This window comes from Micromonospora sp. B9E7 (genome assembly GCF_039871815.1).
Taxonomy (GTDB): Bacteria; Actinomycetota; Actinomycetes; order Mycobacteriales; family Micromonosporaceae; genus Micromonospora.
The window spans coordinates 57,672-112,155 of sequence record NZ_JBDPLX010000025.1; the positions used below are offsets into that span (position 1 = coordinate 57,672).

Annotated in this window: 46 protein-coding genes, 1 pseudogene and 1 riboswitch (1 of these 48 running past the window's edge); of the genes and pseudogenes, 35 read left to right on the forward strand and 12 right to left on the reverse strand. The window is 72.4% G+C overall.

From position 1 onward, the window contains the following. From infB to ABGB10_RS28885, 7 genes are all read left to right on the forward strand, one after another. Positions 1 to 803 carry the 3' portion of a translation initiation factor IF-2 gene (gene infB / locus ABGB10_RS28855; protein ID WP_347664147.1) on the forward strand. It extends 2,215 nt beyond the left edge of the window, so 803 of the gene's 3,018 nt are visible here — the last part of the coding sequence; its start codon lies beyond the left edge, outside the window; it ends in the stop codon at positions 801 to 803. Between the two features lie 90 nt (positions 804 to 893). Next, positions 894 to 1,190 (forward strand): DUF503 domain-containing protein, encoded by a 297-nt coding sequence (locus ABGB10_RS28860; protein WP_145785009.1) that lies wholly within the window; start codon positions 894 to 896, stop codon positions 1,188 to 1,190. Between the two features lie 125 nt (positions 1,191 to 1,315). Continuing rightward, on the forward strand, positions 1,316 to 1,807 hold the full coding sequence (gene rbfA, locus ABGB10_RS28865) for a 30S ribosome-binding factor RbfA (RefSeq protein ID WP_347664148.1): 492 nt from the start codon (positions 1,316 to 1,318) through the stop codon (positions 1,805 to 1,807). Then, the gene (locus ABGB10_RS28870) at positions 1,804 to 2,862 is read left to right on the forward strand and encodes a bifunctional oligoribonuclease/PAP phosphatase NrnA (RefSeq protein WP_347664149.1); all 1,059 of its coding nucleotides are present in this window, start codon (positions 1,804 to 1,806) and stop codon (positions 2,860 to 2,862) included. Before rbfA ends, ABGB10_RS28870 begins: the two co-directional genes overlap by 4 nt. Positions 2,863 to 2,964: 102 nt before the next feature. Beyond that, on the forward strand, positions 2,965 to 3,372 hold the full coding sequence (locus ABGB10_RS28875; protein ID WP_347664150.1) for a hypothetical protein: 408 nt from the start codon (positions 2,965 to 2,967) through the stop codon (positions 3,370 to 3,372). Beyond that, positions 3,372 to 3,581 carry a DUF6186 family protein gene (locus tag ABGB10_RS28880; protein ID WP_208745211.1) on the forward strand — a complete coding sequence of 70 codons (210 nt, stop codon included), beginning with the start codon at positions 3,372 to 3,374 and terminating at the stop codon, positions 3,579 to 3,581. The genes ABGB10_RS28875 and ABGB10_RS28880 overlap by 1 nt, the downstream gene beginning before the upstream one ends. Before the next feature lie 647 nt (positions 3,582 to 4,228). Beyond that, positions 4,229 to 5,551, forward strand: a complete 1,323-nt coding sequence (locus tag ABGB10_RS28885; RefSeq protein ID WP_347664151.1) for an MATE family efflux transporter — start codon at positions 4,229 to 4,231, stop codon at positions 5,549 to 5,551. Between the two features lie 11 nt (positions 5,552 to 5,562). Here ABGB10_RS28885 and ABGB10_RS28890 read toward each other — a convergent pair whose 3' ends face one another. Continuing rightward, complete coding sequence (locus ABGB10_RS28890) at positions 5,563 to 6,372, reverse strand: hypothetical protein (protein ID WP_347664152.1); 810 nt, start codon at positions 6,370 to 6,372, stop codon at positions 5,563 to 5,565. A gap of 190 nt (positions 6,373 to 6,562) precedes the next feature. On the opposite strand from ABGB10_RS28890, the gene truB reads away from it, so the two are divergent. The 7 genes from truB to ABGB10_RS28925 all read left to right on the forward strand — a co-directional run bounded on the left by truB (position 6,563) and on the right by ABGB10_RS28925 (position 14,367). Then, positions 6,563 to 7,447, forward strand: coding sequence for a tRNA pseudouridine(55) synthase TruB (truB, locus tag ABGB10_RS28895; protein WP_347664153.1), 885 nt, complete (start codon positions 6,563 to 6,565; stop codon positions 7,445 to 7,447). A 26-nt stretch (positions 7,448 to 7,473) separates the two neighbouring features. Next, positions 7,474 to 8,403 carry a bifunctional riboflavin kinase/FAD synthetase gene (locus ABGB10_RS28900; RefSeq protein ID WP_347664154.1) on the forward strand — a complete coding sequence of 310 codons (930 nt, stop codon included), beginning with the start codon at positions 7,474 to 7,476 and terminating at the stop codon, positions 8,401 to 8,403. 189 nt (positions 8,404 to 8,592) lie between these two features. Continuing rightward, a complete protein-coding gene (rpsO, locus tag ABGB10_RS28905) occupies positions 8,593 to 8,862 on the forward strand; it encodes a 30S ribosomal protein S15 (RefSeq protein ID WP_030337594.1) in 270 nt (89 codons plus the stop codon). A gap of 228 nt (positions 8,863 to 9,090) precedes the next feature. Next, positions 9,091 to 11,475 carry a polyribonucleotide nucleotidyltransferase gene (locus tag ABGB10_RS28910; RefSeq protein ID WP_347664155.1) on the forward strand — a complete coding sequence of 795 codons (2,385 nt, stop codon included), beginning with the start codon at positions 9,091 to 9,093 and terminating at the stop codon, positions 11,473 to 11,475. Between the two features lie 47 nt (positions 11,476 to 11,522). Continuing rightward, positions 11,523 to 12,947 (forward strand): pitrilysin family protein, encoded by a 1,425-nt coding sequence (locus tag ABGB10_RS28915; protein ID WP_347664156.1) that lies wholly within the window; start codon positions 11,523 to 11,525, stop codon positions 12,945 to 12,947. Between the two features lie 111 nt (positions 12,948 to 13,058). Then, positions 13,059 to 13,826, forward strand: a complete 768-nt coding sequence (gene dapB / locus ABGB10_RS28920) for a 4-hydroxy-tetrahydrodipicolinate reductase (RefSeq protein WP_347664157.1) — start codon at positions 13,059 to 13,061, stop codon at positions 13,824 to 13,826. 70 nt (positions 13,827 to 13,896) lie between these two features. After that, a complete protein-coding gene (locus ABGB10_RS28925; protein WP_347664158.1) occupies positions 13,897 to 14,367 on the forward strand; it encodes a GNAT family N-acetyltransferase in 471 nt (156 codons plus the stop codon). Between the two features lie 95 nt (positions 14,368 to 14,462). Here ABGB10_RS28925 and ABGB10_RS28930 read toward each other — a convergent pair whose 3' ends face one another. Further along, positions 14,463 to 16,574, reverse strand: coding sequence for a glycogen debranching N-terminal domain-containing protein (locus ABGB10_RS28930; RefSeq protein ID WP_347664159.1), 2,112 nt, complete (start codon positions 16,572 to 16,574; stop codon positions 14,463 to 14,465). 172 nt (positions 16,575 to 16,746) lie between these two features. On the opposite strand from ABGB10_RS28930, the gene ABGB10_RS28935 reads away from it, so the two are divergent. The 4 genes from ABGB10_RS28935 to ABGB10_RS28950 all read left to right on the forward strand — a co-directional run bounded on the left by ABGB10_RS28935 (position 16,747) and on the right by ABGB10_RS28950 (position 21,077). Continuing rightward, positions 16,747 to 17,709, forward strand: a complete 963-nt coding sequence (locus ABGB10_RS28935) for a LacI family DNA-binding transcriptional regulator (protein ID WP_347664183.1) — start codon at positions 16,747 to 16,749, stop codon at positions 17,707 to 17,709. A gap of 26 nt (positions 17,710 to 17,735) precedes the next feature. Further along, positions 17,736 to 18,986 (forward strand): extracellular solute-binding protein, encoded by a 1,251-nt coding sequence (locus ABGB10_RS28940; RefSeq protein ID WP_347664160.1) that lies wholly within the window; start codon positions 17,736 to 17,738, stop codon positions 18,984 to 18,986. Between the two features lie 92 nt (positions 18,987 to 19,078). Then, the gene (locus tag ABGB10_RS28945; protein WP_347664161.1) at positions 19,079 to 20,188 is read left to right on the forward strand and encodes a sugar ABC transporter permease; all 1,110 of its coding nucleotides are present in this window, start codon (positions 19,079 to 19,081) and stop codon (positions 20,186 to 20,188) included. 1 nt (position 20,189) lies between these two features. Next, a complete protein-coding gene (locus tag ABGB10_RS28950; protein ID WP_347664162.1) occupies positions 20,190 to 21,077 on the forward strand; it encodes a carbohydrate ABC transporter permease in 888 nt (295 codons plus the stop codon). Between the two features lie 49 nt (positions 21,078 to 21,126). On the opposite strand, the gene ABGB10_RS28955 is transcribed toward ABGB10_RS28950, so the two are convergent. Beyond that, positions 21,127 to 21,711 carry a GNAT family N-acetyltransferase gene (locus ABGB10_RS28955; protein WP_347664163.1) on the reverse strand — a complete coding sequence of 195 codons (585 nt, stop codon included), beginning with the start codon at positions 21,709 to 21,711 and terminating at the stop codon, positions 21,127 to 21,129. Between the two features lie 35 nt (positions 21,712 to 21,746). Here ABGB10_RS28955 and ABGB10_RS28960 point away from each other — a divergent pair, with 35 nt between their 5' ends. After that, positions 21,747 to 23,021, forward strand: a complete 1,275-nt coding sequence (locus tag ABGB10_RS28960) for a glycosyltransferase family 87 protein (RefSeq protein ID WP_347664164.1) — start codon at positions 21,747 to 21,749, stop codon at positions 23,019 to 23,021. On the opposite strand, the gene ABGB10_RS28965 is transcribed toward ABGB10_RS28960, so the two are convergent. Then, the gene (locus ABGB10_RS28965) at positions 22,920 to 23,471 is read right to left on the reverse strand and encodes a GNAT family N-acetyltransferase (RefSeq protein WP_347664165.1); all 552 of its coding nucleotides are present in this window, start codon (positions 23,469 to 23,471) and stop codon (positions 22,920 to 22,922) included. The two genes, ABGB10_RS28960 and ABGB10_RS28965, sit on opposite strands and share 102 nt — an antisense overlap. Positions 23,472 to 23,550: 79 nt before the next feature. Between ABGB10_RS28965 and ABGB10_RS28970 the strand changes: the two genes are divergently transcribed. From ABGB10_RS28970 to ABGB10_RS28990, 5 genes are all read left to right on the forward strand, one after another. Beyond that, the gene (locus ABGB10_RS28970) at positions 23,551 to 24,780 is read left to right on the forward strand and encodes a crosslink repair DNA glycosylase YcaQ family protein (RefSeq protein ID WP_347664166.1); all 1,230 of its coding nucleotides are present in this window, start codon (positions 23,551 to 23,553) and stop codon (positions 24,778 to 24,780) included. A 139-nt stretch (positions 24,781 to 24,919) separates the two neighbouring features. Continuing rightward, positions 24,920 to 25,441 carry a DUF2752 domain-containing protein gene (locus ABGB10_RS28975; RefSeq protein ID WP_347664184.1) on the forward strand — a complete coding sequence of 174 codons (522 nt, stop codon included), beginning with the start codon at positions 24,920 to 24,922 and terminating at the stop codon, positions 25,439 to 25,441. A 977-nt stretch (positions 25,442 to 26,418) separates the two neighbouring features. Next, positions 26,419 to 27,159 (forward strand): FAD-dependent thymidylate synthase, encoded by a 741-nt coding sequence (gene thyX, locus ABGB10_RS28980; RefSeq protein ID WP_347664185.1) that lies wholly within the window; start codon positions 26,419 to 26,421, stop codon positions 27,157 to 27,159. A gap of 47 nt (positions 27,160 to 27,206) precedes the next feature. Beyond that, positions 27,207 to 28,133, forward strand: a complete 927-nt coding sequence (gene dapA, locus ABGB10_RS28985) for a 4-hydroxy-tetrahydrodipicolinate synthase (protein WP_347664167.1) — start codon at positions 27,207 to 27,209, stop codon at positions 28,131 to 28,133. A 52-nt stretch (positions 28,134 to 28,185) separates the two neighbouring features. Continuing rightward, complete coding sequence (locus ABGB10_RS28990) at positions 28,186 to 29,874, forward strand: ribonuclease J (protein WP_278138005.1); 1,689 nt, start codon at positions 28,186 to 28,188, stop codon at positions 29,872 to 29,874. Positions 29,875 to 29,952: 78 nt separating this feature from the next. On the opposite strand, the gene ABGB10_RS28995 is transcribed toward ABGB10_RS28990, so the two are convergent. Beyond that, complete coding sequence (locus tag ABGB10_RS28995; RefSeq protein WP_347664186.1) at positions 29,953 to 31,566, reverse strand: YbjN domain-containing protein; 1,614 nt, start codon at positions 31,564 to 31,566, stop codon at positions 29,953 to 29,955. Positions 31,567 to 31,601: 35 nt separating this feature from the next. Further along, positions 31,602 to 32,081, reverse strand: coding sequence for a YbjN domain-containing protein (locus ABGB10_RS29000; protein ID WP_347664168.1), 480 nt, complete (start codon positions 32,079 to 32,081; stop codon positions 31,602 to 31,604). A 113-nt stretch (positions 32,082 to 32,194) separates the two neighbouring features. Here ABGB10_RS29000 and ABGB10_RS29005 point away from each other — a divergent pair, with 113 nt between their 5' ends. Then, on the forward strand, positions 32,195 to 34,651 hold the full coding sequence (locus tag ABGB10_RS29005) for a DNA translocase FtsK (protein WP_347664169.1): 2,457 nt from the start codon (positions 32,195 to 32,197) through the stop codon (positions 34,649 to 34,651). 65 nt (positions 34,652 to 34,716) lie between these two features. Here the strand turns inward: ABGB10_RS29005 and ABGB10_RS29010 are convergent, their stop codons facing one another. Further along, positions 34,717 to 34,962, reverse strand: a complete 246-nt coding sequence (locus ABGB10_RS29010) for a hypothetical protein (RefSeq protein WP_238659633.1) — start codon at positions 34,960 to 34,962, stop codon at positions 34,717 to 34,719. A 74-nt stretch (positions 34,963 to 35,036) separates the two neighbouring features. Then, entirely contained in the window at positions 35,037 to 35,351 is a 315-nt protein-coding gene (locus tag ABGB10_RS29015; protein ID WP_347664170.1) for an SMR family transporter, read from the reverse strand. Positions 35,352 to 35,412: 61 nt separating this feature from the next. Beyond that, positions 35,413 to 35,485: riboswitch (guanidine-III (ykkC-III) riboswitch) on the reverse strand. Positions 35,486 to 35,577: 92 nt separating this feature from the next. Here ABGB10_RS29015 and ABGB10_RS29020 point away from each other — a divergent pair. From ABGB10_RS29020 to ABGB10_RS29050, 7 genes and pseudogenes are all read left to right on the forward strand, one after another. Next, positions 35,578 to 36,501 carry an ornithine cyclodeaminase family protein gene (locus ABGB10_RS29020; RefSeq protein ID WP_347664187.1) on the forward strand — a complete coding sequence of 308 codons (924 nt, stop codon included), beginning with the start codon at positions 35,578 to 35,580 and terminating at the stop codon, positions 36,499 to 36,501. A gap of 133 nt (positions 36,502 to 36,634) precedes the next feature. Continuing rightward, a complete protein-coding gene (gene rimO / locus ABGB10_RS29025) occupies positions 36,635 to 38,143 on the forward strand; it encodes a 30S ribosomal protein S12 methylthiotransferase RimO (protein WP_347664171.1) in 1,509 nt (502 codons plus the stop codon). A 77-nt stretch (positions 38,144 to 38,220) separates the two neighbouring features. Further along, positions 38,221 to 38,814, forward strand: coding sequence for a CDP-diacylglycerol--glycerol-3-phosphate 3-phosphatidyltransferase (gene pgsA / locus ABGB10_RS29030; protein ID WP_347664172.1), 594 nt, complete (start codon positions 38,221 to 38,223; stop codon positions 38,812 to 38,814). A gap of 207 nt (positions 38,815 to 39,021) precedes the next feature. Beyond that, positions 39,022 to 39,486, forward strand: a pseudogene (locus ABGB10_RS29035) (CinA family protein); the annotation flags it as partial. Between the two features lie 300 nt (positions 39,487 to 39,786). Then, entirely contained in the window at positions 39,787 to 40,227 is a 441-nt protein-coding gene (locus ABGB10_RS29040; RefSeq protein WP_347664173.1) for a helix-turn-helix transcriptional regulator, read from the forward strand. Positions 40,228 to 40,420: 193 nt separating this feature from the next. After that, positions 40,421 to 41,293: a PspA/IM30 family protein gene (locus ABGB10_RS29045; RefSeq protein WP_347664174.1), complete on the forward strand. Its 873-nt coding sequence runs from the start codon at positions 40,421 to 40,423 to the stop codon at positions 41,291 to 41,293. Positions 41,294 to 41,316: 23 nt separating this feature from the next. After that, positions 41,317 to 42,102, forward strand: coding sequence for a hypothetical protein (locus ABGB10_RS29050; RefSeq protein ID WP_278138014.1), 786 nt, complete (start codon positions 41,317 to 41,319; stop codon positions 42,100 to 42,102). 18 nt (positions 42,103 to 42,120) lie between these two features. Here the strand turns inward: ABGB10_RS29050 and ABGB10_RS29055 are convergent, their stop codons facing one another. Beyond that, positions 42,121 to 45,738, reverse strand: coding sequence for a hypothetical protein (locus ABGB10_RS29055; protein ID WP_347664175.1), 3,618 nt, complete (start codon positions 45,736 to 45,738; stop codon positions 42,121 to 42,123). A 167-nt stretch (positions 45,739 to 45,905) separates the two neighbouring features. Next, on the reverse strand, positions 45,906 to 46,715 hold the full coding sequence (locus ABGB10_RS29060) for a DNA-formamidopyrimidine glycosylase family protein (RefSeq protein ID WP_347664176.1): 810 nt from the start codon (positions 46,713 to 46,715) through the stop codon (positions 45,906 to 45,908). A gap of 109 nt (positions 46,716 to 46,824) precedes the next feature. Between ABGB10_RS29060 and ABGB10_RS29065 the strand changes: the two genes are divergently transcribed. Further along, entirely contained in the window at positions 46,825 to 48,087 is a 1,263-nt protein-coding gene (locus ABGB10_RS29065) for a hypothetical protein (RefSeq protein WP_347664177.1), read from the forward strand. 27 nt (positions 48,088 to 48,114) lie between these two features. Here ABGB10_RS29065 and ABGB10_RS29070 read toward each other — a convergent pair whose 3' ends face one another. After that, complete coding sequence (locus ABGB10_RS29070) at positions 48,115 to 48,357, reverse strand: CPCC family cysteine-rich protein (protein ID WP_110566168.1); 243 nt, start codon at positions 48,355 to 48,357, stop codon at positions 48,115 to 48,117. A 196-nt stretch (positions 48,358 to 48,553) separates the two neighbouring features. Between ABGB10_RS29070 and ABGB10_RS29075 the strand changes: the two genes are divergently transcribed. Then, positions 48,554 to 49,141, forward strand: coding sequence for a hypothetical protein (locus ABGB10_RS29075; RefSeq protein ID WP_347664178.1), 588 nt, complete (start codon positions 48,554 to 48,556; stop codon positions 49,139 to 49,141). A gap of 93 nt (positions 49,142 to 49,234) precedes the next feature. Here the strand turns inward: ABGB10_RS29075 and ABGB10_RS29080 are convergent, their stop codons facing one another. Then, complete coding sequence (locus tag ABGB10_RS29080) at positions 49,235 to 53,902, reverse strand: DEAD/DEAH box helicase (RefSeq protein WP_347664179.1); 4,668 nt, start codon at positions 53,900 to 53,902, stop codon at positions 49,235 to 49,237. Between the two features lie 177 nt (positions 53,903 to 54,079). On the opposite strand from ABGB10_RS29080, the gene ABGB10_RS29085 reads away from it, so the two are divergent. Continuing rightward, on the forward strand, positions 54,080 to 54,466 hold the full coding sequence (locus tag ABGB10_RS29085) for a hypothetical protein (RefSeq protein ID WP_347664180.1): 387 nt from the start codon (positions 54,080 to 54,082) through the stop codon (positions 54,464 to 54,466). Positions 54,467 to 54,484: the final 18 nt, after the last annotated feature.

Genomic DNA, 54,484 nt, shown 5'->3' on the forward strand with positions numbered 1-54,484 from the left:
TGGTTCTGGGTCTGACCGCGCCGCCCGGCGCGGGCGACACGTTCCTCGCGGCGGCGGACGACCGCACGGTGCGGCAGATCGCCGAGCAGCGGCAGGCGCGGCGGCGGGCGGCGGCATTCGCCAACTCCCGTGGTCGGGCCACCCTCGAGACGCTCATGGAGCAGCTCAAGGAGGGCGAGAAGACGTCGCTCAACCTCATCCTCAAGGGCGATGTCTCCGGTTCGGTGGAGGCCCTGGAGGACGCGCTGTTCAACCTCGACATCCCCGAGGAGGTCCAGCTCAAGGTCCTCGACCGGGGCGTCGGCGCGATCACCGAGAGCAACGTCATGCTCGCGAGCGCCTCGTCCGAGCCGGTCACGATCATCGGCTTCAACGTGCGGGCCTCGAACAAGGTCCGTGAGATGGCCGACCGCGAGGGCGTGGAGATCCGGTACTACACCGTCATCTACCAGGCCATCGAGGAGATCGAGGCAGCGCTCAAGGGCCTGCTCAAGCCGGAGTACGAGGAGGCCGAGCTGGGCACCGCGGAGATCCGCGACGTCTTCCGCTCGTCCAAGATCGGCAACATCTCCGGTTGCATCGTCCGGTCGGGCATCATCCGGCGCAACGCGAAGGCTCGACTGCTTCGGGACGGGACGGTCGTGGCGGACAACCTCACGATCACCTCGCTGAAGCGGTTCAAGGACGACGCCACCGAGGTCCGTGAGGGCTTCGAGTGCGGTCTGACCCTGGGTGGTTACAACAACGTCCAGGTCGGCGACGTCATCGAGACCTTCGAGATGCGGGAGAAGGTTCGCGCCTGATCCGGCAGTGACACGCTGATCAAGGGGTTTACGCCGGACGGCGTAAACCCCTTGATCATGCGGGGCGGGTTGGCGGTATCGTCCGGGGCGATGTTCACCGGAACCGCGGTCTTCGACCTGCTGCTGCCGGGCGACTCCCGGTCGCTCAAAGCCAAGAGATCATATGTACGGCCGATCGTGGCGGCGCTGCGCCGTTTCGAGGTTTCGGCCGCCGAGGTGGGAGCGCTCGACCTGCACGGTCGAGCGCAGATTGCGGTGGCCGTGGTGGCCGCCGAGACAGTGCACGTCCGCGAGGTGCTCGACTCCTGCGAGCGCCTGGTGGCCGGCCGTCCCGAGGTCGAGCTGCTGTCGGTTCGACGTCGGCTGTACGGCGTGGACGACGACTGACCACGGTGCCGGCTGTGCCGGGCGACCGGTGCGGCCGCGAAGGTAATGTTCGAGATGTTGGCCGGTCGGCCGGCGGCCCCGGGGTCGCCGGCCGACCGGGAGCAGGACGCCGTGGAGGTGGCGAGATGTCTGATCCGGCCAAGGTACGCCGGCACGCCGAACGGGTGCGTGAGTTGGTCGCGTCGGTGGTGCGGAGCCAGATCAAGGACCCGCGGCTCGGGATGATCACCATCACCGACGCCCGGATAACCGCGGACCTGCGCGACGCGACGGTCTTCTACACCGTGCTCGGCGACTCGGTGGCCCAGGCGGACACCGCCGCCGCGCTGGAGAGCGCCAAGGGGTTGTTGCGCAGCACGGTCGGCAAGGCGCTCGGGCTTCGGCACTCGCCGACCCTGACGTTCGTCCTCGACGACGTGCAGGACCAGGTCAAGCACATCGACGACCTGCTCGCCGCCGCCCGCAACGCCGACGCCGAGGTGCAACGGCTCGCCGCCCAGGCGAAGTACGCGGGCGAGGCCCAGCCGTACCGGGTGGACGACGAGGACGACGAGACGGACGAGGCCGACCAGGCCACCGACGTCAGGGAAACCCCGCGGGGTGGGGAAACGCGGTGACCAGCACCGCCAGTGCCCCGATCGCCGGGTCGGCCGGGCTCGGCCCCGCCGAGGCGGACTGGGCCGCGGCCGAGGCGCTGCTGCGGGCTCTCCCGCCGACCGGCCGGGTGCTGCTGATCTGTCACGTCAACCCGGACGGCGATGCGCTGGGCAGCATGCTCGGCTTCGGTCTGGGCCTGCGGCAGCTCGGCGTACGCGACGTGCAGGCGACCTTCCCCGGGCCGCCGGAGGTGCCGGAGCCGTTGCACGGGCTTCCCGGGCTCGAACTGCTGGTCCCGGCGGACGCTGCCGACCTCACGCCCGATCTGGTGATCTGTTTCGACGCGGCGAGCGAGTCGCGCCTCGGCGAGTTGGCCGGGCGGCTGTCGTCGGCGGGTGCGGCGCTGGTGCTCGACCACCATGCCTCGAACCCGGGCTTCGGCACGGTCAACCTGGTCGACCCCGGTGCCGCGGCGACGTCGGTGGTGGCCGAGCAGTTGCTGACCCGGCTCGGGGTCGTGGTGGATCGGGCGATCGCCGAGTGCTTCTACGTGGCCCTGACCACGGATACTGGTTCGTTCCGGTTCGCGGCGACCACCCCGGCGGTGCACGAGATGGCCGCCCGGTTGCTGGCCACCGGCATCTCGCCGGGTGACATCTCCCGGCGGGTCTTCGACACCAGGCCCTTCGGCGCGGTGCGTCTCTTCGGTGAGGTGCTCGGTCGGGCGCAGTTGGAGCCGGGCGCTGCCGGTGGCCGAGGGCTGGTCTGGACCTTCGCCACCCTGGACGACCTGGCCCGACACGACCAACGGCCGTACGTGCTGGAGGCGTTGATCGACTCGGTGCGCTGCACCGCCGAGGCGGACGTCGGCTGTGTGTTGAAGCAGACCACGTCGGGCGAGTGGGCGGTGTCGATGCGCAGCAAGGGCGCGGTGGACGTGAGCCGGGTCGCGGTCGCGTTGGGCGGTGGTGGTCACACGTTCGCGGCCGGTTTCACCGGTCGGGGCACCGTCGAGCAGGTGGTCGAGTCGATCCGTGGCCAACTGGACGCGGCGTTGGTCCGCCCCACGAGTTGACGCGGGCGTTCGCCGTCATCGATCGGTCGATCCCGAAGATCAGGGTCAGCTCCGGGGAGTGTTGGTCTTCCCGCGCTCCGTGAGACCGGGAAGAATTGCGGGATGGAGCAGCCGCACGACCTCACCGTGGAGGCCCCCCGCGCATGGGATCGGCCCGCCGTCTCCGTTCCCGTCCTGGTCTGCCTGTCGCTCGTCGGTGGTCGGTTCGCGTCCTTCTCCACCGAGGCGAATCTGTTCACCCTCGGCACCGGCGGGGTGCTGATCTGGCTCGGTCTGAGCAACCGGGTGCCCCGTCGACCGGCACCGCGCCGTCTGGGCGCGGGAGCGGCCTGGTGGGCGGTGCCGGTGGTGGTCTTCGTCGTCTTCGAGGGTGCGACCTTCGTGCTGGCGGCCGGCGATGACTTTCCCACCTTCTCCCGGCTCGCCGATCCTCTGCTGGAAGATCACCTGACCCGGTCGGCGGCCTGGTTCGCCTGGCTGGCGGCCTTCTGGGGGCTGGTGCGGCGATGATGCGGGCGCTCGCGATCGGCGGCTTTCTGGCCGCGCTGGTCCTCTTCGCGGTGGTCGAGTGGATGGCCCGCCGGGAGGGCTCGCGGATCCCGACCCTCGGCGAGGTCTGCGCGTACGTGATGCGCTACGAGGTGGGTCTGGTGCCGGTGGGCCGGATCGGTCTGTTCGGGTTCTGGTGGTGGCTGGGATGGCACTTCCTGGCCCGTTGAGCCGGGTTGCCGACCGTCCAGATGGCGGGAACCGTGAGCAGCATATGGACCTGAACGATAACTTGGGAGAGGGCCGGCGCCGCGCGGCGGTGCAGGTCATGGGTGGTGGTGCCACACCTCGTACCGCCTTCCTCCAGGGTCGCACCGACCCGGGCTCACGCTGCCCAGGCGGCTGCTCCGGTAACCCCGGACCGCCGTGGGGCGCTCAGCAGGACCGCCCGTGAGGGCCGCCGCCTGTCGGTGGCTCGCTCCCTGGAAGGACCGCCACCATGCCGAACAAGCCCAAGCCCGAGGCCACCACCGACGACGCCCGCGAGCAGGCCCGCCGGGCCCTGCAGACGTCGATGGACACCCGCCAGTGATCCGACCCGTCCGACGGTGATCGCTCTGGTCGGTGTGGTCGGCGGAGCCGGACGCCTTCTGGATCGCCTTTGGAGCTGAATCGTCTGCGACATCACGACGTGATTCGTCTACGACATCAGCTCCACAGCGTCTGACCAGACAGACCGACACCCCGACTGCCGCCGCCAGGTGCTACGCGGGGAACCGCGACCAGCCCGAGCGCCACCCGCCGACGGAGTGCATCGACGAGGTAAGCAGTCTGCGGGATTGCGATCCTTACCGCGCTCGTGCCAGGATCGGCGGCGATGAGCCAGACCGCCACCACCGACCGATCCGTCTCGCCGCGCCGGATCGCCAGCCTCGCCCTGCCCGCCCTCGTGGTGCTCGCCGCCGAGCCGCTCTACGTGCTTGTCGACACGGCCGTGGTCGGTCACCTCGGCCGGGTGCCGCTCGCCGCGCTCGCCGTCGGCGGCACGGTGATGACGCTCACCGCCTGGGTCGGCACCGTGGTCGCGTACGGCACGACCGGGCGCGCGGCCCGCCGCTTCGGAGCGGGAGACCGGGCCGCGGCGGTGGCCGAGGGCGTCCAGTCGTCCTGGTTGGCGTTCGGTGTCGGTCTGCTGATCGCGATCGGCATGCAGTTCGGCGGAGCCGCGCTCGCGCGTACCCTCGCCGGCGGTGGTGGCGAGGTGGCCGACGCCGCCGAACACTGGCTGCGGATCGCGGCCCTCGGCGCCCCCGGCCTGCTGCTCGCCGCGGCCGGCAACGGCTGGTTGCGCGGCGTGCAGGACACCCGCCGCCCGCTGTTCTTCGTGCTCGGCCCCAACCTGCTCTCCGCGCTGCTCTGCCCGCTGCTGGTCTACCCCGCTGGTCTGGGACTGATCGGCTCGGCGGTGGCCAACGTCGTGGCGCAGACCCTCTGCGGGGCGCTCTTCGCCGCGGCGCTGGTCGCCGAACGGGTGTCGCTGCGGCCCCGGCCCCGGGTGATCCGCCAGCAACTGGTGCTCAGCCGGGATTTGCTGATCAGGGGGTTGGCCTTCCAGGCCAGCTTCCTCTCCGCGACCGCCGTCGCCGCCCGCTTCGGTGCCGCCGCCGTCGGCGCCCACCAGATCGCCCTGCAACTCTGGTTCTTCACCGCGCTGGTGCTCGACGCGCTGGCCATCGCCGCGCAGTCGCTGGTGGGTGCCGCGCTCGGTACCGGCGACGACGCGGGCGCGCGGGCGCTCGCCCGCCGGATCGGGCTGCTCGGCGGAGTATGCGGCGTCGGTTTCGCGCTGCTCATCGCCGCCGGCGCCGGCGTGGTGCCGTCGTGGTTCAGCTCCGATCCGGGGGTACGCGAGCAGGCCATGACGGCCTGGCCGTGGTTCGTCGTCATGCTGCCGCTGGCCGGGGTGGTGTTCGCCCTCGACGGCGTGCTGATCGGCGCGGGCGACGTGCGTTACCTGCGCAACCTCACCATCGTGGCGGCGCTCGGTGGCTTCCTGCCCGCCATCTGGCTGGCGTACGCCCTCGACCTCGGGTTGGGCGGCATCTGGGCCGGGCTCACCCTGTTCGTGGTGATCCGCCTCGTCGCCCTGCTGCTACGCCTGCGCAACGGCAGCTGGGCGGTGGTCGGCGCGGTCCGCTGACCACCGCGCGATCAGCAGCGGGTGGTGGTCGGCGGGGGCGCGTCGAGGTCGAAGATCGTGCCCGGGTCGCCCGCGGGTATCCGTTCCCGGTGCACGTCGGCCACCCAGAACTGCTCCTGCACCCAACCGTCACGGAGCCGCGCGCAGTCCGCGTTCCAGGTCACCGCCTCTGCCGAGGTGATCCAGAGACCCCGGGCCGAGGCCGGCACGTCGTCCGGGTGCGGGACCTGCCACACCACGCGGTCGCGCAGCGCCACCACGCTGGCGCCGGCGGGTGCCCGCAGGTCCACGTCGAACGGGTACGCCCAGACGAACTCCGTGGAGACCTCCAGCACCCGGACGCCGTTCTCCTTGCTGGCCCGGTAACTGACCCGGCCATCGGCTCGGACGCCGGGCTCCCAGTCCGACGGCGACGCCATCCGGGTCGCGTACCGCAGGAAGCTGTTGCCGGTGAAGTCCGACCTGAGCTGCTCGCGGGCGTCCGGGGCGAGCACCTTGAGGAACGGCTCCGGGTCGCCCGTGAACATCGACGTGTCCAGCCGGCTCTCGATCAACCCCTTGCGTACCGACTCCAGTGCCGTCCGCACCTGGGCCGCGGTGAACGGGCCGGTGTCCTTGGCTGCTGGCATCTGTACGGCCTGCTCACCCGGTGCGAAGGAGGCCGCCGGTGAACCGGCGAACAGGTCCCGCGGTTCGCCGACCCTGCTGACCGGCGGGGTGGCGCTCGCGGTGGGGGTCGCCGGGGTCCCCGCGCGGACGCCATCGGCGACCCAGTCGACCATCACCAGGCCCCCGCCGACCATCAGGAGGGCCAGGACCAACCCGAAGCCCAGCAGCAGTGCGCCCCATGGTTCTTCCCCCGTCGGTACTCGCCGCTGGTGGCCAGCGCGAGCAGATAGTAGGTGCCGTCAGCAAACTCCCGAGGGTCGCGGGTCGTCGGCGGTTGGCTCGGGTCACGCCGGGCATGCCCACGCACTCCGGTGTGTGGGCCATCTGGCAGGCTTGGCCGACGTGAGCACCGATGGTCTGATCGTCGTCGACAAGCCCGGCGGCATGACGTCGCACGACGTGGTGGCGCGGATCCGCCGACTGGCGAAGACCCGGCGCGTCGGCCACGGTGGCACCCTCGACCCGATGGCCACCGGTGTGCTGGTGATCGGTGTGGGCCGGGCCACCCGACTGCTGACCTACGTGATCGGCGCGGGCAAGAGCTACACCGGCACCATCCGGCTCGGCCAGGCCACCGTCACCGACGACGCCGAGGGCGACGTGATCGCCAGCACGCCGGCCGGTCATCTCACCGACGACGCGATCAGGGCGGCGTTGGCCCCGCTCAGCGGCGAGGTCGACCAGGTGCCGAGCGCGGTCAGCGCCATCAAGATCGACGGTCAGCGGGCGTACAAGCGGGTTCGCGAGGGGGAGAGCGTCGAGCTGCCCGCGCGCCGGGTCACCATCTCCCGGTTGGAGGTGCTCGCGATCCACCGCACCGAGCCGGACGTGGTGGACGTGGACGTCGACGTGACCTGCTCCTCCGGCACGTACATCCGGGCCATCGCCCGGGACGCCGGCCTCGCGCTCGGCGTCGGAGGCCACCTCACCGCGCTACGCCGGACCGCGGTGGGCGGCTTCACCCTGGCCGAGGCCGCGACCCTCGACGAGCTGGAGCAGCGCGCCCCCGAGGTGGTGAACCTGCCGCTGGACGCGGCGGCCGACCGGTTCTTCCCGCGCCGGGAGGCCACACCCGAGGAGGCTCGGGTGCTCGCCCACGGTGGGCCGCTGGGCCCGGCCGGCCTCACCGGGCCGTACGCGGTCTTCGGACCCGCCGGCGGTCTGATCGCTATCGTCAGCGAGCGGGACGGGCGGGCCCGCGCGGAGATCGTGCTCGCCCCGGCCTGAGGCCGGAGCAGTAGGGGAGGAACGGCATGCAGCGGTGGCGGGGGTACGACGCGGCGCCCGGTGGGTGGGGACGCTCGGTCGTCACCATCGGCGTCTTCGACGGCGTGCACAAGGGGCACCAGGCGACCATCGGGCACGCCGTGGCCCGAGCCCGGGCGTTGGGCGTGCAGTCGGTGGTGGTCACCTTCGACCCGCATCCGGCCGAGGTGGTTCGCCCCGGCTCGCATCCGGCGGTACTCACCGAACCGGCCCGCAAGGCCGAGTTGATCGAGGCGCTCGGCGTGGACGTGCTCTGCGTGGTGCCGTTCACCCCGGAGTTCTCCCGGCTGCCGGCCGAGCAGTTCGTGCACGACGTCCTGGTCGAGCACCTGCACGCGGCGTTGGTGGTGGTCGGCGCCAACTTCCGCTTCGGGCACCGGGCGGCCGGCGACGTGGCGCTGTTGGAGCAGCTGGGGCGTACCTTCGGCTTCGGCGTGGAGGGCGGCCCGCTGGTCGCCGAGGACGGCACCGTCTTCTCCTCCACGTACATCCGCTCCTGCGTCGACGCGGGTGACGTGGGCGCGGCGGCCGCCGCGCTGGGCCGCCCCCATCGCCTGGAGGGCGTGGTGGTCCGCGGCGACCAGCGGGGTCGGGAGCTGGGCTTCCCCACCGCCAACCTGCTCTGCCACCGGTACGCGGCGGTGCCCGCCGACGGGGTGTACGCGGCCCGGCTGGTCCGCCGCGGGCAACGTGAGCCGCTGATGGCGGCGGTCTCCGTGGGCACCAACCCGACCTTCTCCGGCCGGGAGCGGCGGGTGGAGGCGTACGCGCTGGACTTCTCCGGCGACCTGTACGGCGAGCGGCTGGCCCTGGACTTCGTGGCGCACCTGCGCGGCCAGGTCCGGTACGACTCGATCGAGCCGTTGATCGCCCAGATGAATCAGGACGTCGAGCGCACCCGGCACGCCCTGTCCTGATCGGCGGGCCCGGCAGCGGCCCTTGGCCGGGTGTTACCGGCGAGTGCTGGTAGTCTTGCCGGGACGTCGGGTGACCGGCGTGGGGCCTCGCGTGCCTGCTCGACGCCGCGGGTGCGAGGTACCGGTCCGTTCCCGGTCCATCGGGACGACGGACAACCTACTTGATCAACCCATCGAAACAGGGAGAACATGGCGCTCGACCAGGAAGCCAAGGCCAGCATCCGCGCGGAGTACGCGACCGCCGAGGGCGACACCGGTTCGCCGGAGGTTCAGGTCGCGGTCCTCACCAAGCGGATCGCCGAGCTGACCGAGCACCTGAAGGTGCACAAGCACGACCACCACAGCCGCCGTGGGCTGCTGCTGCTGGTCGGCCGTCGCCGTCGGCTGCTCAACTACGTCCAGAAGAAGGACATCGCCCGCTACCGGTCGCTCATCGAGCGGCTCGGCCTGCGCCGGTGACGTGACGGGGGAGTGGCCGACCGGCCGCTCCCCCGTACGGCGTCCCCACCAGAAGAAACATGGGCCGCGCGACCACCCGAGAGGGAGCCGGTCAGCGTACCGGTCTCCGGTAGTGGCCCCCGGGAACCCCGGCATCATGCCGGCACCCCGGGCGCTTCGATCGAAGACCGGCCGGCTGAGCAGCTCCCCGATGTCGTGGGCCCACGACGCGAAGGAGCACGACAGCACATGACCGAGACCAAACTCGGCACCGAATCCCGCACCGCCGTGATCGACAACGGGTCCTTCGGCACCCGTGAGATCACCTTCTCCACCGGCCGGCTGGCCCGCCAGGCCGCCGGTTCCGTCATCGCCCAGCTGGGCGAGACGGTCGTTCTCTCCGCCACGACCGCCGGTAAGCACCCGAAGGAGCAGTTCGACTTCTTCCCGCTGACCGTCGACGTCGAGGAGCGGATGTACGCCGCGGGCCGCATCCCCGGCTCGTTCTTCCGCCGTGAGGGTCGGCCCAGCGAGGACGCGATCCTCACCTGCCGGCTGATCGACCGGCCGCTGCGCCCGTCCTTCGTCAAGGGCCTGCGCAACGAGGTCCAGGTCGTCGAGACCATCCTCGCGCTCGACCCGCAGCACCCGTACGACGTCGTGGCGATCAACGCCGCCTCGATGTCGACCAAGCTCTCCGGCCTTCCGTTCTCCGGCCCGATCGGTGCGACCCGCGTCGCCCACATCGACGGCCAGTGGGTCGCCTTCCCGACCCTGGAGGAGCTGGCCCGGGCCACCTTCGACATGGTCGTGGCCGGCCGCACGCTCGAGGACGGCGACGTCGCGATCATGATGGTCGAGGCCGAGGCCACCCCGAACGCCGTCGCCCTGATCTCGGCCGGTGCCACCGCCCCGACCGAGGAGATCGTCGCCAGCGGCCTGGAGGCCGCCAAGCCGGCGATCCGTGAGCTGTGCCGCGCGCAGAGCGAGCTGGCCGAGGTCGCCGCGAAGCCGGTCACCGAGTTCCCGGTCTTCCTGGACTACCAGGACGACGTGTACGACGCCGTCTCGGAGCTGGCTCGCGCCGAGGTGGCCGAGGCGATCACCATCGCCGGCAAGGCCGACCGCGAGGAGGCCCTGGACCGGGTCAAGGCCCGGGTCGCCGAGGAGCTGGGCGCTCGGTTCGAGGGTCGGGAGAAGGAGCTCAGCGCTGCCTTCCGGTCGCTGACCAAGTCCGAGGTGCGCAACCGCGTGCTGCGCGAGCAGGTCCGCATGGACGGGCGTGGCCCGCGCGACATCCGTTCGCTGACCGCCGAGGTCGGCGTGCTGCCCCGGGTGCACGGTTCGGCGCTGTTCGAGCGGGGCGAGACCCAGATCCTGGGCGTCACCACGCTGAACATGCTCCGCATGGAGCAGATGGTGGACACGCTGTCCCCCGAGAACCGCAAGCGCTACATGCACAACTACAACTTCCCGCCGTACTCGACCGGTGAGACCGGCCGGGTCGGCTCGCCGAAGCGTCGCGAGATCGGCCACGGTGCTCTCGCCGAGCGCGCGCTGATCCCGGTGCTGCCGTCGCGCGAGGAGTTCCCGTACGCCATCCGGCAGGTGTCGGAGGCGCTCGGCTCCAACGGCTCCACCTCGATGGGTTCGGTCTGCGCGTCGACGCTGGGCCTGCTCTCCGCGGGTGTCCCGCTGAAGGCGCCGGTCGCCGGCATCGCGATGGGTCTCATCTCCGACGAGGTCGACGGCAAGACCCAGTACGTGACGCTGACCGACATCCTCGGTGCCGAGGACGCGTTCGGTGACATGGACTTCAAGGTTGCCGGCACCCCGGAGTTCGTCACCGCGCTCCAGCTCGACACCAAGCTCAACGGCATCCCGTCGGACGTGCTGGCCGCCGCGCTGCAGCAGGCGAACGAGGCCCGGCAGATCATCCTCGGTGTCATGAAGGCGGCGATCGAGGCTCCGGCCGAGATGTCGGACTACGCACCGCGCGTCACCACCGTCAAGATCCCGGTGGACAAGATCGGCATGGTGATCGGCCCGAAGGGTCAGACCATCAACGCGATCCAGGACGAGACCGGCGCCGAGATCTCCATCGAGGACGACGGCACGATCTACGTCGGTGCCACCAACGGCCCGTCGGCCCAGGCGGCCGTCGACCGGATCAACGGCATCGCCAACCCGACGCTGCCGAAGCAGGGCGAGCGGTTCCTCGGCACGGTGGTCAAGACCGCCGCGTTCGGTGCGTTCATCTCGCTGCTGCCGGGCCGTGACGGCCTGCTGCACATCTCCAAGGTGGGCGACGGCAAGCGGGTCGAGCGCGTCGAGGACTTCCTCAACGTCGGCGACCGGGTCGAGGTCGAGATCGCGGACATCGACGCGCGCGGCAAGATCTACCTGGACAAGGTCCGGCCGGAGGGCGCCGAGGCGCCGGCCGCCGGTGAGGCCGCCGGTGGCGACCGACCCGCTGGTCGGGACCGCGGTGACCGGGCTCCGCGTGACCGCGGTGACCGCGAGCGTGGCGGCGACCGGGGCGGGCGTGGCCCGGAGCGCGGCGAGGGCGGCAACAGCGGCGGCGAGGGTGGCGAGGGCGGCGAGCGTCCGCGCCGCCGGACCCGGCACAGCTGATCGTCGTACCACGCATCACCCACCCCTCGTCGAACCGGGAGCAAGTCGTGAGTCGGGCCATCAGCGCGCCGTTTCCACCGGATCGACGGGGGGTGGCCCCCGGCTGGCGGGCCAGCCAGGCGAGTCGAGTTCGGGACACCGGGGCGGGCCGTTCCGGCGGCACCGCCCGCGCGGTGACCCGGACGCTCAGCGACGACCCGCTGGGCGGCACGGTACGTCGTACCGTGCTGCCCAGCGGCCTGCGCGTGCTCACCGAGGCGATTCCGGCGATGCGCAGCGTCTCGTTCGGCATCTGGGTGGCGGTCGGCTCACGCGACGAGTCCGGCCCGCAGGCCGGCGCCGCGCACTTCCTCGAACACCTGCTCTTCAAGGGCACCCACAAGCGCACCGCCCTGGAGATCTCCTCGCAGATCGAGGCGGTGGGTGGCGAGACCAACGCCTTCACCACGAAGGAATACACCTGCTACTACGCCCGGGTGTTGGACGAGGACCTGCCGCTGGCGATCGACGTGATGTGCGACCTGGTCGCCGACTCGCTGTTGGAGCCGGCGGACGTCGAGACCGAGCGTGGCGTGATTCTCGAAGAGATCGCCATGCACGACGACGAACCCGGTGACGAGGTGCACGATCTCTTCGTCCAGGCGGTCTACGGCGACCACCCGCTGGGCCGGCTGATCTCGGGCACCGCCGAGACCGTCACGCCGATGACCCGCCGGCAGATCCAGAACTTCTACCGTGGCCGCTACACCGCGCCGCAGATCGTCATCGCCGCCGCCGGCAACCTCGACCACGCCACCGTGGTCAAGCTGGTGCGCCAGGCCGTGCGCGGCACCCCGCTGGACGGCGACCCGGCCAGCCCGGCGCCGCACCGCGCGGCGACCCCGGCGGTACGCACCAAGCCGGTGACCACAGTGGTGGAGCCGAAGGAGACCGAGCAGGCGCACGTCATCCTCGGCTGCCCCGGCATCGACCGCCTCGACGAGCGGCGCTTCGCACTCGGGGTGCTCAACAACGTGCTCGGTGGCGGCATGTCCAGCCGCCTGTTCCAGGAGATTCGGGAGCAGCGCGGCCTGGCGTACTCGGTCTACTCCTACGCCAGCCAGTACGCCGACACCGGCCTGTTCGCCGTCTACGCCGGCTGCGCGCCGGGCAAGGTGGACGAGGTGCTGTCCCTGACCCGCGCCGAGCTGGCCCGGGTCGCCGCCGACGGGTTGACCGAGGCAGAGGTGGCCCGGGGCAAGGGGATGAGCAAGGGCTCGTTCGTGCTCGGCCTGGAGGACACCGGTTCCCGGATGAGTCGGCTGGCCAAGGGTGAACTGCTCTACGGCGACCTGATGCCGGTCGACGAGCTGCTCCGTCGGGTCGACGAGGTCACCGTGGCGGACGTGAACGTCCTCGCCGCCGAGTTGCTCAGCCGGCCGATGTCGCTGGCCGTCGTCGGCCCCTTCGGCGAGGGCGACTTCTCGGTCTGAGGGCCGCCGTCCCGGACGCGGGCGGAGCCCGTCCGGCCTGGGCGTCCCGGCGGGTGGATCCCCCCGGATCCGGCCCGGAGGGCACGTCCTGATTGGGATAGGTTGTGCCCCGTGACTGACGAGCAGGAGAAGACCCCCGCCGAGCCGGTGCGTGTCGGTGTGTTTGGTGCCCGCGGCCGGATGGGCATCGAGGTCTGCAAGGCGGTCGACGCCGCCGCCGACCTCACCCTGGCGGCGTCGGTCGACCAGGGCGACGACCGTTCCGCCGTCGCCACCGCCGAGGTGGTTGTCGACTTCACCACGCCGGACGTCGTCATGGACAACGTGAAGTGGTGCATCGACCAGGGCATCAGCGCGGTCGTCGGCACGACGGGCTTCACCGAGCAGCGGCTGGAGCAGGTGCGTGGCTGGCTCGCCGACAAGCCCGCGGTGGGCGTGGTGATCGCCCCGAACTTCGGCATCGGCGCGGTGCTGATGATGCAGTTCGCCGCGCGGGCCGCCCGGCACTTCGAGTCCGTCGAGATCATCGAGCAGCACCATCCGCGCAAGTTGGACGCCCCGAGCGGCACCGCCACGCACACCGCCCGGCAGATCGCTCGGGCCCGCGCCGAGGCCGGCCTCGGCCCGGTGCCGGACGCGACCAAGGACGAGGTTCCGGGTGCGCGCGGCGCCGACATCGACGGGGTACGCGTCCACGCCGTACGCGCCACCGGCCTGGTAGCCCACCAGGAGGTGCTCTTCGGCGGCACCGGCGAGACGCTGACCATCCGGCACGACTCGTACGACCGGGTGTCGTTCATGCCGGGTGTGCTGCTGGCCGTTCGCGCGGTGCGTAACCGTCCCGGTCTCACCGTCGGCCTGGACGCCCTGCTCGACTGACCGGTCCGGATCCTTCCCCCGGGGTGAAACCTGGTCGCGGCGCGGGCCTGGCCGCCCCTAGGCTGCCCCGATGATCGATGGTGGACACGGTGACCGGGTCGGGCGGCGAGTGACGCTGCGGCCGGTCGACGACGACAACTGGCGGGCGGTGGCCGACGTCGCCCCGCGCGACGACCAGCGCCGGTTCGTGGCCGCGCTGGGCGCGCGTTACCTGCTGCTCAGCATGCGCTCCGAGGTGTGGAACTCGCTCGCGGTGTACGCCGACGAAACCGTCGTCGGCCACGTCATGTGGGGCGTGGACGACGACGGCTCGCACTGGATCGGCGGGATGCTGATCGACGCCGCAGAGCAGGGCCAGGGCGTCGGCCGGGCCACGGTGCAGACGCTGGCCCCCTGGCTGGCGACCCGGGATGGCAACCCCCCGGTCCGCCTCTCGTACCACCGCGACAACACACCGGCCGCGACCCTCTACGAGTCCCTCGGCTTCCACCCCACGGGCGCCGTGGACGACGACGAGCTGATCGCCGAACGAACCCCCTGAACCCCCGCGATCTTGCACTTTCTGTCGCGACATAAGGTGCATATCCCGCATATCGACAATCGAAACTGCAAGATCGCCGGGGTGGTCCGCCCGGCCTAGCGGGGGAGGGACGGGGTTGCGGGACGGCGTTGGGTGGGGAGGGCCGGGGTCACTGTCAGTGGGGTGGGGAGACCGGTGACAGTGGCTTCGCCGGTGCGGTCGACAGTGACGTGCACCCGGGTGTTGGCCACGCGGAGGCCGTCGACCGCGACGGCGCCGAGTTCCGCTCCCGCCAGGGGAGCCAGGCGGACCGTGCCGCCCGGCACATCCGGGTAGAGGCCGGTGGCGGCCTGGAGCAGCAGCACCGCGCCCGTTGCGGCCCACGCCTGTGGTCGGCACGCCGCCGGGTACGGCACCGGACGGCTCACCAGTGACCGGTCGTCGCCGCCGTACAGCTCCGGCATCCGGTAGTCGAACGCCTCGGCGGCGCTGAGTAGACCCTCGGCCAGGCGGAGCGCGGCGTCGCGGTGCCCGGCGCGGGCCAGCCCGGCGAGGACGATCGCGGTGTCGTGGGTCCAGATCGAGCCACAGTGGTACGACAGGGGGCTGAAGCCGGCGTCGTCGGTGGACATGGTCCGCAACCCGAAGCCGCCAGCGAGCGTGTCGGTGGTGAGCAGGCGGGCGACCTGGGCCTCCTCGTCAGCGGTGAGCAGTCCGGTGCCGAGCAGGTGACCGATGTTGCTGGTCAGCGAATCGACGGGGCGCTTGTCCCGGTCGAGGGCCAGCGCAGGCTGCGGGCCGTACCGGCCGTCGACCCAGAAGCTGTCCCGGAACCGGCGGGCCAGAGCCGCGGCGTGTTCGCGCCAGCGGTCCCCGCCCGGTCGGCCGAAGGCGTCCAGCAGGGCCGCGCCGTTCACGGCCGCCTCGTGCGCGTACCCCTGCACCTCGGCCAGCACGATGGGCGCGGTGGCCAGGGATCCGTCGTGGAAGCGGACGGCGTCGCCGGAGTCCTTCCAGCCCTGGTTGGACAGCCCGTGTCCGGTGGTGTCGATGTACTCGACCAGCCCGTCGCCGTCCGGGTCGGCGTGGTCGCCGAGCCAGTGCAGCGCCGAATCCAGGTACGGCAGCAGCGGTTCGATCTGCTCGGCGGGGAGGCCCCAGCGCCAGGCGTCGTGCAGCAGGTTGACCCAGAGCATGGTGGCGTCGACGGTGCCGTAGTAGGCCGGCGGGAGGAGTAGCCCGTTCTCCGGCAGCGCGACCTCGTGCCGGCGCAGCTCGTGCAGGATCTTGCCGGGGGCTTCGCCGGTGGCCGGGTCGACGCGGGTGCCCTGGCGGCGGGCGAGCACGCGCAGGGTGCCGGCGGCCAGGTCGGTGCCGAGCGGCAGCATCATCCGGGCGGCCCAGAGGCTGTCCCGGCCGAACAGGGTGAGGAACCAGGGCACCCCGGCGCCGAGGAACACGTCTGTCGGCGCGCCGGTCTCGGCCAGTCGGAGGCCGTGCAGGTCGTCCAGACTGCGATCGAGCAGTCGAACCAGGCGTCGGTCGTCGGCGGTCACCTCGGGTCGGGACCATTCCGGCCCGCCGGTCGGGCCGACGACGATGGCACGCGGGTCGTCAACGGTCGCCTGCCAGCGCAGCACGGTCTCGCCGCCGGGGGGCAGGTCGACCGGCCAGACCAGCCGGGGTGCGGTGGCCCGGTCGCCGCTGGCGAGCACGTCGGCGCCGGGCGCGGTGACGGTGACGGTGATCCCCGTGCCCGACCAGGTGAGCGTGCCCGGCTGGCCGGTCTTGGCCTCCAGCGCGTCGGCGGCGCCACCGGACTTGACGACCTCGATGGGTGCCAGGTCGCAGCCGAGGTCGATGGAGACGGTGGCCCGTACGCCGACGGTGGCGGTGGAGAAGATCCGCAGTTCCTCGGTGAGGCCGTTGCGGGTGGCCCGGCGGAGTCGGTCGACGCGGACGGTGGGGTCGGGCGTGGCGTCGCCGAGCCAGCGGGCCAGGCCCACGAAGTGCGCGCCGTGCGGGCCGTCGTCGCCGCGGGTCAGACCTTCGAGCTCCCGCTCGTCGACCCGCAGCTCGGCTCGGGAGAGCACCCGGGCATCGGCGTGGAAGACGCCCTGGACGCCGGTCGGGCGGATCTGCCCGGTCGCGTCCCCCAACGCGCTGGTCGGGGCGAAGACCACCCCGACCAACTCGTGCAGGAGGGGTTGCAGCTGGCGTTCGATCACGGTGTGGCTCCAGATCCTCGGGGTGCGGGGCGGCCATCTTGACAACGCGCCCCTGGCGGTGCAAAGTGCGAAACATTCCAGAAACTTGAACGATCTAATACTGCCTTATCCAGATTGGATCGTTCAAGATGGCGAGAGGGATTTAGTGGCCGAAAAGGTGACCATAGCGACGGTGGCCCGGCACGCCCGAGTGAGCCGGCAAACGGTGTCCAACGTGCTCAACTCCCCGCACATCGTGCGGCAGGAGACCCGCCAGCGCGTCGAGGACGCGATCAATGCGCTCGGCTACCGGGCCAACCAGGCCGCCCGACAGATGCGCACCGGCCGGTCGCGTCTCATCGCCGCCCGGATCGAACCCACCCGCGACGGCATCAACGGCTCCGTCCTCGACCGCTTCCTGCACGGCCTCACCGAGACCGCCGACGCCGCCGGCTACCGGGTGCTGCTCTACACCGCCACCGACGACGACCGGGAGATCGCCACCTACGGCGACCTGCTCGGCACGTACGAGCTGGACGCGTTCGTGCTCGTCGGCACCAAGTACGGCGACCCGCGTACCGCCTGGCTCGCCGAGCGGGACGTGCCGTTCGTGACCTTCGGCCGCCCGTGGGACGCGCTCGACGCGCACCCCTGGGTGGACGTGGACGGCGCCGCCGGCACCGCCCAGGCCACCCGGCACCTGCTGGACGCCGGGCACCGGCGGATCGCGTTCATCGGGTGGCCGGTCGGCTCCGGCGTCGGCGATGACCGCCGCGCCGGCTGGCGCGACACGCTGCTGGCGGCCGGCGTCGACCCGGACGGGCTGCACCGCGAGACCGAGGACGGCATCGCCGAGGGCGAACGGCTGATGCGTGACCTGCGCGTCGCCGTGGCGCCGACCGCCGTGCTCTGCGCCAGCGACTCGCTCGCCCTCGGCGCCCTCCAGGCCGTCCGCGGCACCGACCCGCCCGTGTCGGTGATCGGCTTCGACGACACGCCGGTGGCCGCCGCGATCGGGCTGACCAGCGTCAGCCAACCGCTCGGCGAGGCCGCCGCCCGCTGCGTGGACCTGCTCACCGGGGTCCTCGACGGCAACCACGAGACGCCCACCCCCGTGCTGCTCCAGCCCTCGCTGGCACTGCGGCACACCGCGTAATCCCACACCCCCCACCAGGAGAAACCATGGCACCTCGAACCCTCACCCGGGCTGCGGTGGCCGGCCTCGCCGCCGTCGCCCTTCTCGGCTCCGCGGCCTGCGGCAGCGGCTTCGACGACTCCTCCGGCGACGCCGCCCAGTCCAGCGGCCCGGCCAGCCTGCAGATCCTGATCGGCTCCTCCGGTGAGGCCGAGACCAAGGCCGTGCAGGACGCGGCGGCCAAGTGGGCCAGCAGCTCCGGCAACAGCGCGACGGTCACCCCGGCCCAGGACCTCACCCAGCAGCTCGGCCAGGGCCTCGCCGGCGGCACCCCGCCGGACGTCTTCTACGTGGACGCGGCCCGGTTCGCCGACTACGCGAGCGTCGGCGCCCTGGAGCCGTACGGCGACAAGATCAGCAACTCGGGCGACTTCTACGAGAGCCTGCGCACCACGTTCACGTACGACGGCAAGCTCTACTGCGCGCCCAAGGACTTCTCGACCCTGGCCCTGCAGATCAACACCGACCTGTGGGCCAAGGCCGGGCTGACCGACGCCGACGTGCCGACCACCTGGGAGCAGCTCACCGCCGCCGCCCAGAAGATCAAGGCCAAGGGGCAGGTCCCGCTGGCCCTCGGTGACACCCGGGACCGGATCGGTGCCTTCATGGTGCAGAACGGCGGCTGGCTGGTGAGCAAGGACGGCAAGCAGCCCACCGCGGACACCCCGGAGAACCTGGCCGCCCTCCAGTACGTCAAGACGATGCTCAGCACCGGGCTGGCCAAGTACCCGAAGCAGCTCGACGCCGGCTGGTCGGGTGAGGCGTTCGGCAAGGGCAAGGCCGTGATGACCATCGAGGGCAACTGGATCAAGGGTGCCCTGCAGAACGACTTCCCGAACGTGAAGTACAAGGTCGTGGCGCTGCCGGCCGGCCCCAAGGGGCAGGGCACGCTCTCCTTCACCCAGTGCTGGGGCATCGCCGCGAAGAGCAAGTACAAGGATCAGGCGATCAAGTTCGTCGAGGCGATGACCAGCGGCGAGCAGCAGATGACCTTCGCGAAGGCGTTCGGTGTCATGCCGTCCCGTCAGTCGGTGCGCGACCAGTACACCGCTGCCTTCCCGGCGGACAAGGTGTTCGTCGACGGCGTCGCGTACGCCCAGGGGCCGGTGAACGCCCCGAAGATGGACAGCGTCCTCAAGGACCTCGACACCGGTCTGCAGAGCCTGACCAACGGCGACCCGAAGACCGTGCTGCAGAACTTCGACAAGAACGCCAAGGCGGCGCTCGGCGGCAGCTGACGCGTTAGGAAGGGCCCCTTCCTATACACCAGGCGATAACAAGGGGCCCTTCCTTTCACTGTCGGCTCGAGACAGGGAGGGAGGGAGGGAAGATGGCAACCGAGACACTGACCGCGCCCGGGGCGAACACGCGCCGGAGCCGGGGCGGCATCCGCAGCAACGAGAATCTCGCCGGCTGGCTCTTCGTCGCGCCGGTGATCGTCATCCTGGGGCTGTTCCTGCTGCTGCCGATCCTGATGGCGCTCTGGGTCAGTCTGACCGACTGGAACGGCCAGGGCAGCCCCTTCACCGGCGACGTCCCGTTCGTCGGCGCACACAACTACACCCAGTTGTTCACCGAGGACGGGCTGGCCCGCCGCGACTTCATGACCAGCATCCGCAACAACATTTACTACGTGGCGATCGTGGTGCCGGTGCAGACCGTGCTCGCGCTCGGACTGGCGTTGGTCGTCAACAACCGGATGCTCAAGGGCAAGAGCTTCTTCCGCAGCGCCTTCTACTTCCCCTCGGTCACCAGCTCGGTCGCGATCAGCGTGGTGTTCCTGTTCCTGTTCGCCAACTCCGGCGCGGTGAACGCGCTGCTCGGCTTCGTCGGGATCGACGGCCCGGAGTGGTTCGCCGATTCCCGGGGCGTGTTGCACCTGCTGTTCGGCGTGGTCGGCGTCGACTCGCCACCGGCGGCGCTGGCTGACGGCGGCCCGTTCGGGCTGACCTGGTGGGACTGGTTGTCCGGGCCCAGCGTGGCGATGATCTCGATCATCACGCTGGTCGTCTGGACCACCTCCGGCACCTTCATGCTGATGTTCCTGGCCGGGCTGCAGAACGTGCCGGTCGCGCTGGACGAGGCGAGCACCCTCGACGGCGCGTCCCGGTGGCAGCGGTTCCGGCACGTCACCCTGCCGATGATCAGGCCCACCACCTTCCTGGTGCTCACCCTCGGCGTGATCGGCTCCTGGCAGGTCTTCGACCAGGTGTACGTGATGAGCCAGGGCGACCCGGCCAAGACCACTCTCACGCCGGCGTACCTGTCGTACCGGACCGCCTTCCGGGACTTCGACTACGGCTCTGGGGCGGCGATCTCGTTCGTGCTGTTCCTGATCATCATCGTGCTCACGCTGATCCAGCGCCGGGCGCTGGCCGAGCGGGACACCGACCGACCGCGCCGCGGCTGGTGGCGTCGGCGCGTACCGGAGAGGTCCTGAGATGGCCGTGCTGACCGACCGTCCGGCGGCGGCGCCCGCGCGGCGCGACCAGCGCGCCGCCCGCACGCTGGCCACCCGTTTCCTGGGGTACGCCACGCTGGTCTTCTTCGGGCTGGTGTTCCTCTACCCGTTCGTCATCCAGATCGGCAACTCGCTCAAGTCCGAACCCGACGCGGCGGCGAACCCGCTCTCGCCGTTCCCGGACCCGCTCAGCCTGGCCGGCTTCGAGCGGATCTTCGCCGGCACCAACTTCCCCCTGTGGCTGGGCAACTCGCTGCTGGTGACCGTGTTGGTCACCATCGGCCGCGTGTTCTTCGACTCGCTCGCCGGGTACGCGCTGGCCCGACTGCGGTTCCGCGGCCGCAGCGGGCTGTTCGCCGCCGTCATCGCGGTGATGGCGGTGCCCGGGGTGGTGCTGCTCATCCCGAAGTTCCTGGTGCTCAACCAACTCGGCCTCTACAACAGCTACGCCGGTCTGGTGGTGCCGCTGCTTGCCGATGCGGCGGGCGTGTTCATCATGAAGCAGTTCTTCGAGTCGGTCCCGCTGAGCGTGGAGGAGGCCGCCCGGATCGACGGGGCGAGCATCTTCCGCACCTTCTGGTCGGTGGTGCTGCCGATGGCGAAACCGGCGCTGATCACGCTGACCATCCTGTCGTTCCAGGGCTCGTGGAACGAGTTTCCGCACAGCCTCGTGGCGGTGCAGGACCCGGACCTGTTCACCCTGCCGCGTGGGCTGGCCGACCTGGTCAGCGGATCGCTGGGCAGCGGCACCCAGTATCCGCTCAAGCTCGGCGCCGCGCTGCTCGCCACGATTCCGGTAGCGATCATCTTCGTGGTGTTCCAGCGGTACTTCGTCCGCGACGCCAACGACGGCTCGGACAAGGGCTGACCCGCCGCCGGTGTGGCGGTCCCGACGTGGGGCCGCCACACCGGTCACGTCACTCGTCCGTGGGCACCTTCTCGGTCGGGACGCCCACGTGCAGGCGCACCTGCGGCACCAGCATGTCGTCGACGTCGAGCGCCCGGGCCGCGCCGTCGGGCTCCCACCCGGTGCTGGTGAGGAACTTGCGGGTCGCCTCGTCACCGTCGAACGCCCAGGCCACCGCCCGACTCAGCCCGTCCTCCCGCCACAGGTCGACGGTGGCGGCGAGCAGCCGGCTGCCGTGCCCCCGGCGACCCCACCGCGGCTCGACCAGCAGGTCGGTCACGGCGGCCACGTCCGGGCCGAGCGCGTCGGCCGGCTCACCCGGGGCCAGGGCCTCGCCGTCGGCCGGGCCGGAAGCGGCGAACCCCACCAGATACGATTGCTCGGCCTGTTCGACGGCGACCAGCACCCGGTGCGCTGCGGAGGGCGGCTCCAGCACCGCAGCGCTCCACCGCCGGGCGAGGAACGCCTCGTCCAGGTTGTCGAGCACGTGCCGAGGCAGGATCCGGCGGTACGCGACCCGCCAGGTCGCGAGCTGGATGCGTGCGATCTCGCCGGCGTCCTCGGGACGCGCCGGGCGGACGTACCCGAGAGCCATGGGACGGAAGCCTACGCAGGGCGAGGGAGGCGATGGTGGCGCAGGGTGCCAACAGGACGACCGCGCAGGTCGTCGGGGTGGTGGTGCTCGCCGTGGCGGTCGCCGCGTTCCTCGCCGTCGCGGCCGTACGACACGGCTTCTTCGACCTGAAGGTCTACTACGGCGCGCTGACGTGGTGGGTGCACGACGGCGGGGAGATCTACGACTACCTCAAGCCGGGCACCCAGTACGGCTTCACCTACCCGCCGTTCGCCGCCCTGGTCATGCTGCCGATGGCGTACCTGCCGTGGACGGCGGCGATCGTGGTGAGCGTGCTCGCCAGCGTGGTCACCACCACCGTGCTGATCTGGTGGCTGGTCGACCCGATCGCCCGCCGCGCCGGCTGGACCCGGTGGTTCGCGCTCGCCGTGGCGCTCTGCCTGGCCGCCGCGTTCGAACCGATGCGCGAGACGGTCAACTTCGGCCAGGTCAACACGTTGCTGCTCTTCCTGGTGGCGGTGGACCTGCTGCGCCTGCTGCCGACCGGCAACCGGTGGGCCGGGGTGGGCGTCGGGCTCGCCACCGCGATCAAACTGACCCCGGGTGTCTTCATCGTCTACCTGCTGGTGACCGGTCGCTGGCGGGCGGCACTGACCGCCTCCGGCACCGCCGCCGGGGTGTCGCTGCTGGCCGGTGCGCTCTTCCCGGACGCGTCCCGGGAGTTCTGGACCGAGGCGCTGTGGAACACCGGTCGGGTGGGCGAGTTGGCCTTCGTCTCCAACCAGTCGCTGCGCGGGGTCGTCGCCCGGCTCGACCCGCAGCACCCGAGCACCCTGCTCTGGCTGCTGCTGGTGCTCGGCACCCTGGCGCTCTGGGCCTGGCGGTCGCGGTCGGCCGTCGCGGCCGGCGACGAGGCGACCGGCCTGGCGCTGACCGGTGCGGTGATGTGCCTGGTCAGCCCGGTTACCTGGGTGCACCACCTGGTCTGGCTGCTGCCCGCGCTGATCCTGCTGGTCGACAACGCGATGGCCGCGCCGGCCGGCCGCCGACGGCGGATCCTGCTGGCCGCCGCGACCATCGGGTACGCGTTGCTGATCAGCCGGACCGTCTGGTTCTGGGAGAAGGACTTCACCGGGTTGGACGGCTTCCTGGGCAGCAACGCCTACGTGTGGATCAGTCTGGCGCTGCTGGCCTTCCTGCCGATCCGCCGCTGGCTGACCCCGGACGGGTCAGCTGTCGAGACGTCCGGCGTACCGCAGCTCGACCAGCCCGACCGGCGGGCTCCCGCCGGCCAGCGGCACCTGGTAGGTCGAGCGCTCACCGTCCGGTGACAGACCGGCGCGCTCGCAGAACCGGCGGGCCCGCCGGTTGTCCGCCAGCACCCACGCCCGGTAGCCGCTCCAGCCCTGCTCGGCGAGCCCGGCCCGGGCGGCGGCCAGCAGGGTGGCGGCGGTCCCGTCACCCCAGCACCCCGGCTCCACGTAGATCGCCACCACCTCGCCGACCGTCGGGTCCAGGTCGTCCCGGTCCTGGTTGCGGCGGTACGGCCCGAAGGTGGTGAAGCCGACGACCAGTCCGTCCACCTCGCCGAGCAGGGTGGTGAACGGGTGCTCGGGGTCGGCGGTGCCGACGTCGCGACGGCGTTGCGCCCAAGCCGCCACGTTCAGCCGCCGAAGCACCTCGTCCGGCATGAAGCCGGCGTAGCCCGCCTGCCAGCCGTGCACGTGCACCCGGGCGACCGCCTCGGCGTCGTCCGGCTCCTCCCGACGGATGGTCAGCATTGCACCGTTCTATGCCCCGTTGGCCGTCACGTCCAGCTTCCCGCACCGGCGTCGTACCGATGAATTATCGTCGCCGACGATGACCGCACCGGAATCACTCTCGCTTGCCCAGGCCCGCCGCGTGGCGCTCGCCGCCCAGGGCTTCGCCGACACCGCGCCAACCGGCGTGCCGACGCGCCGGCATCTGCGCCGGGTGCTGGACCGGGTCGGGTTGATCCAGATGGACTCGGTCAACGTGCTGCAACGCGCGCACTACCTGCCGCTCTACAGCCGGCTCGGGCCCTACCCGATCAGGTTGCTCGACCAGGCCGCCTACCGCCGCCCGCGCGAGTTGTTCGAATACTGGGGTCATGAGGCGTCGCTGGTGCCGGTCGAGCTGCACCCGATGTTGCGCTGGCGGATGGCCCGGGCGCACAGCGAATCCTGGGGCGGCATGCGGCGGATCGCCCAGGAGCAGCCGGAGCTGGTCGCCTGGGTACGCGACGAGGTGGCCGCCCGGGGTCCGCTGACGGCTGCCGAGATCGAACACGACGCACCACGGGAGACCGGCAACTGGGGGTGGAACTGGTCGGCGGTGAAGCGGGCGTTGGAGTTCCTCTTCTGGGCCGGCGAGGTGGCCGCCGCGGAGCGCAGCACCTCCTTCGCCCGCCGCTACGACCTGCCCGAGCGGGTGCTGCCCGCGGCGGTGCTGGCCGCGTCCACCCCGACCGACGCCGAGGCGTACCGCACGCTGGTCGCCCTCGCCGCGCGGTCGCTCGGGGTGGCCGCCGAGCCGGAGCTGCGCGACTACTTCCGCCTACCACTGGCCGGTGCCCGGCAGGCCGTCGCGGAGCTGGCCGAAGCCGGTGAGCTGGTGCCGGTCACCGTGGCGGGCTGGCGGCAGCCGGCCTGGCTGCACGCGTCCGCCCGCCTGCCCCGGTGGATCCGGGGCAACACGCTGGTCAGCCCGTTCGACCCGCTGATCTGGGAACGTGCCCGCACCGAGCGGCTCTTCGACTTCACCTACCGGATCGAGATCTACGTCCCGGCGCCGCAGCGGGTCTACGGCTACTACGTGCTGCCGTTTCTGCAGGGCGACCGCTTCACCGCCCGGGTCGACCTGAAGGCCGACCGCAAGGCGGGGGTGCTGCTGGTGCCGGCCGCCTGGGTCGAGCCCGGCGTCGACGCGGGGGAGACCGCTGTGGCGCTCGCCGCCGAGTTGTACCGGCTCGCCGGCTGGCTCGGCCTGGACGCGGTGGCCCCGCCCGTGGCCGGCGACCTGGCCGGCCCGCTCACCGCCGCACTGGCCGGCGTGTCCGGTGTACCGTGAGCGCGTGACGAGCCCTTCCGGACCGGCCCACGAGCCGCAGCCCGCCCCCGGGGCCGTGCACACGGTGCCGGCCGACATCACCGACGCGGGTCCGGCCGGCGCGCGTCCGGTGAGCGTGGCTTCGGCCGACGCGGGTCCGGTGAGCGTGGCTTCGGCCGACGCGGGTCCGGTCGGTTGGCCGACGCCCCCGCCGGGTGGCTACCCGGCCCCCGAGCCGGACCGCCTCACCCGGTTCGTGCTGCGGCTCTACGAGCGTTCGCCGCGTTGGGCGGTGCCGCTGGCCGCGGTCGGCTGTGTCGGCATCGGCATGGGCTACGCGTTGCTCAGCAATCCGACCCACGCCGCCCCGGACGCCGCACCCACCTGCCTGCTCAAGTTGACCACCGGGCTGGACTGCCCGGGCTGCGGGGGCACCCGCGCCCTCTGGTACGTGCTGCACGCCGACCTGCCAGCCGCCGCCCGGCACCATTTCCTGTTCGTCTTCGCGCTGCCGTTCCTGGCGTACCTCTTCGTGGCCTGGGCGGGAAACCAGGCTTTCGGGTGGCGACTGCCCGAGCTGCGAATCAGCTCGAAGGTCATCGGCGGGTTCCTGGGCGCGTGGCTGGCCTTCTCGGTGCTGCGCAACCTGCCGTGGGCACCGTTCACCTCGCTCTACGTCTGAGAGCCCTCTGCCCGACGCGCTGCTCCGCACATGCGGCGCTCGGCCGGCATGTGCTGTCCGGGGTCCTTTGGAGCTGATCCGTTTACGACATCGCGTGCCTCCTCCGCCGACTGCTGCCGGGGAATCGCCCCCTGCTCGATGATCTCGACGGACTCGAAGTGCCGGGTAGGCGACTCCGGTGGCGATGGCGGCGTCCACCAGCACCTCGGGCTGCTCGGTCCTTGCTGGGATCGTGCTCGGGTTGCTCGGGTGGTGCTCGGGTCCGTTCGGGTCGCGTTCGGGTCGCGTCACGGTGCGCCGAGGGCTCGGCCGTAGCTGCCGACAGCCCTCCGACGCCTGACAGCCCATGATCGACTCGGTACTCAGGAAACCGGGCCATCCGCCCGCCCCGGATACCCCGACTCCCAAGAACCCGAGTCGATCACCGGGCGACCGCTGCACACCTGCCCCCTCGGCGTACGACGGCCGGCGCACCTTGCTCCAAGATCGTGCTTGATCCTGGATGTAGTGGTGTTGCGCGTGCCGGATGCCACTACATCCAGGATGTTGCGCGATCTTGCGGACGGAGGTGGCTGGCGGGTCGCTTTGACGTTTGGTCGTTGGGTGGCGCTCGGGGCTTCGCTCGTCGGCATGGGTGGCCCATCCGCGACCGGATCTGGTTCGACGGCTGGCGACGCGTCACGCTGGACCACAGGGTTGGCGACGCGTCACGCTGGACCACAGGGCCTGATGTCGTAAACGATTCAGCTCCAAAGGACGCCGATGGAACCGTCCGCCCCGGCCTCGACGACGATGCCCGGCCCCGGCCCCGGCCCCGGCCCCGGACGCCGGACGCCGGACGCCGGACGCCGGACGCCGGGGCCCCGGACTGGGGCGCGTTGTCGCCAGCACCGGTGCCTGAGTGATCGACATTGCACGGGGCGCGCCTGAGTTGGGGCGGGAGGGGCCGCGCCACTACAGTCCCAGGAATGCCGGAGATGGTGCAGCCCCAGGTCAAGTTGATCGCGTGGACCCAGTTCGCGGCCCCGGACGACGTGCCGTGGTCGACCGACGCGGAGGGTGGTCAGGCGCTCGCCGAATTCGCCGGACGGGCCTGCTACCAGTCCTGGAAGAAGCCGAACCCGGCGACCGCCACCAACGCCGGCTACCTGGCGCACATCCTGGAGGTCGGGCACCTGTCGGTGCTGGAGCACGGGTCGGTCACCTTCTACTTCACCGGGGTGTCCCGCTCGTTCACCCATGAGCTGATCCGGCACCGGCACTTCTCGTACTCCCAGCTCTCCCAGCGTTACGTTCCCGAGCGCGACGCGGCCATGGTCGAGCCGGCGGTCATCGCCGACGACCCGGAGCTGCACAAGAAGTTCGTGGAGGCCGCCGAGGCGAGCGTGCGGGCGTACACCGAGTTGTTGGAGGGTCTGGAACAGCGCTTCTCCGACGAGCCGAACCCGACGCTGCGCCGCAAGCAGGCCCGGCAGGCGGCTCGGGCGGTGCTGCCCAACGCCACCGAGACGCGGATCGTGGTGACCGGTAACTACCGGGCGTGGCGGCACTTCGTCGCGATGCGGGCCACCGAGCACGCCGATGTGGAGATCCGTGAGCTGGCCGTGGAGTGCCTGCGCCAGTTGCAGGGTGTCGCCCCCAACGTGTTCGCCGACTTCGTGATCTCCACGCTGCCGGACGGCACCGAGGTGGCGGCCAGCCCGCACGAGGCGTCCTGAGCCCTTCCCCGGCGGGCCCCGGCTGGTCGTCCGCTAGGTTGGAGGGTATGACGCACGACCACCTCGACGCCGCGGCCCGACCGGTGTCCCGCCCCTTCGGCCGGCTGCTCACAGCCATGGTGAGCCCGTTCACACCCGACGGCTCACTCGACCTCGACGGTGCCGCCCGGCTGGCGAGCCATCTGGTCGATGAGCAGGGCAACGACGCGCTGGTGGTCAACGGCACCACCGGCGAGTCGCCGACCACCACCGACGCGGAGAAGGAACACCTGATCCGGGCCGTGGTGGAGGCCGTCGGCGACCGTGCCAAGGTGGTCGCCGGGGTCGGCACCAACGACACCCGGCACACCATCGAGCTGGCCGCCAGTGCCGAGAAGGCGGGCGCACACGGCCTGCTCGTGGTCACCCCCTACTACAACAAGCCGCCGCAGAGCGGGTTGCTGCGGCACTTCACCGCGGTGGCCGACGCCACCGGTCTGCCGGTGATGCTGTACGACATCCCGCACCGCTCCGGTGTGCCGATCGAGACCGAGACGCTGGTCCGGCTCGCCGAGCACGGCCGGATCGTCGCGGTCAAGGACGCCAAGGGCGACCTGACCGCCACCAGCTGGGTGACCAGCCGGACCGCCCTCGCCTTCTACAGCGGCGAGGACGCCCTCGCCCTGCCGGCGCTGGCCGTCGGTTCGGTGGGCCTGGTCGGCACCTCCACGCACTTCACCGGGGCGCTGACCGCACAGATGATCGACGCGTACGACGCGGGGGACATGCCGACCGCGCTGGCGCTGCACCGGCGGCTGCTGCCGCTGTTCACCGGCATCTTCCGCACCCAGGGCACGATTCTGGTGAAGGCGGGCCTGGCATCGCGGGGCCTGCCGGCCGGCCCGGTGCGACCCCCGCTGGTGGACGCCACCAACGACGAGATCGCCCAGCTGCGCGCGGACTTCGCGGCAGCGGGCCTGGAGCTGCCCGAATGACCAAACGACACGATGGACGCCGAGTGACGGCGTCGCAGATTGAGGTGGACGCGTGACCGAGGCGCACATCGAGGCGGAGCTACCCCCGCCGCTGCCGGAAGGTGGCCTGCGGATCATCCCGCTCGGCGGGCTCGGCGCCATCGGTCGGAACATGACCGTCTTCGAGTACGACGGCAAGTTGCTGATCGTCGACTGCGGGGTCCTGTTCCCCGACGTCGAGCAGCCGGGTGTGGACCTGATCCTGCCCGACTTCGGCCCGATCCTGGACCGGCTGGCCGACGTCCAGGCGATCGTGCTGACGCACGGCCACGAGGACCACATCGGCGCGGTGCCCTACCTGCTCGCCCACAAGCCCGACATCCCGCTGGTCGGGTCCCAGTTCACCCTCGCCCTGGTCGAGGCGAAGTTGGCCGAGCGGCGCATCCAGCCGTACACGCTGACCGTGCGGGAGGGTGGTCGTGAGCGGCTCGGCCCGTTCGAGTGCGAGTTCTTCGCGGTCAACCACTCGATCCCGGACGCCCTCGCCGTGGCCATCCGTACGCCCGCCGGCCTGGTCCTGCACACCGGCGACTTCAAGATGGACCAGCTTCCGCTGGACGGCCGGATCACCGACCTGGCCGGCTTCGCCCGGCTCGGCGCCGAAGGTGTGGACCTGCTGCTGTCCGACTCCACCAACGCGGAGATCCCCGGGTTCGTCACCCCGGAACGGGAGATCGGGCCGGTGCTCGACTCGATCTTCGCGAAGGCAAAGGGCCGGATCATCGTGGCCTCGTTCGCCTCGCACGTGCACCGGGTGCAGCAGGTCTTCGACTCCGCCGCCGAACACGGCCGCAAGGTCGCGCTGATCGGCCGGTCGATGGTCCGCAACATGGGCATCGCCCGGGACCTCGGTCTGCTCAACATCCCGGCCGGCCTGGTCATCGGGATCGAGGAGGCGACCACGCTGCCGCCGGACCAGATCGTGCTGATGTCCACCGGTTCGCAGGGTGAGCCGATGAGCGCGCTGGGCCGGATGGCCAGTGGCGACCACCGGCACATCACCATCGCCCCCGGTGACACCGTGGTGCTGGCGTCCTCGCTGGTGCCCGGCAACGAGACCTCGGTCTACCGGGTGATCAACCGGCTCGCCCGGGCCGGTGCGGTGGTCGTGCACAAGGACGTGGCGAAGGTGCACGTCTCCGGGCACGCCCCCGCCGGGGAGTTGCTCTACCTGCTCAACGTGGTCCGGCCCAGCAACCTGATGCCCGTCCACGGCGAGTGGCGTCACCTGCGGGCCCACGCCCGGCTCGGCATCGAGTCCGGGGTCGCCGCCGACCGGGTGGTGATCTGCGAGGACGGCGACGTGGTCGACCTCGTCGAGGGTCGGGCCAGTCTGGTCGGGCACGTGAAGAGCCGGTACGTCTACGTCGACGGCCTCGCCGTCGGCGACGTCAGCGAGTCGCTGCTCACCGAACGGCGGATCCTCGGTGACGGCGGCTTCATCGCCACCACAGTGGTCGTCGACTCGGTCACCGGCAAGGTCGTCGCCGGTCCGACGCTGTCCGCGAAGGGCTTCTCCGAGGACCCGGAGGCGTTCAACCCGGTGATCCCGCTGGTCACCGAGGCGCTCAACCGGGCCGCGGCGGACGGCATCACCGACCCGCACCAGCTTCAGCAGATCGTCCGCCGGACGGTGGGCCGGTGGGTCAACGACGCGTACCGTCGTCGCCCGATGATCGTGCCGACCGTGGTCGAGGTCTGACAGGTGTGAGCGGGCCGGCCGCCGACATCCCCCGTGGACGTCGGTGACCGGCCCGGACTCTGTTGCGGGCACTCCGACTCAGGGAAGCGCCGCGACGGCTTCGGCGTAGGCGACGCCGGTGGCGATGGCGGCGTCCACCAGCACCGTGAGCTGCGCCGGGGCGACCCCGTGAGTCAGGTCGGTGGCTACGTCGCCGGCCAGCACCAACTCCTCACCGAGGTCGTGCGCGTACGCCTTGGGCAGTAGCCGGTCGTGGTTCCAGGCGTTGCAGAAGGCGTACGCCTCGGCACGGCGGGTCGCCGGCAGCCGGCGGGCGGCCATGGATCGGGCGTGTAGCACCTCGCCGCGTTCGCCGGCCCGCCGGAACTGGATCACCACGGAACCCCACCGGCCGACCACCGTGTCGCCCTCCTCCACCAGGTACTGGTCGCCGCGCCCGTCCAGTACCGCAGTGATCATGTCGAGAGTCAGCGCCATCAGCTCGCCCGCCCGGGCCTCCTCGTCGGACCCGTCGGTGTCGGGCTCGTCGTACCCGCCCAACTCGTCGTCGGCGGGCAGCGGGACCGGTGCCGCGAGCGGGCGTTCGGCGAGCCAGGCGGCCATCCGGCCGGAGTGGTGGCCGGTGCCGTTGCGGGCGTCGAAGCTGCCGGCCAGTTCGCTGGCCACCCCGACCAGCAGCGTGCCGAGTGTGGACACGTCCGGCTCGGTGACGGGTCGCTCGCCGTACGCCGGGCGTGGCAGGGTCCGTCGGCCCAGGCCAGCCTCCTCGGCCAGCGCGCAGAGCAGTGCGCCGGCGGCGGCGAACTCCATCGCGGCGAGGTCGTCGGTGGGCCGGTCCAACCGGGGTAGCTGGTCGGTCAGGATGGTCAGCCCGCGTTCCAGGTGCCCGCCGAGCGCACAGAACCGCAGGTGCGCGGCGAGGTGTGGGAACGCCGCACGTTCGCGCCGGTGCCGGCGGTACGCCCGCACGTGTGCCGCGGCGGCCCGCTCCGGCTCGCCCCCGCGCAGGGCGGGTAGCAGACCGGCGACCAGGTCCCGCTCGGGTTGGTCGGTGCAGGCTGCCGGATCACCGTCGGAGTCCCGTAGCTCGTCGAGCGCGGCTCGCCACTCGCCCCAGCCGGTCAGCAGCTCCGCGCGTCGGGCCGAGGCGCAGCCCGGGCAGCCGCCGGCCGGGCCGGGCCGTCTGCCGGACCACCGCTCGTACCAGTGGCGGGCGGTGGGCTCGTCGCCCAGGTGGTCGGCGATCCGGCAGTGCAGCTCCGCGACGGTCGGCGTGTCCGGACCGTCCAGGCCGACCCGGTGGGCCAGGTCGTGCAGCAGGGACCGGGTCTGGTCCAGCCCGACCCGGGGGGTGCCGAGCAGTGCCTCCACCGCGTACCGCTGGTAGCGCAGCAGCAGCCCGGTCTCGACGTCGGTGAGCAGCCCGGGCCGGTGATCGGCGGCGGCCCGGCAGCGACGGACCGGCTCGACCAGGCGCCACCGCTCCCCGTCGAGCAGGTACGCCTCGATCAGCGCGAACCGTGCGTCCACCCCGGAACGGACGTCTCCGGCAGCGTCGGCGCGCTCGGCGAGCCGTTCCAGGGCCACCTGCCGGGCCGGACCGTCGGGCAGGTCCCGGGCGTCGGTGAGCGCGGCCTGCAACGCCGGTAGACGACCCGCCGCGAAGCGGTCACCAGCGCCGGTGGGCGGCATGCCGGTGCGGCTGCCGGTGAACTCGTCCCGGCCGGTCACGACGGCACCGCACCGGGCAGTCGGCGGACCGCCACGGCGAGCTGGCAGCCGGTGATGATGCCACAGTCGAGCAGTTGGTCGAGCTGGTGCGGAGTCACCCCACCTTCCAGGTCGGTGATCACCTCGCCGTATACGCGGGCCCGACCGTCGTCGTCGACGTGCGTGAACGCCTTGGGCCAGAGCCGGTCGTGGTTCCACGAGTTGCAGAAGGCGTACAGGGCGGGCACCTGCTCGATTCCGAAGGTGGTGGTGACCATGGTGCGGACCTGGAGAAGCTCCCCGTCGCCGCCGAGGAGGAGGAACCAGATCAGGTTGTCGTCGAAACGGCCCACCAACTCGCCGTCGGCGCTCAGGCCGACGGACCGGCCGCGGGCGGCGAGCACCGCGGCGACCAGTTCGCCGCTCAGTGGACGCAGCGCACCTGGGTGCCCGGCCAGCGGATCGTCCGGATCGCTCGCGATTTCCGGCGACGCCATGGGGCATCCCTTCTGAGGCAGATATCACGACCGGCGGTGGGGTTCGTGTTGCGACGCGCGGACACGACCCGGAAAAGCGGGGATCTGCCCGGCCCCACCGTTACCGTGACTCTATGGCGGGCCGTACCTCTCAGGCGAGCCGGCGACGCGGCGCGTCGCCGCGCGGTGGCACCAACAGTCGTGCCCGTCAACCGGCGAAGAAGACCCGGGCGCCGGTCCGACGTCGGACCACGCCGGCCCGACCCGGCCCGGCCGTCTACGTCGGCCGTGCGGTCGGTGCACTGTGGATGGGTCTGGCGCACGGCATGGGTTGGGCGGTGCGGGCCGCCGGTCGGCAGGCCGCCTCGGCCCGTGACCTCGACCCGGAGCACCGCCGGGACGGCGCCGGGCTGCTGCTGTTCGGGCTCGCCCTGCTCTCGGCCGTGGCGCTCTGGTTCTCCGGAGCGGGCCCGGTGGGCGCGCGACTGGCCGACTCGATCCGGCTGTTCCTGGGCGCGATCTCGGTGGTCGTGCCGGTGCTGCTGATGATCGGGGCGTGGCGGCTGATGCGTCAGCCGGCCGACCCGGAGCACCGGGGTCGCGGCCTGATCGGGTGGGGCTCGCTGCTGGTGTCGACAGCCGCGCTGCTCCAGATCGGGCAGGACCCGGTGAACACCGTGCAGCGTGACTACGCCGGGGGCCTGGTCGGCGCCGGCGTGGGCGGGTTGCTGGAACGGGCGGTCACCGCCTGGGTGGCCGTACCCCTGCTGGTCCTGCTGTTGCTCTTCGGTCTGCTCGTGGTCACCGCGACGCCGATCAACAAGATTCCCGAGCGGCTGGGTCTGCTCGCCGGCGGGCTGGTCGCACCCCCGGAGGCCGCCGAGGAGGCCGACGAGCCGGCGGCGCGGCCGGCGCGCAAGCGGCCGGCGAAGCGGATGCCTCCGCCCCTCGACCCGGACGACTTCGAGGACCTGGACGGCGCGGACCTCCAGGAGACCATGGTGCTGCCGCGCAAGCCGTCGGCGAAGGTGCCGGCGAGCCGCAAGCCGCCGGTCGAGCCGCCGGAGCACTCGCCCGCCCCGACCCGGGCCGAGCAACTCGCGTTGACCGGGTTGGCCGGGGACTACACCCTCCCGCCGGCCAACATGCTCAGCACCGGGGCTGCCGCGAAGACCCGGAGCAAGGCCAACGACGAGGTGATCGCCGCGCTGACCGGCGTGTTCGACCAGTTCGATGTGGACGCCGCCGTTACCGGCTTCACCCGCGGCCCCACCGTGACCCGTTACGAGGTGGAGTTGGGCCACGGCGTCAAGGTCGAACGCATCACGCAACTGTCCCGCAACATCGCGTACGCGGTGAAGTCGCCGGACGTGCGGATCCTCAGCCCGATCCCGGGCAAGAGCGCGGTCGGCGTGGAGATCCCGAACACCGACCCGGAGAACGTCGCCCTCGGTGACGTGCTGCGTTCAAGGGCGGCGACCAGCGACCACCACCCGATGGTGGTGGCGCTCGGCAAGGACATCGAGGGCGGCTACGTGGTTGCCAACCTCGCGAAGATGCCGCACATCCTCATCGCCGGCGCCACCGGCGCGGGCAAGTCGAGCTGCCTCAATACTTTGTTGGTGTCCGTCCTCACCCGGGCCACCCCGGACGAGGTCCGGCTGCTGCTGATCGACCCGAAGCGGGTCGAGATGACCGGCTACGAGGGCATCCCGCACCTGGTCACCCCGATCGTGACGAACGCCAAGAAGGCGGCCGACTCGCTGGACTGGGTGGTCCGCGAGATGGACATGCGCTACGACGACCTCGCCGCCAACGGGGTCCGGCACATCGACGACTTCAACCGCAAGGTCCGCAACGGCGAGATCAAGGCCCCGCCGGGCAGCGAACGGGAGATGCGCCCGTACCCGTACCTGCTGGTGATCGTGGACGAGTTGGCCGACCTGATGATGGTCGCGCCGCGCGACGTGGAGGACTCGGTCGTCCGGATCACCCAGCTGGCCCGGGCCGCCGGCATCCACCTGGTGCTGGCCACCCAGCGCCCCTCGGTCGACGTGGTGACCGGTCTGATCAAGGCGAACGTGCCGTCCCGGCTGGCGTTCGCCACCTCCTCGCTCGCGGACTCCCGGGTCATCCTCGACCAGCCGGGCGCGGAGAAGCTGCTCGGCCGGGGCGACGGCCTCTTCCTGCCGATGGGGGCCTCCAAGCCGGTCCGCATCCAGGGCGCCTGGGTCACCGAGCGCGAGATCGCCGACGTGGTGAAGTTCTGCAAGGACCAGCGCGAGCCGGAGTTCCGCAAGGACGTGCTGGCCCCGGCGCAGGAGAGCAAGAAGAAGATCGACGAGGACATCGGCGACGACCTGGACCTGCTGGTGCAGGCGGTGGAGCTGGTGGTCACCTCGCAGTTCGGCTCGACCTCGATGCTGCAGCGCAAGCTGCGGGTCGGTTTCGCGAAGGCGGGCCGTCTGATGGACCTGATGGAGACCCGTGGCGTGGTCGGGCCGTCCGAGGGGTCGAAGGCACGCGACGTGCTGGTCAAGCCGGACGAGCTGGACGAGGTCCTTGCCGGCCTGCGCGGCGACGTGGACTGACCGACAACCGACCCCGGACACGCGACGGGCCCGCCGGTATCCGGCGGGCCCGTGTCGGAGCGTGGTCAGTTGTTGATCAGGGCCCCGATGATCACCAGGCTGATGATCGCGGCGACGACGCTGGCCGCGGCCGCGTACCAGCCCAGCGGCTTGTCACCGAGCACCGCGCCGACGACGCCCGCGATGACGCCGAGCACGCCGAAGATGATCGGGTTGAGCAGCAGGGCCAGGACCGCGAAGACGAAGCCCACGATGGTGAGGATGCGGGCGGCGTTGCTGCGGGGACGGGCGGTGCTCGGCATGTCGGCCATGTCTTCCTCCGGGTGAGAGCCTGTCGTGACGAATCGATCACTACCCACTGTGGGGATTTGTCACGCCTGCTTCCTCAGTGGAAGACCTTCAGGCCGACCACGCCCGCGATCACGAGCAGCAGGCAGAGGATCCGGGGCAGGCTCGCCGACTCGCCGAGCGCCAGCATTCCGATCAGGGCGGTGCCGACCGCGCCGATGCCGACCCAGACCGCGTAGCCGGTGCCGACCGGGATCTCCCGGAGCGCGTACGCCAGCCCGGCCATGCTCAGGACCAGGGTCACCACGAAGATCGCGGACGGGACCAACCGGCTGAAGCCGGCGCTGCGGTCCAGGGCGATCGCCCAGGCCGTCTCCAGCAGTCCCGAGATCACGAGTACGAGCCAGGCCATCGTTCACCTCACGGTAGGCGCCCGGGGCTGCCGCGCCGGGACGAGTCGAGTCTGCATCTCACGCGGGGCGTCTTGGCCTGACCGGGTACGCCCACCACTCGTCCGGAGCGGCCACGAGCATCCCGGGCCACCGCTGCCGACGCTAGCACCGGCGTCCGGGGGCGGGCGGTGACAACCGCCACCACCCGTTGACCTGTACCTGACTTCAACTTGCAGGATGGCGACCATGACCCTGCTCTACGCCGACCCCGAGGTTGCCGCCGTGCTGGACGCCGCCACCACGGTCGACGCCATGCGCGCCGCCGTCCTGGCCGCGTACGAGGGACGCCTGATCGCCCCGCCTCGGATCGCCGCCCCGCTCGACGGCGGGCGGATGGTGCTCACCGCCGGGCACCTGGTCGGCGAGTGGTACGGCTTCCGCTCGTACGACACCTTCGGCCACCCGGAGGGCGAGCAGTTGGTGGTGCTGCACGACGCCCGTACCGGCGCGGTCCGGGCGGTCGCGGTCGGCGAGGAGTTGGGCTCCCGTCGTACCGGAGGGTTGGGGGGTCTCGCGGTCGACGCGCTGGCCCGCCGGGACGCGGAGAGCCTCGGGGTGATCGGCTCCGGCCGGCAGGCCTGGACGCAGGTGTGGGCCGCCGCCGCGGTACGCCCGTTGCGGGAGGTGGTCGTGCACAGCCGCTCCGCCGCCCGGCGAGACGCCTTCGCCGCCCGGGTCCGCGCCGAGCTGGATGTGCCGGCCCGCGCGGTGCCCACCCCGGAATCGGCCGTGTCCGGGCGGGACGTGGTGGTGCTCGCGACCACCAGCCCGACCCCGGTGCTCCGCGCCGCCGACATCAGCCCGGGCACGCACGTCAACGCGGTCGGCTTCAAGCAGCTCGACCGCAGCGAGTTCGGCACCGACCTGCTGGACGCCGCCGATCTGCTGGTCACCGACTCGCCGACCCAGGCGGCGAACTATCAGCCGCCGATGCTCGCGGCCACACCCCCGTACGCCGGGCGGTTGTGTGATCTGGGCGGCATCCTGGCCGGCGCGGCCCCCGGCCGGACCACCGCGGACCAGGTCTCCGTCTTCTGCTCCACCGGCCTGGCCGGGACCGAGGTCTTCCTGCTCGACGCGCTGACCCGGGTGGGTGCGGCGGCGCGCTGACCGGTCCGCCGCGACAGCTGGCGGCGCGCGGGCCCGCCCCGGCCGACCCGGCACACCGGGGCGGACTGAGGGTCCTTCCACGTCCCCGGCCGCCCGCGTGCGCGGGCTACCCCGGCTGGCCCGGTACCCTCGGATGGTGTCTGCCACCGCTCCTTCTCCTTCCGACCACGCCGAGGGCCGCCGCGTCGCCCTGCTGACCCTCGGCTGTGCCCGCAACGAGGTCGACTCGGAGGAGCTGGCCGCCCGGCTGCACGCCGACGGCTGGCAGGTGAGCACCGACGGCGAGGGCGCCGACGTGGTGGTCGTCAACACCTGCGGCTTCGTGGAGAAGGCCAAGCAGGATTCCATCCAGACCCTGCTCGCCGCCGCCGGGACCGGCGCCAAGGTGGTCGCGGCCGGCTGCATGGCCGAGCGGTACGGCCGGGAGCTCGCAGACAGCCTGCCCGAGGCCCAGGCGGTGTTGAGCTTCGACGACTACCCGGACATCGCCGCCCGGCTGAACGCGGTGGTCGCCGGCGAGCAGGTCACCGCGCACACTCCCCGGGACCGGCGTGAGCTGCTGCCATTGACTCCGGTGAAGCGGCGTGACAGCGCGGTGTCGCTGCCTGGGCACGGCACCGTGACCCGCACCACCGTCGACACCGACGAGCACACCCCGGCGCACCTGCGGCAGGTGCTGCGCCGCCGGCTGGACACCGGCCCGGTGGCCTCGCTGAAGCTCGCCAGCGGCTGCGACCGGCGTTGCGCGTTCTGTGCCATCCCCGCCTTCCGTGGCGCGTTCGTCTCGCGTACGCCGGACGAGCTGCTCGCCGAGGCGGAGTGGCTGGCCAAGACCGGCGTACGCGAGCTGGTGCTGGTGAGCGAGAACTCCACCTCGTACGGCAAGGACCTGGGCGACCCCCGTGCGCTGGAGAAGCTGCTGCCGCAGCTCGCCGCGGTGAGCGGCATCGTCCGGGTGCGGGCGAGCTACCTCCAGCCGGCCGAGACCCGGCCCGGGCTGGTCGAGGCGATCGCCAACACCCCGGGTGTGGCCGCGTACTTCGACCTGTCGTTCCAGCACTCCAGCGAGCCGGTGTTGCGTCGGATGCGGCGTTTCGGCTCCACCGACCGGTTCCTGGAGCTGCTGGCGGGTGCGCGTGCGCTGGCTCCGGACGCGGGCGCCCGGAGCAACTTCATCGTCGGGTTCCCCGGCGAGACCCGCGCCGACGTCGACGAGCTGGTCCGGTTCCTGACCGAGGCCCGACTCGACGCGATCGGCATGTTCGACTACAGCGACGAGGACGGCACCGAGGCCGCCGGGCTGCCCGGCAAGGTCTCCGCCGCGACGATCAAACGGCGTTACGACCGGCTCAGCGCGCTCGCCGACGAGTTGTGCTCGCAGCGGGCCGAGGACCGACTCGGCTCGACCGTCGAGGTGCTCGTCGACTCGATCGCGGACGGCGTGGTGGAGGGCCGGGCGGCGCACCAGGCGCCGGAGGTCGACGGCTCGACCACCCTGGTCGCTCCGGCCGAGGGCGGGGTCGACCTGGCCGCGCTGCGCCCGGGTGACCTGGTACGCGCAACGGTGACCGGCACCGAAGGGGTGGACCTGCTCGCCGTGCCGGATGAGATGATCTCGGCGGCGCCCGGCGCGGCACGGTGACGGCGGGTCCGAGCGGAGCGGGGGAGCCACGTGGTGCGGTGCCGGGAACGCCGCGGCAGCCCGAGCGGAGCGCGGCGGTGACCGGGGCGACGGAGTCGACGCCGGGCCGGGCGGTCGCGGCAGTGGTGCCCGTCCTCAACGCGGCCAACGCGCTGACCGCCCTGCGGCTGGTGCTCGTGCCGGTCTTCGCCGCCTCGGTGATCGTGTCCGGGATGACGCACGCCGGTTGGCGGATCGCGGCCTGCCTGATCTTCGCGGTGGCCTCGGCGACGGACCTGGTGGACGGCTGGATCGCCCGCCGCTTCGGGCTGGTGACCTCGGTCGGCAAGGTGGCCGACCCGATCGCCGACAAGGCGCTCACCGGCGCGGCCCTGGTGCTGCTCTCCTGGTACGACCAACTGCCCTGGTGGGTGACCGCGCTGATCCTGGTCCGTGAGCTGGGCATCACCGGGCTGCGGTTCTGGGTGATCCGGGACGGCGTGATCGCCGCCAGCCGGGGCGGCAAGGTCAAGACCGCGCTCCAGATCCTCGCCATCGCGTGGTACCTCTGGCCGATGCCGGCCGCCCTCGCCGCCGTCGGCCCGTGGATCATGGCTGCCGCCGTCCTGGTCACGGTCGCCACCGGCTTCGACTACATAGCCCAAGCCCTCCGCCTCCGCCGCCCCCGCTAAACCCCCACCCCCCACCCCACCCGCGTTGATCATGAGATTGTCGCCATCCGGGTCGGCGTGTCGCGAGGGCAACCTCATGATCGACGCGATCGGGCCGGCAGGGTTGGGGGTCGGTCGGTGGGGAAGGATTGGTGCGTGGGAACGGACGAGTCGACGCAGCGTGAAGTGGGTTTCGGACGGCCGGCGGTCGGTGTCTCGGATGACGCCGTGGCGGGCAGCGCGGCGGCGGCGGTGGTGCACCGGCTGGCGCAGCGACGCGAGACCCTGGCCACTGTCGAATCGCTCACCGGCGGCCTGCTGGCCGCCTCGATCGTCGACGTCGCCGGGGTGAGCGCGATCTACCGGGGCGGCCTCGTGGTCTACGCCACCGACTTGAAGGACACCCTGGCCGGCGTGCCCGCCGACCTGCTGTCCGAGCGCGGACCGGTGGACCCCGACGTGGCGGCGGCGCTGGCCGAGGGTGGCCGGGAGCGCTGCGGCGCGGACTGGGGGGTGGCCACCACCGGCGTCGCGGGCCCGGAACCGCAGGACGGCAAACCCGTCGGCCTGGTCTACGTCGCGGTCGCCGGGGCGAACGGCGCCAAGGTCCGCCAACTCGACCTTGACGGCGGGCGGGAACACGTCCGCGCGACGGCGGTGATCGAGGCCCTACGGCTGCTCGCCGAGCGGATCTACGACGCCGACTCCCGGGAAACCGCCCCCGGCGCCCCGGCCGGCAACCCCGACACCCCAGAAGATGTCCGCCCGCCAGACACCTCTGGCACCCCGGACGGGACCACCCGGGGCAGGGCGGGGACGGCTGGCGCCGCCCACCGGTGAGCCCTGCGTCGACGAACCGACGGGCGGGGCGGGATGTCGCCCGGGCTCGCAACGGGTACGGTTGCGGGAAGGCTCCGACGTTCGGGGTCGGCGCGGCCCCGCCGCGACCGGCTGCCAGCGGCGAGCGCGAGGTATCCCTCAGGGGGAGGTGCGATGATCCTGCTACGCCGGGTGATCGGTGACGCACTGCGAGCGCGCCGTCAGGGGCAGCAGCGCACGCTGCGTGAGGTCTCCACCGCCGCCAACGTCAGCCTCGGCTACCTTTCCGAGATCGAGCGGGGGCACAAGGAGCCGTCCAGCGAGCTGCTCGCCGCGATCTGCGACGCCCTTGGCGCCCGCCTGTCCGAGCTGCTGCGTGAGGTGAGCGACACCGTGGCGCTCGCCGAGCAGATGCCTGACGTGCTCGTCTCGATGCAGGAGGAGCCGGCCGACGCCGCAGCGGTGCCCAAGAGCACCAGCCGGGGCGTTCGCCAGGTCACCTCCGACGGCAAGGTCGCCGTGTCGGTCCGTCAGGATTCGCCGCTCAGGGCCACCTTGCGCAGCGCGCGTGTGCGTCCGACCGAGCGCGACCGGGACGTGGTCTGCGCCGCCTGAGCCCGTCCTCTCGTTGGGCGTGGGCGGGCTGGCCCCGGCCGCGTAGGGTGGCCGGCAGGAGCTGCGGTGTTGTCGACCCCCGGTAAGGGTGCCTTCGCTGGCGTTCGACTGGGACGATGGAGACCGGCCGGTCGTGGTCGGCCCGTCCGACCCGACCGTGGTGGAGCGACGCGACTGAGGGGATACCGCGGAGATGGCGAACCCGTTCGTCAAGGGTTGGAACTACCTGATGGCGCTCTTCGGTGCGAAGATCGACGAGCACGCCGACCCCAAGGTGCAGATCCAGCAGGCCATCGAGGATGCCCAGCGGCAGCACCAGGCGCTGGTCCAGCAGGCCGCCGCGGTGATCGGCAACCAGCGTCAGCTGGAGATGAAGCTCTCCCGGCAGATGTCCGAGGTCGAGCGGTTGCAGGGCAACGCCCGACAGGCACTGGTGCTGTCCGACCAGGCCCGGGCCAAGGGTGACGAGGCCGAGGCGGCGCGGTTCGAGCAGTCGGCGCAGACCCTGGCCACCCAGTTGGTCTCCGCCGAGCAGGCCACCGAGGACCTGAAGACCCTGCACGACCAGGCGTTGGGTGCCGCAGCCCAGGCCCGGCGTGCGGTCGAGAACAACTCGATGATCCTCCAGCAGAAGCTCGCCGAGCGCACCAAGCTGCTCAGCCAGCTGGAGCAGGCCAAGATGCAGGAGTCGGTGGCCCGCTCACTGGAGTCGATGTCGTCGCTGACCGCGCCCACCAACACCCCGTCGTTGGACGAGGTGCGCGACCGCATCGAGCGGCGGTACGCCAACGCGATGGGTCGCGCCGAGCTGGCCGGCAACTCCGTCGAGGGTCGGATGTTGGAGATCCAGAAGGCCACGATCGACTCGGCGGGTTCCGCCCGACTGGAGCAGATCCGGTCGAGCATGGCGGGGGAGCAGCTGGGCGGCGCGTCGCAGCGACCGGGCGTGCCGCAGGCCGAGAAGGCCGGCCCGGCGAGCGACCCGACGGCTGCTGCCCGACTGGACGAGCTGCGCGCCAGCATGGCTCGCGAGCGGGGCACCGGCGACCCGACCGCCGCCGGCTGAACGAGCGGACCGAGGGGGTCAGGGTGGCGGACGAGCGGACGCGATACTTCCGGAGGCTTGGTCGGCTACGCCGGTCCGCCCGACGATGGAGTGTGCTGGCCGGCGGGCTCGGCGGCGCCGCGGCGGTGCTGACCCCGTACGCCGGCCTTGGTCTGCCAGACGCGGCCTGGGCCGGCGCCGCGGGCAGTGCGGTGGCGCTCGCCGCCTGGCGATGGATCGACGTGCGCGCCCTGGCCGCCCAGCCGGCGCCCCCGGCGCTCGACCCGGCCGAGGCCGCGGCCCGGTCGCGGGCACGGTTGGTCGCCGCCGTCGAGCGGCTGCCGGTCGGCCCGGGTGTGCTGGCCGAGGTCCGCCGGGTCCGCTCCCGGATAGCCCTGCGCGGCACCAGCGCGGGTGAGCAGTGGGCCCGTCTGGACCGGGCGGCCCTCACCCTGGCCGGGATGGCTCCCCGGCTGACCGGGCTGGCGGAGCCCGCGGTGCAGGAGGCCGCCGCCGCCGATGGTTCACTGCGCGACCTTGCCGCTCGGGTGGCGAGTGTCGAACGAGCGCTGCGGCTGGCCCCGGCCGACGCGCGGGCGCCGCTGGCCGAGGCGCACGCCGTGCTGACCGCCCAACTGGAGGGCGGGGTCGCCGCCTACGAACGGTTGGTGGTCGCCGCCGCCGGCTACCTGGCCGAGGACGCCCGACCGGAGACCGCCCACCCGGCAGCCGACCGGCTCACCGAGGCGACCGACCTGCTGCACGGGGTTGCCGGCGCACTGGCCGAGCTGCGCGCCGTCGGCACCCCACTGCGCGCCCCCACCCGCTGAGCGGGCAGCGCCGGCCGGTCACGGTGGGGTCGTGACCAGGACCAGGCCGGTGTACGGCGAGCTGCCCACGACGTTGAACGACCGGATCCGGTAGTGGTAGGTGACGCCCCGGGCCAGCCCGGTGTTGGTGAAACCTCGACCGGTCACCGTGAAGGTGGCGACCTCCTGATCGAACGTCGGGTCCAGGGCCCGCTGCACGATGAACCCGGAACCCTGGCCGGTGGGTGTGCTCGCCGTCCAGGCCAGGACCACCGTGGCGGTGTCCGGCCCGGGCGCGCTGGCGGTGACGCTCACTCCGGTGGGGGTGCCCGGCGCGGGCGGTGAGGTCACCGTGGCGACCGTCGACCAGGCCGAGGCGGCGCCCAGGTAGGTGGTCCGCACGCGGTAGTAGTACGTGGTGTCCGGTGCCACCGTGACGTCCAGGTGGTTGTCACTGACCCCGATCGCCGTGGTGCCCGGGCCGCTGGTGAACGTCGGGTTGGTCGCCCGCTGCACGTCGATGCCGGTGGCGAACGACCGGTTCGACCAGCGCAGCGCCACCCGTAGCGGCGCGGCCGGCGGGAGCGCCGCGACCAGGCCGCTGGGCGCGGCCAGGTGCACCGAGGCCGGTACCCCGTTCGACCAGGACGAGTAGCCGACGGCGTTCTCGGCCCGGATCCGGTAGTGGTAGGTCACGCCGGGGGTGACCGTCGCGTCCGTGTACCGGGTGGCGGCGGCCGCGACGGTGATCGTGGTGACCTCGCCGCCGAAGGTCGCGTCGGTGGCCCGTTGCAGCAGATGGCTGGTGGCGGGTGGGCGTCCACCGTTGCTGGTCCAGGCCAGGGAGATCGCGGGCAGCGCGGTGGCCGAGCCGGACACCGGCGTGGCGGTCAACCCGGTCGGTGCCTTCGGCGCCACCCGCAGCACCAGTGGCCGGGTCATCCCACCGTCGCGGTGACCGGCGAGCTGGCTGTGCCAGCGGTACTCCCAGCCCAGGTTGACCAGTTGGTTGACCACCATGGCGGGTCGCCCGTCCGCGGGGCTCACCGGGGTCGACCCGGTACGGGCCCCGGCCGGGCGACCCGGGTCGAGCAGCCGGACGCTGTCGCCCAGCTTGAACGGCAGCACCGGGGCGATCGGGCGCAACGCCACCACGACGTCCTCCCTGGGGTTGACCCGGACGATGTCCTTCCAACCCAACTCGGTGCCGTGCGGCGGCCGCAGCGTGCCGTCCCAACCGACCCGGTTGACCACCTGCACGTCACATCCACCGAAGTGCAGCGGCTCGGTCTGCCGCACGGCGCCACTGATCCGCCAGAGTTGGGTGCCGTCGCCCGGTGCGCCCACCGGCAGGGCGGGGTCGGTGGCGAAGAGCACCTCGGTGACCGGGTCGGTGGGGCCCAGCGGCAGTGTCGCCGGGTTGAGCGGCCCGGCGTGCGGGTGCCCGACGCCGAGTCGACCGGCCAGCCGGCCGTGGTCCGGCTCGAACACCTGCTGGGCGGCCTTGACCGTGATCGGCAGCGTGACCGGGCCGGCGCCGCCTGCCGGGGTGAACGTCACCGTGTTGGCGTGCACCGGCACCGTCGTCTCCGACCCGGTACGGGTGCCGAACGCCGCGTCGTAGGCCGGCTGCGGCACGATCGGTGGGCGCTGGCTGGCCGCGTACGCCAGGGGTAGCCGCTCGCGCAGCCGGGTCAGGTCGTACGGCTGTGCGGGTACCCCGCTGACCCGGAACTGGAGCAGGGTGCGGGTGTTCGGGCCGTACCCCGGCTCGGTGGGAGGGGGGCCACCCTCGGCGGTGCGGTCCGGTGCGTCGGTGTGCTGGTCGTAGCGGGGGTCGTAGCCGGGCAGCGGAGCCGGCGCGTCGTTGTACAGGATCAGGGTGCTGCCCGGCGGCACGGCGGAGAAGTCGACGAGCACGTCGGCCCGCTCGCCCGGGGCGAGCAGCAGGGTGTGCCCGTCGACGTTCAGCACGGTCGGGTCGAGCCGGTCGTAGCGGTAACCGATCGGTCGGTTCGGCAGCACCACAGGTGCCGGCAGGAGGCCGGCCTCGTTGCCGATCTGGACGAACTCGGGCCCGGCCGCACTCGGGTCCGGCACACCGCCGTCGCGTCCGTCGGTCGGCCACCCCGCCGGCCGGTCCGCCGCCCGCACGGCGGGCACCATCGGCACCTCACCGGCGTCCGCGTCGGCGAGCGCGCCGTCGGCCGTCCACATCGCCGCGTCCGAGCGGGCGCGGTAGAGCTGGAGGTTCAGGTTGCGGTCCAGACAGGCGTTGAGGATCCGGAACCGGTACGCGCGCGGTCGCACCTCCAGGTACGGGTAGGCGACGCCGTTGACGAGCGGGGTGTCGCCGTACGCCTCGGGGACCGCGGACGGGTGCGGCAGGTCGGGGCTCAGCGGTGGTTCGTCGGGCGCGTCGACCGGGTCGTGGTGCGGGTTCGGGGCCCCGCCGTCGGTGTGTGCGCCGTCCGGGGTGGGGCTGTGCGACCAGGGGCCGTAGTCCCAGCGGCCGGTCGGGTTGCGTCCGCCGGCCCGGTAGGGGTTCTGCCGGGGCTGGTAGACGTGTGGGTGCCAGAGGCTGCCCCGGGCGCCCCAGCGTTCCCGGTCCCAGGTCGGGTCCTCGGCGGCGAGTTGGGTGTCGTCCGGCACGAACGTCTTGTCCTCGATCACCAGGGGTAGCTGGTCGGCCGGCAGCACCCCGTCGGCGACGAGCTGGTCCTCGGCCGGATCGGTGAGCAGGTACAGCGCGAGCTGCCCGCCGTAGACGGTGAGCCGGGCCAGGCCGAGTGTGTTGTCGTGCAGCCACAGCAGCCGGCCGCTCTGGTCGTTCGGGTAGTAGAGCGTGGTGGCCCCCGCGCCCGGTGCCGGCATGTCCGGCACGTGGGTCACGCCCACCCCGGTCGGGTACGGGGTGATCTCTCCGGCCGGAGTGATCCACTGCCCCGGGCTGCCGGCGCTGGTCCAGCCGGTCTGCGCCCCGGCCAGGTGCAGCACCGCCCGGTTCTGCGGGTACGGTGCCGGTCCGTCCAGTGGGCCGAGACCAGCACCGTCGATCGTGTCGTCCACGGGCAGGAACAACTCGCCGGCCCGGCCGGTGGGGAGCTGGTTGATGAACTTCACCCGGACCGGCCGGCCCCGGCGGGCGATGATCATCGGGCCGAGGTGCCACGGCCGGTCGGGGGGCGCCACCGTGTTGTGGCCCGTCGCGTCGGTGCCCAGATTGAGCTGCCGGTAGCCGCGCAGCCGGGTGGCCGGCAGGTCCCGGTGCAGCCGCTGCGCGTACTCCTGTAGACCGATCTCGTAGTAGTCGCAGCCCGGATAGCTGATCGTGTCCGGCGCTGCCACCGGCAGGTGGCTGCCGAGGTCGGTGCGGCCCTGCTGGGCCGGAGTGGGCAACGGGTCGACGAACTTGCGCAGCCCGGTGCCGGGCACCACCCGCCCGTTGGGATCCCGTGTCGGGCGCGGGCTGTGGGCGAAGTTGGGCACGGGACCGAAGCATCGTGGCACCACGGCCGGGTCCAGGCTCGGTGCCGGCGCGGTCTCCTCGGCGGTACGCGCGGCCGGCACGGACGCCGTCCGGCCGTTGGCGGGCTCGCCGGTATCGCGGGTCGTCCGCTCGAAGAAGGTGGAGCGGAGTCTGCGGAACATCGCCATGACTCTCCCCGGGGTCGGGGCACGAGGTCCGCCACCCCGACGTGGCGGGACCTCGGCACTCTGCTGACGGTCGGTGAGGGTTCAACCGCAGCATGCGACTCCGGCGGCCGGATAGGAATTACCCAATCGTCCGTTTCTGGGAGGACGTCGCGCAAGAAGTGGCCTGGTCAGCTGGGCGCAGGCGGGTCCGGGTGCTCGGGCTGGCAGACCGGGCACCAGTAGGTGACCCGTTCGCCCAGCTCCTCCTTGCGGATCGCGGTGCCGCAGCGGCGGCAGGGTTGGGCGCGGCGACCGTACACGTAGCTGGTCTGCCCCCGGTGCAGCGAGCCGGTGCTGCTCTGCGTCCACCGACCGCGGTTGGCCGCGAGCAGCCGCTGCGCCAGGGCCACCATGCCGGGCAGGTCCGGCACCGCGCCGACCGGCGTCCACGGCGAGACACCCCGCAGGAACAGCACCTCGCACTTGTAGAGATTGCCCACCCCGGCCAGGTGGCGTTGGTCGAGCAGCGCCTCGCCGATGGTCTGCTCCGGGTGGTCGGCGAGCCGGCGGACCGCCTCGGCCGGATCCCAGTCCGGGCCGAGCAGGTCCGGGCCGAGGTGGCCGACCAGCCGGTCCTCCTCGACGGTCGGCACCAGGGCCATCTCGTGCAGGTGGTAGCCGACCGCGACGGCGCCGGGGCTGCGCAGCACCACCCGGATCAGGTGTGCGGGCCGCCCGGTCCAGCGTTCCCCCGGTGCGTACGCCCGCCAGGCGCCGTCCATCCGCAGGTGCGAGTGCAGGGTCCAGGGAGCCGCGTCAGGGGCGCTGAGGCGCAGCAGCAGGTGCTTGCCCCGGCTGGCCGACTCGCGCACGGTCCAGCCGCTGAGGTCCGTGGTCGCGAGCTGCGGCACGCGGAAGTCGCTCTTGGTGATCCGCGCGCCGGCGAGCGCACGGTGCAGCAAGCGCGCGGTGTTCCAGACGGTGTCGCCTTCGGGCACGCTGCCATCCTCCCTCTTTTGAGCAGAATTCGCATGTGTCGCTATTTGTACACAGGTTCCTCATGATCTCCCTACATGCGAGGGTCAGGAAGTTCTGAGGAGAATGCCCATGACGCGACCGCGTTGTCCTATCCCATCCGTCGCCCTCATCGCCACCCTCACCCTCCTGCTCACTGCCGCGCTCCTACCCACCGTCGGCGGCGTTGCCGACGCCGCACCCGGCAGTCCGCTCGTCCTCACCGCTGCCGCTCCGAGCGGCGAACGGTGGGACGCCGACCTCTCCGTCGTCGACCGCGACGACGTCAACGTCCGACGTACCGCCGCCGGGCTGCGGCTGCGCGAGGCCCGGGCCACCGGGCACCGCGCGCGAAGCCCGCACAGCGCCGTCGCCGAGGGGATGCTGCTGACCACGTCCCGCACCCTCGCCCGGCCGGCCACCCGGGTCCGCGCCGAGATCAGCGCGTCGGTCCCCACCGGCGCGACAGTGGAGGCGCAGGTCCGCGGCTGGCGGGCCCTCGGCTGGACGGAGTGGCAGGCCGCCACCGCCGGCGCGGTCTTCGACCGCCCGGTCACCCGGGTGCAGACCCGGGTGGTGCTCACCGCACCCAACGGCGGTGCCACCGCGACGGTACGCGCCGTGCGGCTCACCGCCGACGCGACCGCCGCCGTGTCCGCCGCCACCCCCGGCCGCACCTACCGGGTGTACGCCACCCGCATCGGGTTGGTCGGCGAGGTGACCGCCAACGGTCGTATCGTGCAACCCCGGGACCACTTCGTGGCGTTGCCGTCGCGGCGTGGGCTCTCTCCACTCAACACCGGCGACTACACCGTGCGGGTCTGCACCACCAACGGCGCCCGCTGCGAGTACGCCCCGGTGTGGGACGTCGGGCCGTGGAACACCCGCGACGACTACTGGAACCCGTCGTCGGTGCGGGAGAACTGGAAGAACCTGCCGCAGGGTCGGCCCGAGGCGCAGGCCGCGTACCAGTCCGGTTACAACGGCGGGCGGGACCAGTTCGGGCGGACCGTGCTCAACCCGGCCGGCATCGACCTGGCCGACGGCACCTTCTGGGACGGCCTCCGGCTGACCACCAACGCCTGGGTGGACGTCGCCTACCTGTGGACCGGCGGCGGGCCGCGTGGCGTGGTCGGTGACGGCCCGCTCAACATCCGCTCCGGGGCCAGCACCTCGTACGCGGTGCGGGGTCTCGCCGCCCGGCTGGCGCACGTGCCGATCCAGTGCTACGTCACCGGGCAGTCGGTGGCCGGCCCGTACCGCACCACCACCCGCTGGAACCGCCTGGCGACCGGCCAGTACGTCAGCCACGCCTACATCTCGAGCGTGTACGGCGGCAGCGTGCCGGTCTGCTGACCCGTGCCCGCCCCGTCGAGTGCTGCGTCAGGGGCGCTCGTCGGGGCGGGCCGGACGCACCATGTCCTGGTAGCGCGGGTGGCTGGCACCGTAGACGGCGTAGTTGAGTCGGGCGTGCGAGAGGCTCAGGTCGCCGTTGGGGCCACCCCGGACCGCGTCGGCGTCGGCATCGGTCTGGCCGTCGTCGGTCCAGAAACAGACCGGGCAGGTCCCCCCGCCGGTCCGGGATGCGCAGCAGGGACAACCCACGGGAACCACTTGTTCACCCACCGGGGCAGCATTCCACAGTCGAATATCAGCCCGATACCCGCAGGAGGTCCCCCGTGGTCGCCGTCAGGAGGTCTGCATGTGCTCGGCCGTCGAGCGTACCGCCGACGCGTGGCCGACCGGTGGATGGCGGAAATGGGACAGCGCGGTGGCCGACCGGCCACTGCCAACGCCGAGCGGCACCGGGCAGACTGCCCTGGTGACAACTCGGAGCCTGCCCGCCCTCGGAGTCCTGCTGGTAGCCGCCGCCGTCACCGCCGGCTGCGGCGGTGACGACGCCGATCCGTCGAGCGCGGCCCCCACCGCCTTGTCGGTCTCGGCCACCACGGCCAGCGGTCTTCCGGGCGCGTCGATGCCCTCGGCGGCAACGCCAAGCGCAGGCGGTGCCGCGCCCCCGGCGGCCACGCCGTCCGTCGCGCCGCAGGGGCCCACGCAGCGCCGGCCGGCCAGTCCGCCGCCGGTGGTGCTGCCGCAGCGCCCGGCGGGTGCGCCCGGTGCCACACAGGTCGTCAATGCGTTCAGGGCCGCCGGCCTGAAGGTGCCGCACCCGAAGGACCGCTCGGTCGACTGTGGGCCGGACGGCCTCGGCCTGGGCTGTTCCGAGCTGATGGCCACCGACGCCGTCACCGTGTACGTGTTCCCGGACGAGACCAGCGCCAGTGACATCGCGGAGACCTGGGGCGGCCAGTCGTACCAGCGTGGCGCGGTGGTGCTGAACTATCTCGAGGCGAAGACGCCCGCCGCCGACCGGATCCGCTACGAGAAGGTCCTCAACGGCCTGGGCTGAGCACCGGTGCGCGGTGTCGAGGCCCGGGACACGCCGGTCATCGCCCAACCACGTGCGTCCCGCCCGGCCGGGCTCTCGAAGGGGTGGGGTGGGTCAGCCGCGCAGGCGCAGGCCACGGGGGGTGGCCCGGAAACCGGCGGCGGTCAGCGCGTCGCGCAGCGGTGAGGAGTGCACCGCCTCGCCGTCGGCCCGCTCCACCGACATCGCACCCAACGCGCCCGAGTGGACGGCATCGGCGAGCGCCTTGCCGGCCGCGGCGAGCGTGTCGGTGTCGTCGCTGAAGGAGAGCAGCGTCCGGCCGCCGCGTTCCACGTAGAGGACGAGGTCGCCACCGACCTGCACCACCAGCGCACCGGCCTTGCGACCGGCCCGGTGCCCGGTGGCCGGGGCGGCCCCGTCGCCGGAGTCGAGCACCCGCTCCGGCCAGGGCAGCGCCGCCCCGTACGGGTTGGCGGGGTCGGTGGCGGCGAGCACGGTGGCCGGCGCGCCCCGGCCCCGGGCGCCGTCGGTGGGCTCGGCCAGCGCGCGGAGGCGGTCCACCGCGCCCGGCACCGCGAACTGCGCCGCGCCCAGCCCTTCGACGAAGTAACCCCGGCGGGCCGCGCCGCGCTCCTCCAGCGCCGACAGCACCGGGTAGACCGCTGAGAAACCGCCGACCACCTGCTCGGCCATCACCGCGCCGCGGGTGACCACCCCGTGTCGCTCCAGCAGGACGTCGGCGAGCGCGGCGGCCCGTCGGGTCGGGTCGACGTCCCGCTCCGGCAGGCGTGACCACCGACCGGCGACGGTCGGCGGACCACCCCGGGTGGGCAGCGCCACCCGACCGGGCCGCCGGTAACGGGTGCGGGGCGCGGACGGCCGCGAGCGGTGCGCACCGCCCGCGCCGAGCACCGCGCGCAGCGGGGCCAGGGTGTCGTTGGTGAGGTGCCCGGCCCAGACCAGGTCCCAGATCACGGTGGTCAGCGCGGCGTCGTCGGTGGAGCCGACCCGGTCGGCCAGCGGCCGGAAGAACAGTGCCTGCCCGTCGCCGAGAGCGTCGAGCACCGCGTCGTGCAGCGGGGTACGGGTCAACGCCTCGTCCGGCGGCGGAAGCAGCAGCGGTGCGGCGTCCGCGTACGCGAGGGTCACCCAGCCGTCACCACCGGAGATCGCCCCCGACCCGGCCCAGAGCACCTCTCCACTGGCGCACAGCTCGTCGAGCTGGGCGGGCGAGTAGTCGGCGACCCGGCCGGGCAGGACCAACCGCTCCAGGGCGGACGCCGGCACCGCCGCGCCCTGCAACTGCTCCACCGTCGCGGCGAGCGCCTCTACACCTCGGGCGGACGAGCCGACCTGCTGCCAACGGGGCAGGAACGTGGCGAGCGCGCGGGGCGGCACCGGCTCGATCTCCCGGCGTAGCGCCGCGAGCGAGCGGCGGCGCAGCATCCGCAGCACCTCGGCGTCGCACCACTGGGCACCGGCGGAGTCCGGGGTGAACTCCCCGGACACCACCCGCCCGGTGGCGCCGAGCCGGCGCAACGCCTGCTCGACGACGAACACGCCGAGCCCGAAGCGGGCCGCGCAACTGGCCGCGGCGAACGGCCCGTGGGTGCGGGCGTAGCGGGCCACCAGGTCACCGAGCGGATCGGCCACCGGGGCGAGGTACGCCTCGGCCACCCCGACCGGCAACGCCACGCCGAGGGCGTCACGAAGTCGGGCGGCGTCCTCGACGCCCACCCAGCGCTGCTCGCCGGCGATCCGGACCCGCAGCACCCGGCGGCTCGCCTCCAGCTCGGTCAGCCACGCCTCGGGCACACCCCGCTCGGTCAGCTCGGTGTCGCTCAGGTCACCGAGCACCCGCAGCAGCTCGACGACGTCCTCGGCGTCGCGGGGGCGGCGTTGCTCGGTCAGCCACCGCAGCTGCCGATCCGTCTCGGTGAGCACGGCCGGGTCGAGCAACTCGCGCAGGTCGACGCGGCCGAGCAACTCGCCGAGGAGCGTGGAGTCCAGGGCGAGCGCGGCGGCGCGACGCTCGGCGAGCGGCGCGTCGCCCTCGTAGAGGAACGCGCCGACGTAACCGAAGAGCAGCGACCGGGCGAACGGCGACGGCGCGCTGGTCTCGACCTCGACCAGCCGCACCTTACGGGTGGCCAGGTCGCGCATCAGGCCGGCCAGTGCCGGCTGGTCGAAGACGTCCTGGAGGCACTCCCGGGCGGCCTCCAGGGTGACCGGGAAGTCCGCGTACTCGCGGGCGACGTCGAGCAGTTGAGCGGCGCGTTGCCGCTGCTGCCAGAGCGGTTGGCGGCGGCGCGGGTCGCGGCGGGGCAGCAGCAGCGACCGGGCGGCGCACTCCCGGAAACGGGCGGCGAAGAGCGCGGAGGTGCCGACCGACTCCTCGACGAGCTGGGTGATCTCGTCCGGCTCGAAGACCACCACGTCGGCGCCGGGCGGCTCGTCGGCGGTGTCCGGAAGTCGCACCACGATGCCGTCGTCGGAGGGCATCACCTGGGCGTCCACCCCGTACCGCTCGGCCAGCCGGCGACCGACGGCGAGCGCCCACGGCCCGTTGACCCGGGCACCGAGGACGCTGTGCACGGCGAGCCGCCAGTCGCCCAGCTCGTCGCGGAACCGCTCGACCACGACGGTGCGGTCGTCGGGCAGCGAACGGGTGGCCTCCCGCTGCTCGCGCAGGTAGGCCATCAGGTTGCCGGCGGCCCAGTCGTCCAGCCCGCCGTCGCGCAGCGCGGCCAGCGCCGCCTCGTCAGTCTGCCGCAGCAGGGTGCGCACCCGGGCACCGATGGCCCGGCCCAGCTCCACCGGCCGGCCCAGCTGGTCGCCCTTCCAGAACGGCATCCGCGCGGCCTGACCGGGGGCGGGCGAGACCAGCACCCGGTCGGGCGTGATCTCCTCGATGCGCCAGGAGGAGGAGCCGAGCAGGAAGACGTCGCCGACCCGCGACTCGTAGACCATCTCCTCGTCCAGCTCACCGACGCGGGCGGCCCGCTCGGCGCCGGCCAGGAACACCCCGAACAGGCCCCGGTCCGGGATGGTGCCGCCGCTGGTCACCGCGAGTCGTTGTGCGCCGGGACGCCCGGTGAGCAGGTCGGTGGCCCGGTCCCAGACCAGTCGGGGGCGCAGCTCGGCGAAGGCGGTGGACGGGTAGCGGCCGGAGAGCATGTCCAACACCGCGTGCAGCGCCGAGTCGGGCAGCTCGGCGAAGGGCGCGGCCCGGCGGACCAGCACGGCCAGGTCGCCGAGCGCCCACGGCTCCAGCGCCACCATCGCGACGATCTGCTGGGCCAGCACGTCCAGTGGGTTGCGTGGGTAGTGCAGCTCCTCGATCGCGCCCTCGGTCATCCGCTCGGCGACCACCGCGCAGGACAGCAGGTCACCGCGGTGCTTGGGGAAGACCACCCCACGGGAGACCGCCCCCACCTGGTGCCCGGCCCGGCCGACCCGTTGCAGACCGGCGGCCACGCTGGGTGGGGCCTCGATCTGCACCACCAGGTCGACAGCGCCCATGTCGATGCCCAGCTCCAGGCTGGAGGTGGCCACCACCGCCGGCAGTTGACCGGACTTGAGCGCCTCCTCGATGTGCTTGCGCTCCTCCCGGGAGACGCTGCCGTGGTGGGCGCGGGCGATCACCGGCGACGCGCCGGTGGCCGCGCCGGACTGGGCCATCACCTCTGCCGGTGGCCGGTTGCGCACCGGACCGGCGGGGCCACCCCACCGCTGCGCGCCGGACGCCGGGTCGCGGTCGACCGCCAGGTCGTCGCCGGCCGACAACCCCTCCGGTACGCCGAGCGCGCCCTCGGCCGACACGGATGCGGCCTCTTCGGCGGCCAGCTCGTTGAGCCGGGCGCAGAGGCGCTCGGCGCTGCGGCGGGAGTTGGTGAAGACGATTGTCGAGCGGTGCTGCCCGATGAGGGTGAAGACCCGCTCCTCGACGGCCGGCCAGATCGAGGCGCGACGTGGCCCGGGGCCACCGAGGTCGTCCTCCGGTGGTTGCTCCTGCTCGTCGAGGCGGGTCATGTCCTCCACCGGGACCTGCACGCTGACCTCGATGGTCTTCGGGGTGGCCGGCTGCACCACGTCGACCGGGCGGGCGCCGCCGAGGAACTGTGCGCAGGCGTCGATCGGCCGGACGGTGGCGGAGAGGCCGATGCGTTGCGCCGGGGTGGGCAGCAGCTCGTCGAGGCGTTCGAGGGAGAGGGCCAGGTGGGCGCCACGTTTGCTGCCGGCCACCGCGTGCACCTCGTCGACGATCACCGTCTGGACGCCGCGCAGTGAATCGCGGGCCGCGGACGTGAGCAGCAGGAACAGCGACTCGGGTGTGGTGATGAGGATGTCCGGTGGGGTGCGGGCGAAGGCTCGGCGCTCGTCGGCAGGCGTGTCGCCGGTGCGCATGCCGACGGTGATGTCGGGCGGTGCGACGCCCAGCCGGGTCGCAGCCTGCCGGATTCCGGCCAGCGGGGCGCGCAGGTTGCGTTCGACGTCGACGGCGAGGGCCTTGAGCGGGCTGACGTAGAGCACTCGGCACCGCTGGCGGGCCTCGGCCGGTGCCGGTTCGCGGGCCAGCCGGTCCAGTGACCAGAGGAAGGCCGCGAGCGTCTTGCCCGAGCCGGTGGGCGCCACGACGAGGGCGTTGCGGCCGGCGGCGACGGACCGCCAGGCGCCGGTCTGGGCGGCGGTGGGCGCGGCGAAGGCCGCGTCGAACCAGGCACGGGTGGCCGGACCGAACCCGGCGAGCACCGTGCCGGCGTCTGCGTCTGCCCCGGTCACCGGTCCATCGTGCCCCGCCGGTACGACATCCACGAGCGAGCCGATGCGGAATGTGCCCGACTAAAGCAAAAAGCGTGGAAGGTGCGCTTAACGCGTTAAGTCTCACTTAACTGCTTGCTTCTATGGAGCAACATAAAGTAACTTCACTCGCAACGCGAACCGGGGTGAGGGGATTTGATGGCCGGCGAGCAGCGCACCGTCGAACCGGGCACCGACGTGCTGATTCGCAAGGTCGACAGCCATCTTGCCGCGCTCCGCGGTGGTCTGCACGGCCCCGAGCTCGAGCTCGCCGAACGCCTCGCCCGCTGCCTGCGGGAGCTGGTCCTCTGCACCGCCCAGGCGAGCGCGGCCGATCGCGGCCAGGTCCGTGTCGCCGTCCACTACTTCGTGCTGCGTCGGGAGAGTCGTGGCCGGTTGCTCTCGGTGCGGTCGCTGGCCGCCGCCGAGAGGGTGGTCGACCGGGTCGCACGTCAGCTCGGCCGCCTGGACCTGTTGGCCGAGTCGCACCGCAGTCGCCCCGCTCCGGACGACACCACAGTGCTCGGCAACGCCCTGCTGCACTGATCCCTCCCCGCCCCACCC

Bases quoted from the DNA above. Each gene is read 5' to 3' on its own strand.
- ABGB10_RS28860 (WP_145785009.1), top strand. From the start codon at position 894: ATGTTCACCGGAACCGCGGTCTTCGACCTGCTGCTGCCGGGCGACTCC.
- rbfA (WP_347664148.1), top strand. From the start codon at position 1,316: ATGTCTGATCCGGCCAAGGTACGCCGGCACGCCGAACGGGTGCGTGAG.
- ABGB10_RS28875 (WP_347664150.1), top strand. From the start codon at position 2,965: ATGGAGCAGCCGCACGACCTCACCGTGGAGGCCCCCCGCGCATGGGAT.
- ABGB10_RS28880 (WP_208745211.1), top strand. From the start codon at position 3,372: ATGCGGGCGCTCGCGATCGGCGGCTTTCTGGCCGCGCTGGTCCTCTTC.
- ABGB10_RS28885 (WP_347664151.1), top strand. From the start codon at position 4,229: ATGAGCCAGACCGCCACCACCGACCGATCCGTCTCGCCGCGCCGGATC.
- ABGB10_RS28900 (WP_347664154.1), top strand. From the start codon at position 7,474: ATGCAGCGGTGGCGGGGGTACGACGCGGCGCCCGGTGGGTGGGGACGC.
- rpsO (WP_030337594.1), top strand. From the start codon at position 8,593: ATGGCGCTCGACCAGGAAGCCAAGGCCAGCATCCGCGCGGAGTACGCG.
- ABGB10_RS28910 (WP_347664155.1), top strand. From the start codon at position 9,091: ATGACCGAGACCAAACTCGGCACCGAATCCCGCACCGCCGTGATCGAC.
- ABGB10_RS28925 (WP_347664158.1), top strand. From the start codon at position 13,897: ATGATCGATGGTGGACACGGTGACCGGGTCGGGCGGCGAGTGACGCTG.
- ABGB10_RS28940 (WP_347664160.1), top strand. From the start codon at position 17,736: ATGGCACCTCGAACCCTCACCCGGGCTGCGGTGGCCGGCCTCGCCGCC.
- ABGB10_RS28945 (WP_347664161.1), top strand. From the start codon at position 19,079: ATGGCAACCGAGACACTGACCGCGCCCGGGGCGAACACGCGCCGGAGC.
- ABGB10_RS28950 (WP_347664162.1), top strand. From the start codon at position 20,190: ATGGCCGTGCTGACCGACCGTCCGGCGGCGGCGCCCGCGCGGCGCGAC.
- ABGB10_RS28955 (WP_347664163.1), bottom strand. From the start codon at position 21,711: ATGGCTCTCGGGTACGTCCGCCCGGCGCGTCCCGAGGACGCCGGCGAG.
- ABGB10_RS28965 (WP_347664165.1), bottom strand. From the start codon at position 23,471: ATGCTGACCATCCGTCGGGAGGAGCCGGACGACGCCGAGGCGGTCGCC.
- ABGB10_RS28970 (WP_347664166.1), top strand. From the start codon at position 23,551: ATGACCGCACCGGAATCACTCTCGCTTGCCCAGGCCCGCCGCGTGGCG.
- thyX (WP_347664185.1), top strand. From the start codon at position 26,419: ATGGTGCAGCCCCAGGTCAAGTTGATCGCGTGGACCCAGTTCGCGGCC.
- dapA (WP_347664167.1), top strand. From the start codon at position 27,207: ATGACGCACGACCACCTCGACGCCGCGGCCCGACCGGTGTCCCGCCCC.
- ABGB10_RS28995 (WP_347664186.1), bottom strand. From the start codon at position 31,566: ATGCCGCCCACCGGCGCTGGTGACCGCTTCGCGGCGGGTCGTCTACCG.
- ABGB10_RS29000 (WP_347664168.1), bottom strand. From the start codon at position 32,081: ATGGCGTCGCCGGAAATCGCGAGCGATCCGGACGATCCGCTGGCCGGG.
- ABGB10_RS29005 (WP_347664169.1), top strand. From the start codon at position 32,195: ATGGCGGGCCGTACCTCTCAGGCGAGCCGGCGACGCGGCGCGTCGCCG.
- ABGB10_RS29010 (WP_238659633.1), bottom strand. From the start codon at position 34,962: ATGGCCGACATGCCGAGCACCGCCCGTCCCCGCAGCAACGCCGCCCGC.
- ABGB10_RS29015 (WP_347664170.1), bottom strand. From the start codon at position 35,351: ATGGCCTGGCTCGTACTCGTGATCTCGGGACTGCTGGAGACGGCCTGG.
- ABGB10_RS29020 (WP_347664187.1), top strand. From the start codon at position 35,578: ATGACCCTGCTCTACGCCGACCCCGAGGTTGCCGCCGTGCTGGACGCC.
- rimO (WP_347664171.1), top strand. From the start codon at position 36,635: ATGGTGTCTGCCACCGCTCCTTCTCCTTCCGACCACGCCGAGGGCCGC.
- ABGB10_RS29040 (WP_347664173.1), top strand. From the start codon at position 39,787: ATGATCCTGCTACGCCGGGTGATCGGTGACGCACTGCGAGCGCGCCGT.
- ABGB10_RS29045 (WP_347664174.1), top strand. From the start codon at position 40,421: ATGGCGAACCCGTTCGTCAAGGGTTGGAACTACCTGATGGCGCTCTTC.
- ABGB10_RS29055 (WP_347664175.1), bottom strand. From the start codon at position 45,738: ATGGCGATGTTCCGCAGACTCCGCTCCACCTTCTTCGAGCGGACGACC.
- ABGB10_RS29065 (WP_347664177.1), top strand. From the start codon at position 46,825: ATGACGCGACCGCGTTGTCCTATCCCATCCGTCGCCCTCATCGCCACC.
- ABGB10_RS29085 (WP_347664180.1), top strand. From the start codon at position 54,080: ATGGCCGGCGAGCAGCGCACCGTCGAACCGGGCACCGACGTGCTGATT.